The 57,671-nt window shown below is 44.5% G+C and carries 42 protein-coding genes, 4 tRNA genes and 5 pseudogenes (2 of these 51 only partly in view); 36 read left to right on the top strand and 15 right to left on the bottom strand.

Annotated features, from left to right (window positions below; all coding sequences use genetic code 11):
- The 6 genes from P6910_RS10890 to P6910_RS10915 form a co-directional block, all read left to right on the top strand.
- Positions 1-423, top strand: partial view of a GNAT family protein gene (locus P6910_RS10890; protein ID WP_317146281.1) — the 3' portion only. Its footprint begins 102 nt before the window's first position; only the last 423 of its 525 coding nucleotides appear in the window; its start codon lies beyond the left edge, outside the window; its stop codon occupies positions 421-423.
- 506 nt (positions 424-929) lie between these two features.
- Positions 930-1,721, top strand: a complete 792-nt coding sequence (locus P6910_RS10895) for a restriction endonuclease (protein WP_317146282.1) — start codon at positions 930-932, stop codon at positions 1,719-1,721.
- Between the two features lie 513 nt (positions 1,722-2,234).
- The gene (locus P6910_RS10900) at positions 2,235-2,873 is read left to right on the top strand and encodes an FMN-binding negative transcriptional regulator (RefSeq protein ID WP_317146283.1); all 639 of its coding nucleotides are present in this window, start codon (positions 2,235-2,237) and stop codon (positions 2,871-2,873) included.
- Between the two features lie 941 nt (positions 2,874-3,814).
- Entirely contained in the window at positions 3,815-4,219 is a 405-nt protein-coding gene (locus tag P6910_RS10905) for an ACT domain-containing protein (RefSeq protein WP_317146284.1), read from the top strand.
- A 150-nt stretch (positions 4,220-4,369) separates the two neighbouring features.
- Entirely contained in the window at positions 4,370-4,639 is a 270-nt protein-coding gene (locus P6910_RS10910) for a DUF4160 domain-containing protein (RefSeq protein WP_317146285.1), read from the top strand.
- 8 nt (positions 4,640-4,647) lie between these two features.
- Positions 4,648-4,905 (top strand): DUF2442 domain-containing protein, encoded by a 258-nt coding sequence (locus P6910_RS10915; protein ID WP_317146286.1) that lies wholly within the window; start codon positions 4,648-4,650, stop codon positions 4,903-4,905.
- 277 nt (positions 4,906-5,182) lie between these two features.
- Here the strand turns inward: P6910_RS10915 and P6910_RS10920 are convergent, their stop codons facing one another.
- The 4 genes from P6910_RS10920 to P6910_RS10935 all read right to left on the bottom strand — a co-directional run bounded on the left by P6910_RS10920 (position 5,183) and on the right by P6910_RS10935 (position 9,776).
- Positions 5,183-6,235 carry an IS91 family transposase gene (locus P6910_RS10920; RefSeq protein WP_317146287.1) on the bottom strand — a complete coding sequence of 351 codons (1,053 nt, stop codon included), beginning with the start codon at positions 6,233-6,235 and terminating at the stop codon, positions 5,183-5,185.
- A complete protein-coding gene (locus P6910_RS10925) occupies positions 6,232-7,134 on the bottom strand; it encodes a site-specific integrase (RefSeq protein ID WP_317146288.1) in 903 nt (300 codons plus the stop codon). The genes P6910_RS10920 and P6910_RS10925 overlap by 4 nt, the downstream gene beginning before the upstream one ends.
- A gap of 690 nt (positions 7,135-7,824) precedes the next feature.
- Positions 7,825-8,877 carry an IS91 family transposase gene (locus tag P6910_RS10930; protein ID WP_317146289.1) on the bottom strand — a complete coding sequence of 351 codons (1,053 nt, stop codon included), beginning with the start codon at positions 8,875-8,877 and terminating at the stop codon, positions 7,825-7,827.
- Positions 8,874-9,776: a site-specific integrase gene (locus P6910_RS10935; RefSeq protein WP_317146279.1), complete on the bottom strand. Its 903-nt coding sequence runs from the start codon at positions 9,774-9,776 to the stop codon at positions 8,874-8,876. The genes P6910_RS10930 and P6910_RS10935 overlap by 4 nt, the downstream gene beginning before the upstream one ends.
- A gap of 284 nt (positions 9,777-10,060) precedes the next feature.
- Here P6910_RS10935 and P6910_RS10940 point away from each other — a divergent pair, with 284 nt between their 5' ends.
- Complete coding sequence (locus P6910_RS10940) at positions 10,061-10,891, top strand: nucleotide-binding protein (protein WP_317146290.1); 831 nt, start codon at positions 10,061-10,063, stop codon at positions 10,889-10,891.
- A 90-nt stretch (positions 10,892-10,981) separates the two neighbouring features.
- Here the strand turns inward: P6910_RS10940 and ltrA are convergent.
- Positions 10,982-12,184, bottom strand: a pseudogene (ltrA, locus tag P6910_RS10945) (group II intron reverse transcriptase/maturase); the annotation flags it as partial.
- Positions 12,185-12,530: 346 nt separating this feature from the next.
- On the opposite strand from ltrA, the gene P6910_RS10950 reads away from it, so the two are divergent.
- The 5 genes from P6910_RS10950 to P6910_RS10965 all read left to right on the top strand — a co-directional run bounded on the left by P6910_RS10950 (position 12,531) and on the right by P6910_RS10965 (position 14,903).
- A complete protein-coding gene (locus P6910_RS10950) occupies positions 12,531-12,656 on the top strand; it encodes a hypothetical protein (RefSeq protein WP_317142120.1) in 126 nt (41 codons plus the stop codon).
- Positions 12,657-13,068: 412 nt separating this feature from the next.
- Positions 13,069-13,779: a hypothetical protein gene (locus P6910_RS10955; protein WP_317146291.1), complete on the top strand. Its 711-nt coding sequence runs from the start codon at positions 13,069-13,071 to the stop codon at positions 13,777-13,779.
- Between the two features lie 114 nt (positions 13,780-13,893).
- A complete protein-coding gene (locus P6910_RS10960; RefSeq protein WP_317146292.1) occupies positions 13,894-14,220 on the top strand; it encodes a hypothetical protein in 327 nt (108 codons plus the stop codon).
- A gap of 139 nt (positions 14,221-14,359) precedes the next feature.
- Positions 14,360-14,641, top strand: a complete 282-nt coding sequence (locus P6910_RS26795; protein WP_410493900.1) for a type II toxin-antitoxin system mRNA interferase toxin, RelE/StbE family — start codon at positions 14,360-14,362, stop codon at positions 14,639-14,641.
- A gap of 1 nt (position 14,642) precedes the next feature.
- On the top strand, positions 14,643-14,903 hold the full coding sequence (locus P6910_RS10965; RefSeq protein WP_317146293.1) for a helix-turn-helix transcriptional regulator: 261 nt from the start codon (positions 14,643-14,645) through the stop codon (positions 14,901-14,903).
- Between the two features lie 259 nt (positions 14,904-15,162).
- Here the strand turns inward: P6910_RS10965 and P6910_RS26800 are convergent, their stop codons facing one another.
- The 3 genes and pseudogenes from P6910_RS26800 to P6910_RS10975 all read right to left on the bottom strand — a co-directional run.
- Entirely contained in the window at positions 15,163-15,483 is a 321-nt protein-coding gene (locus P6910_RS26800; RefSeq protein WP_410493901.1) for a transposase, read from the bottom strand.
- Entirely contained in the window at positions 15,480-15,710 is a 231-nt protein-coding gene (locus P6910_RS10970) for a phage integrase N-terminal SAM-like domain-containing protein (RefSeq protein ID WP_317146536.1), read from the bottom strand. The genes P6910_RS26800 and P6910_RS10970 overlap by 4 nt, the downstream gene beginning before the upstream one ends.
- A gap of 21 nt (positions 15,711-15,731) precedes the next feature.
- Positions 15,732-15,977 (bottom strand): annotated as a pseudogene (locus P6910_RS10975) (transposase domain-containing protein); the annotation flags it as partial.
- Between the two features lie 78 nt (positions 15,978-16,055).
- Here P6910_RS10975 and P6910_RS10980 point away from each other — a divergent pair.
- A protein-coding gene (locus tag P6910_RS10980) for an IS3 family transposase (protein ID WP_317146294.1) occupies positions 16,056-17,617 on the top strand; the annotation gives its coding sequence in 2 pieces (ribosomal slippage) (positions 16,056-16,518 and positions 16,518-17,617; 1,563 coding nt in all).
- 169 nt (positions 17,618-17,786) lie between these two features.
- Entirely contained in the window at positions 17,787-18,509 is a 723-nt protein-coding gene (locus P6910_RS10985; RefSeq protein WP_317146295.1) for a hypothetical protein, read from the top strand.
- Between the two features lie 554 nt (positions 18,510-19,063).
- On the opposite strand, the pseudogene P6910_RS10990 reads toward P6910_RS10985, so the two are convergent.
- Positions 19,064-19,543, bottom strand: a pseudogene (locus P6910_RS10990) (IS110 family transposase); the annotation flags it as partial.
- Here P6910_RS10990 and P6910_RS10995 point away from each other — a divergent pair.
- Both P6910_RS10995 and P6910_RS11000 read left to right on the top strand, forming a co-directional pair.
- The gene (locus P6910_RS10995; protein WP_317146296.1) at positions 19,542-20,090 is read left to right on the top strand and encodes a transposase; all 549 of its coding nucleotides are present in this window, start codon (positions 19,542-19,544) and stop codon (positions 20,088-20,090) included. The pseudogene P6910_RS10990 and the gene P6910_RS10995 overlap by 2 nt on opposite strands.
- A 518-nt stretch (positions 20,091-20,608) precedes the next feature.
- On the top strand, positions 20,609-21,229 hold the full coding sequence (locus P6910_RS11000) for a hypothetical protein (protein WP_317146297.1): 621 nt from the start codon (positions 20,609-20,611) through the stop codon (positions 21,227-21,229).
- Between the two features lie 245 nt (positions 21,230-21,474).
- Here the strand turns inward: P6910_RS11000 and P6910_RS26805 are convergent, their stop codons facing one another.
- The 3 genes from P6910_RS26805 to P6910_RS11010 form a co-directional block, all read right to left on the bottom strand.
- Positions 21,475-21,768, bottom strand: a complete 294-nt coding sequence (locus P6910_RS26805; RefSeq protein ID WP_410493927.1) for a CreA family protein — start codon at positions 21,766-21,768, stop codon at positions 21,475-21,477.
- An 11-nt stretch (positions 21,769-21,779) separates the two neighbouring features.
- Positions 21,780-23,341, bottom strand: a protein-coding gene (locus P6910_RS11005) for an IS3 family transposase (protein ID WP_317142971.1) whose coding sequence is annotated in 2 segments (ribosomal slippage) — positions 21,780-22,879 and positions 22,879-23,341 — 1,563 coding nt in all. Because the reading frame shifts where the segments join, the coding sequence is not laid out codon by codon here.
- A gap of 294 nt (positions 23,342-23,635) precedes the next feature.
- Positions 23,636-24,001, bottom strand: a complete 366-nt coding sequence (locus tag P6910_RS11010) for a hypothetical protein (RefSeq protein ID WP_317146298.1) — start codon at positions 23,999-24,001, stop codon at positions 23,636-23,638.
- Between the two features lie 550 nt (positions 24,002-24,551).
- Here P6910_RS11010 and P6910_RS11015 point away from each other — a divergent pair.
- The 3 genes from P6910_RS11015 to P6910_RS11020 all read left to right on the top strand — a co-directional run bounded on the left by P6910_RS11015 (position 24,552) and on the right by P6910_RS11020 (position 29,382).
- Entirely contained in the window at positions 24,552-24,710 is a 159-nt protein-coding gene (locus P6910_RS11015) for a hypothetical protein (protein WP_317146299.1), read from the top strand.
- 1,037 nt (positions 24,711-25,747) lie between these two features.
- Positions 25,748-26,011 (top strand): helix-turn-helix domain-containing protein, encoded by a 264-nt coding sequence (locus P6910_RS26810; protein WP_410493928.1) that lies wholly within the window; start codon positions 25,748-25,750, stop codon positions 26,009-26,011.
- A gap of 401 nt (positions 26,012-26,412) precedes the next feature.
- Positions 26,413-29,382 (top strand): hypothetical protein, encoded by a 2,970-nt coding sequence (locus P6910_RS11020; RefSeq protein WP_317146300.1) that lies wholly within the window; start codon positions 26,413-26,415, stop codon positions 29,380-29,382.
- Between the two features lie 52 nt (positions 29,383-29,434).
- On the opposite strand, the gene P6910_RS26815 is transcribed toward P6910_RS11020, so the two are convergent.
- Positions 29,435-29,560, bottom strand: coding sequence for a transposase domain-containing protein (locus P6910_RS26815; RefSeq protein WP_410493902.1), 126 nt, complete (start codon positions 29,558-29,560; stop codon positions 29,435-29,437).
- 108 nt (positions 29,561-29,668) lie between these two features.
- On the opposite strand from P6910_RS26815, the gene P6910_RS11025 reads away from it, so the two are divergent.
- From P6910_RS11025 to P6910_RS11050, 6 genes are all read left to right on the top strand, one after another.
- The gene (locus P6910_RS11025; RefSeq protein WP_317146301.1) at positions 29,669-32,635 is read left to right on the top strand and encodes a death domain-containing protein; all 2,967 of its coding nucleotides are present in this window, start codon (positions 29,669-29,671) and stop codon (positions 32,633-32,635) included.
- Between the two features lie 401 nt (positions 32,636-33,036).
- Entirely contained in the window at positions 33,037-36,273 is a 3,237-nt protein-coding gene (locus tag P6910_RS11030) for a hypothetical protein (RefSeq protein ID WP_317146302.1), read from the top strand.
- A 373-nt stretch (positions 36,274-36,646) separates the two neighbouring features.
- The gene (locus P6910_RS11035; protein WP_317146303.1) at positions 36,647-39,688 is read left to right on the top strand and encodes a death domain-containing protein; all 3,042 of its coding nucleotides are present in this window, start codon (positions 36,647-36,649) and stop codon (positions 39,686-39,688) included.
- Between the two features lie 211 nt (positions 39,689-39,899).
- Positions 39,900-41,027 (top strand): hypothetical protein, encoded by a 1,128-nt coding sequence (locus tag P6910_RS11040; protein ID WP_317146304.1) that lies wholly within the window; start codon positions 39,900-39,902, stop codon positions 41,025-41,027.
- A gap of 165 nt (positions 41,028-41,192) precedes the next feature.
- Complete coding sequence (locus tag P6910_RS11045) at positions 41,193-42,296, top strand: hypothetical protein (RefSeq protein ID WP_317146305.1); 1,104 nt, start codon at positions 41,193-41,195, stop codon at positions 42,294-42,296.
- A 157-nt stretch (positions 42,297-42,453) separates the two neighbouring features.
- Positions 42,454-43,557 carry a hypothetical protein gene (locus P6910_RS11050; protein ID WP_317146306.1) on the top strand — a complete coding sequence of 368 codons (1,104 nt, stop codon included), beginning with the start codon at positions 42,454-42,456 and terminating at the stop codon, positions 43,555-43,557.
- A gap of 91 nt (positions 43,558-43,648) precedes the next feature.
- On the opposite strand, the gene folD is transcribed toward P6910_RS11050, so the two are convergent.
- Entirely contained in the window at positions 43,649-44,503 is an 855-nt protein-coding gene (gene folD, locus P6910_RS11055) for a bifunctional methylenetetrahydrofolate dehydrogenase/methenyltetrahydrofolate cyclohydrolase FolD (RefSeq protein ID WP_317146537.1), read from the bottom strand.
- A 359-nt stretch (positions 44,504-44,862) separates the two neighbouring features.
- Between folD and P6910_RS11060 the strand changes: the two genes are divergently transcribed.
- The 11 genes and pseudogenes from P6910_RS11060 to P6910_RS11110 form a co-directional block, all read left to right on the top strand.
- A tRNA-Pro gene (locus P6910_RS11060) sits at positions 44,863-44,939 on the top strand.
- 52 nt (positions 44,940-44,991) lie between these two features.
- Positions 44,992-45,068: transfer RNA gene (locus P6910_RS11065), tRNA-Arg, on the top strand.
- Between the two features lie 33 nt (positions 45,069-45,101).
- Positions 45,102-45,177 (top strand) — tRNA-His (locus P6910_RS11070).
- Between the two features lie 69 nt (positions 45,178-45,246).
- A tRNA-Leu gene (locus tag P6910_RS11075) sits at positions 45,247-45,331 on the top strand.
- Positions 45,332-45,561: 230 nt separating this feature from the next.
- A complete protein-coding gene (gene tig / locus P6910_RS11080) occupies positions 45,562-46,920 on the top strand; it encodes a trigger factor (protein WP_317146307.1) in 1,359 nt (452 codons plus the stop codon).
- 164 nt (positions 46,921-47,084) lie between these two features.
- Positions 47,085-47,723, top strand: coding sequence for an ATP-dependent Clp endopeptidase proteolytic subunit ClpP (gene clpP / locus P6910_RS11085; RefSeq protein ID WP_317146308.1), 639 nt, complete (start codon positions 47,085-47,087; stop codon positions 47,721-47,723).
- Positions 47,724-48,049: 326 nt separating this feature from the next.
- A complete protein-coding gene (gene clpX, locus P6910_RS11090) occupies positions 48,050-49,339 on the top strand; it encodes an ATP-dependent Clp protease ATP-binding subunit ClpX (RefSeq protein ID WP_317146309.1) in 1,290 nt (429 codons plus the stop codon).
- Between the two features lie 559 nt (positions 49,340-49,898).
- Entirely contained in the window at positions 49,899-52,292 is a 2,394-nt protein-coding gene (gene lon / locus P6910_RS11095; RefSeq protein WP_410493929.1) for an endopeptidase La, read from the top strand.
- A 531-nt stretch (positions 52,293-52,823) separates the two neighbouring features.
- A pseudogene (locus P6910_RS11100) lies at positions 52,824-53,102 on the top strand (HU family DNA-binding protein); the annotation flags it as partial.
- A 326-nt stretch (positions 53,103-53,428) separates the two neighbouring features.
- Positions 53,429-55,336 carry a SurA N-terminal domain-containing protein gene (locus P6910_RS11105; protein ID WP_317146311.1) on the top strand — a complete coding sequence of 636 codons (1,908 nt, stop codon included), beginning with the start codon at positions 53,429-53,431 and terminating at the stop codon, positions 55,334-55,336.
- A gap of 463 nt (positions 55,337-55,799) precedes the next feature.
- Positions 55,800-56,552, top strand: a pseudogene (locus tag P6910_RS11110) (IS630 family transposase); the annotation flags it as partial.
- 12 nt (positions 56,553-56,564) lie between these two features.
- On the opposite strand, the gene P6910_RS11115 reads toward P6910_RS11110, so the two are convergent.
- Positions 56,565-57,671 carry the 3' portion of an IS1634 family transposase gene (locus P6910_RS11115; protein ID WP_317142404.1) on the bottom strand. 528 nt of this gene lie beyond the right edge of the window, so the window shows 1,107 of its 1,635 coding nt (coding positions 529-1,635); its start codon lies off the right edge, out of view; it ends in the stop codon at positions 56,565-56,567.

The raw sequence follows: 57,671 nt of genomic DNA on the forward strand, positions 1-57,671 counted from the left end.
CCTTGGGTTCCAAGTGCCTTATCTCATCCTGAAGAAAATATGAAAGAGGCAATTAAAAACTATGAATCATTTAATGGTGAGTTGAGATTTTTTATCATTGAAAAATCTACCGATGACCTACTTGGTGCCATTGGGTTGATAATACGAGATAAGACCGTACCATTTTTTGAAATTGGTTACTGGCTGAGAGATTCCAAAGCAGGTAAAGGCTTTGTCTCAGAGGCTTTAAAAGTTCTTGAACACTATGCATTTCAAGAGCTTGGCGCAAAACGAGTAGAAATCCGAGCAGCTGAATGTAACAAAAAAAGTCGTGCTGTTGCAGGGCGAAATGGTTATCAACTCGAAGCAATATTCATAAATGAACGCCGCCTTCCATCTGGTGAGTTATCAAATACCGTTGTGTACGGGAAAACCGGCTTATAACAAGTGCGTGGTGTCGGCAGCGAGCTGCCTGGGACGCCGCTTGCGACGGCGCCCCACACGCAGGCGTTAGTCGACAGCAGTACGAAAGTTTTTTCTATTTTTCCAGTGGATGAATCACGAACGAAAATCTACGCCAGCAACCAGTCTGGTCAATTCCAGTTCTGAGTAATTCTCAGTACTGCATGTCTGTAGATTCTGTGTCAGTCGATGAAAAATCTGCGGTGTCTTGTTGGGCATGTCAGCGTGTGTTCACGGTGTTTATGAGTATTTGGTCCGGCGCACTAAACCAGTTAAAAGTTGTATCAGCATTGGCGTTGCCTGCAAGTTTTCAAGTGGAAACTTTCATGCACTTCAATCGGTACAGCAGGTGCAGGTTTTACTGAAGCTCCTCTGCAATAATCAACATTGTCCCAGGCGGCAGGGCTGCCGGGCTAACAAATACAGGCAAAGGGATGGCTCACTGTGTTCGCCACCCTTGCTGCCAGAGTTAAACGGAATTTCAACATATGAGTAATGGCAAAGAGTTAGAAGAATACGTAAGAAATACGTATCAGTTCCTTCTCAATATGAAGGACGAAGGATTAAATGTAGAAAAAGATAAAAAATTAGTTGGTAAGTCTGGAGCGGTACATCAAATTGATGTTTATTATGAGTTTGTATTTGGCAATAGAATTCATCATGTTGCAATTGAATGCAAAGATTACTCATCTGCTGTTGACAAAGGTAGGGTTCAAGAATTTGCCTTAAAACTTCAAGATATTGGTAATATCTCAGGTGAAATGGTTTCTGCTAATGGATATCAGTCTGGTGCGAAAAAAATTGCAGAGCACTACGACATAAATCTAAAAACCATAAATGATTTACCAACTATGCCCCACTTGCTAGGAATGCGGTTGTCATCCGTTGCTTTGCCTGATGAAAGCTATAAAGCAGAACCATTCTGGACAATTATGGAGCTGAGAAATGATAAAGTAACAGGTTCATATTTTGGTCATACTCAAGATGGCAGAAAGTTCATACCACTTTTCTTTTCCAAATATCATGCATTGATGTACTTCCAAGAAAGTAATCTTGACACTAAATCGTGGGGAATAAGAGGGCTACCAAGACATGCTTTACGAGCCTTCATTCTTATGCTTGACCTTTTAAAACGTCAAAGTGTTGAACCCATGATTATGTTCAGGCCTCCTGGGGACACAAGTAATTCAGGCTTTGCAGGTTTCGTTACGGATCGTAAACTACTCGCAAAGGAGTATTATTGTGGTGAGGTTCCAGAGCCTGTGACAGATTCCGTTTAACAAATGCTACCAGTTCGTTCCGGGGCTTCGCCCCTCCACCGGACGCGCCTTCGGCACGCCGCTGAAGCAGGCGTTAGCCGGCAGCAGTATGAAAGTTTTTTCTATTTTTCCAATGGATGAGTCACGAACCAAAATCTACGCCAGCAACCAGTCTGGTCAATTCCAGTTCTGAGTAATTCTCAGTAATGCATGTCTGTAGATTCTGTGTCAGTCGATGAAAAATCTGCGGTGTCTTGCTGGGCATGTCAGCGTGGGTTCACGGTGTTTATGAGTATTTGGTCCGGCACACTAAACCAGTTAAAAGTTGTATCAGCATTGGCGTTGCCTGCAAGTTTTCCAGCGGTAACTTTTATGCACTTCAATCGGTGCAGCAAGTGCAGGTTTTACTGAAACTCCTCTGCAATAATCAACATTGTCCCAGGCGGCAGGGCTGCCGGGCTAACAAATACAGGCAAAGGGATGGCTCACTGTGTTCGCCACCCTTGCTGTCAGCGTTAGCTGCTAAGAGTAAATATGCACATTCCATCAAAATTTAAAGAAGAAAACCTGGATAAATTGCATGAGTTTATTCAAGAGTATCCGCTTGGCACTCTAATAGTTTCAGCTGAAAATACTTTGGATGCTGACCATATTCCGTTTTATCTTCAGAAACAAAAGAATGCACAGGTAATACTTCAAAGCCATATTGCAAAAGTAAACCCTTTATGGAAAAAGGTCTCAGACGGTCAGGAGGTTCTGCTTATCTTTCATGGACCAAACGCTTATATCAGCCCGAATTTTTATCCATCAAAGAAAGAAACGGGTAAAGTCGTTCCAACATGGAATTACTCTGTCGTACACGTTAGAGGTCGAATTTTTTTCAGGCATGAAAGTGACTGGATTCTGCAGCTGCTCAACAATATTTCTGACTTTTATGAACTAAACCAAACCCTTCCTTGGTCAGTTTCAGATGCTCCGTTTGAGTTCACTAAAAAACTGATAAATGCTGTTGTTGGTTTGGAGGTCGTTATTGATGATATAGTTGGTAACTTCAAGTTAAGTCAAAATAAAACAGCATCAGACTATTCAGGTGTCGTAAACGGTTTAGCGGCCTCAGAAAACAATTCAGATATTTCTGTGTCCAAGCAAATGCAACAATCAGCACGCAGCTAACAAGTGCGTGGTGTCGGCAGCAAGCTGCCTGGGACGCCGCTTACTGCGGCGCCCCACACCCAGGCGTTAGCCGGCAGCAGTATGAAAGTTTTTTCTATTTTTCCAATGGATGAGTCACGAACCAAAATTTACGCCAGCAACCAGTCTGGTCAATTCCAGTTCTGAGTAATTCTCAGTAATGCATGTCTGTAGATTCTCTGTCAGTCGATGAAAAATCTGCGGTGTCTTGTTGGGCATGTCAGCGTGGGTTCACGGTGTTTATGAGTATTTGGTCCGGCGCACTAAACCAGTTAAAAGTTGTATCAGCATTGGCGTTGCCTGCAAGTTTTCCAGCGGTAACTTTTATGCACTTCAATCGGTGTAGCAGGTGCAGGTTTTACTGAAGCTCCTCTGCAATAATCAACATTGTCCCAGGCGGCAGGGCTGCCGGGCTAACAAATACAGGCAAAGGGATGGCTCACTGTGTTCGCCACCCTTGCTGTCAGCGTTAGCCGGCAGCAGTATGAAAGTTTTTTCTATTTTTCCAATGGATGAGTCACGAACCAAAATCTACGCCAGCAACCAGTCTGGTCAATTCCAGTTCTGAGTAATTCTCAGTACTGCATGTCTGTAGATTCTGTGTCAGTCGATGAAAAATCTGCGGTGTCTTGATGGGCATGTCAGCGTGGGTTCACGGTGTTTATGAGTATTTGGTCCGGCGCACTAAACCAGTTAAAAGTTGTATCAGCATTGGCGTTGCCTGCAAGTTTTCAGGCGGTAACTTTCATGTACTTCAATCGGTGCAGCAGGTGCAGGTTTTACTGAAACTTCTCTGCACCAATCAACATTGTCCCAGGCGGCAGGGCTGCCGGGCTAACAAATACAGGCAAAGGGATGGCTCACTGCGTTCACCACCCTTGCTGCCAGCGTTAGCCGTCATAATAACATCGAGATGTATCGTAATGTCAGGAATAGTAGATCTTGAAAAACTTCTGGAAAGTATGAACCCAGTGTTAGTTGAGGATGAGTTTGTATTTTGCAATGTACCAGGTCAACTGTCCGAATATATCAACTTAAACCCACTTGCTACTTTCATTGAATCAGAGGGCATAACATTGGTTTTATCCAAAAGCTCTGCTGAAAGTGCTGGCATTAATTTTAAAAATACCTACAAGCAAATTACTTTAAGTGTGCATTCAAGCTTGGAGGCTGTTGGATTAACGGCAGCAATATCAAACAAACTTGCATCAAATGGTATCAGTGCAAATGTAATTGCAGCTTATTTTCATGATCACATTTTTGTTCAATCAGAAAAAGCTCAAGCTGCATTGGCTGCTCTGCACGAAATATCGGGGAATAACGGCTAACAAGTGCGTGGTGTCGGCAGCAAGCTGCCTGGGACGCCGCCTACGGCGGCGCCCCACACGCAGGCGTTATGTGCTTCGAGTGAACCTTCACCTGATTAAAATGTTCCAATAAGGTATAATAGGCAGATCTATTGAATACTGGATTAAGAAATGCCAACTATATCAATGTTTTATGGTCTGATTGTTCGAATGTATTACTTCGATAATCAGCAGCATAATATGCCTCATATTCATGTTTTTTATCAGAATTTTGAGGCAATTATCGAGATTCCTACGGGCAAAATACTCGAAGGAAATCTCCCCAAGAGCAAGCAAAAACTTGTTGATGCTTGGATAGAAATTCATAAAGAAAGTCTCATGGCTAACTGGGATTTAGCAGTAAATGGTGACTCAGTATTCAAAATTGATCCTTTAAAATAGGTGCAAATATGAATCCTGCGGTGAAATCAGTACAAGCTTTGGAAAATTACAAACTTCACATTGAGTTCGAGAATGATGAACTCAAAGAGTTCGATGTTTCCCCATACTTGGAAAAAGGTATTTTTGTAGAACTGAAGGATATTAATTACTTTAAGCAGGTAAGAGTTTCATTTGGTTCGATAGAATGGCCTAATGAGCAAGACTTCAGCAAAGACACTCTGTATCTTCTTGGCGTAACAATTCAGTCTTCTTCTCAAAAGCATTAATCGACCACGCACATAACGAATAAGGATAGATTGCGCCCAGCCGCAATCTTATCCTGTTGTTGCACAAGCCCGGGTTGAATTCTGGTAAGAAAGGTCTATTGAAGTTTACTTTTCTGGCGGACCTTGAATCAAAACGTTTTTTCTGAACGCTATTTATTCAGGATGAGTGTCTCCAGACCACTGCATTACGGTAGTCTTGGATATGACGGATCTGTCTGGCTGAGCTTACATTTCCTCCTTACTTGTGAATGGCGGTGTTTGTTGATGTGGCAATAGCTCAGGTCGGTTTCAGGAAACTGAACGCAATGTTTTTCATAGACTCACCGCAACGCCTGCATGTAAATTTCGGGCGAATGACGGGTTCGACTGCTTTCACCATCACATTTAAAACCAGTTGTACCAGTGATAATTGTTTTTTTGCGTTGCTGTGTAAAAATCCGTAATCCCGCGATCGTCGAAGTCGTCTGGGTAATACATGTTTCAGTACCAGCCACAGGAAGTCTTCTCCTGGCAGGGTCCGCTTCTCCTTTTTGCCGGTTTCACTGTTGAGGTAAGAAAAGGTCACCTTTCCTCGTTTGCTGGCCAGGATATTGTTGTCACTGATCACGCCTCGGTACAGATAGCGGGATAGATATTCAAGTGCTGGTAATCCTTTGCCTACCCGTTTGCAATTGACGATCCACTCTTTGGGCAGCCTTGTTTTCAGGCTCGGAGATAGTAGTCCCTGTTCGTCCAGGGCGCGAAGGAGTTTGGCTCGAAAGACCATGGCCAGGTTCTTGCCATTGAACAGGTAGTTGCCTGTGAGTTTGCGCCACTCTTTTCGTCGGGTATTGATGCCGCCACCTGGCACGACAAAGTGTATATGGGGATGGTAATCCAGTCGTCGGCTATGAGTGTGCAGGACGCCGGTCATTCCCAGGCCTGCATCCAGTTTTTTGGAATTGCTGCCGAATTCTTTTAGGGTGTCAGCTGCCGTTCTGAACAGTAAATCGTACACCTGTCGTTGATGTTGCCACGCCAGGTTTCGAAGTTGCGCTGGCAAGGTGAAGGTCACCATAAAGTATTCAACGGGCAGTAATTTTTGTCTTTGCCGCTGCAGCCACTCGCTGGTATCGGTGTTCTGGCAGCGGTTGCAGTGGCGATGCCCGCAGGACATGGGCTTTTGATCCCGTGTCCCGCAGCTGTTGCATTCCAGCAACGTCATACCGGCTGCCGACGTTCGACAGTGCTGTATCGCTTGCAGTGCTTTGATATGGCCAGGTAAAAGACATTGACTGTATTTTTCCAGAAACCGATCACCGTATTGCGCTGCTATATCGGAAAGCTTCATTGATCATCTCCTTTCAGCTTGAGTTCATTGATCAGATGATTCATCACTTTCCTGGTATTAAGTTGGGCGGTTTCTGTTAACTGGGTATAGATAGCGGTGGTTTTTGGGCACATGTGCCCGAGCAGCGTCTGAATAGCCCTGAGACTTAAACCCTGTTCAAGAAGGTGCGTGGCAAAGCTGTGTCGTAAACTGTGAGGGCTGACCTTTTTATTAATCCTGCATTCTTCAACCAGCTGTCTCATGGCTTTCTGGGTGCAGGAACGGCTCATGGGCTGAGTCGCCCGGTGCCGTTGCTGTGCGCTCTGGCCTTCAGGAAAAAGAAACCTTGGGTTTCGGTGAGTGGCCCAATAGCGGCGCAGGGCCTTAAGTGTTCGACTGGGAAGATCAACATAGCGATCCTTGCCGCCTTTGCAGGTGCGCAAATGGACTCTCATGAGTTCGGAATCAATGTCGGCAATGGTCAGGTTCAGGCCTTCGGCCAGCCTTAAGCCCATGCTGTAAAGTGTCAACAGAATGGTGTAATAGCGCAGTTTCCGTGCAGTATTGAGCAGTCGTTCTACCTCTGCAGGCGTCAGGATAACGGGCAGTCGCTTGACGGTCGGTGGTTTGATGATTTCAACAAAGTCCCAGTGTTTGCCCAGAACATGTTTCCAGAAAAACTGCAGGCCATTACGATCGGTTTTGACAGTGCTCCAAGAATGGCTTTCCACCAGGGCGGCAAAATAGGTTTTTAAATCCTCAGGGCTGAGTCTGTCAGGACAACGATCAAAGAAGGTTGCCAGCCGCCGCAGCGGCCTGCTGTATAGATCAATGGTTGATTTTCTTTTGCCCTGAAGCTTCAGGGTGGTGATGTGTTTTTGATACAGTTTGTCAAACCGGATTTGCTCAGAACGTTCCATGTTGCTTCCTTATATAAGCCGCGCCGGAGTGGTGCGGATATCAGGAAGTATTGGCAATGCCGGGGTGGCTGGGATGAACGGTATTTTTTTGCCGCGTTAGCGGCTTGGTTCAACAAATGCTTCCAGTTCGTTCCGGGGCTTCGCCCCTCCACCCGACGCGCCTTCGGCGCGCGGCTGAAGCAGGCGTTAGATTCTATTGAACGCTTGTATATCAATGTTTGAAGCTTCTATTCCGTTCTTCTCAAAACTATCAATCAGAAATTTCTTAGCTTCTTGAAATACTTCTATTGATCTGGGAAACCATGATTTTTTTGTAAGCGTTATCCAGTTGTAAGAATAACCCCCTGACCCATCATTTGCCGGAGCTTGTGCGCTGATAAAGTAGTGCCTTTTTATCACAGTCGTACCCTTGTTTTGTGCCTGAATCTAACGAATAAGGATAGATTGCGCCCAGCCGCAATCTTATCCTGTTGTTGCACAAGCCCGGGTTGAATTCTGGTAAGAAAGATCTATTGAAGTTTACTTTTCTGGCGGACCTTGAATCAAAACGTTTTTTCTGAACGCTATTTATTCAGGATGAGTGTCTCCAGACCACTGCATTACGGTAGTCTTGGATATGACGGATCTGTCTGGCTGAGCTTACATTTCCTCCTTGCTTGTGAATGGCGGTGTTTGTTGCTGTGGCAATACTCAGGTCGGTTTCAGGAAACTGAACGCAATGTGTTTCATAGACTCACCGCAATGCCTGCATGTGAATTTCGGGCGAATGACAGGTTCGACTGCTTTCACCATCACGTTTAAAACCAGTTGCACCAGTGATAATTGTTTTTTTGCGTTGCTGTGTAAAAATCCGTAATCCCGCGATCGTCGAAGTCGTCTGGGTAATACATGTTTCAGTACCAGCCACAGGAAGTCTTCTCCTGGCAGGGTTCGCTTCTCCTTTTTGCCGGTTTCACTGTTGAGGTAAGAAAAGGTCACCTTTCCTCGTTTGCTGGCCAGGATATTGTTGTCACTGATCACGCCTCGGTACAGATAGCGGGATAGATATTCAAGTGCTGGTAATCCTTTGCCTACCCGTTTGCAATTGACGACCCACTCTTTGGGCAGCCTTGTTTTCAGGCTCGGCGATAGTAGTCCCTGTTCGTCCAGGGCGCGAAGGAGTTTGGCTCGAAAGACCATGGCCAGGTTCTTGCCATTGAACAGGTAGTTGCCTGTGAGTTTGCGCCACTCTTTTCGTCGGGTATTGATGCCGCCACCTGGCACGACAAAGTGTATATGGGGATGGTAATCCAGTCGTCGGCTATGAGTGTGCAGGACGCCGGTCATTCCCAGGCCTGCATCCAGTTTTTTGGAATTGCTGCCGAATTCTTTTAGGGTGTCAGCTGCCGTTCTGAACAGTAAATCGTACACCTGTCGTTGATGTTGCCACGCCAGGTTTCGAAGTTGTGCTGGCAAGGTGAAGGTCACCATAAAGTATTCAACGGGCAGTAGTTTTTGTCTTTGCCGCTGCAGCCACTCGCTGGTATCGGTGTTCTGGCAGCGGTTGCAGTGGCGATGCCCGCAGGACATGGGCTTTTGATCCCGTGTCCGGCAGCTGTTGCATTCCAGCAAGGTCATACCGGCTGCCGACGTTCGACAGTGCTGTATCGCTTGCAGTGCTTTGATATGGCCAGGTAAAAGACATTGACTGTATTTTTCCAGAAACCGATCAGCGTATTGCGCTGCTATATCGGAAAGCTTCATTGATCATCTCCTTTCAGCTTGAGTTCATTGATCAGATGATTCATCACTTTCCTGGTATTAAGTTGGGCGGTTTCTGTTAACTGGGTATAGATAGCGGTGGTTTTTGGGCACATGTGCCCGAGCAGCGTCTGAATAGCCCTGAGACTTAAACCCTGTTCAAGAAGGTGCATGGCAAAGCTGTGTCGTAAACTGTGAGGGCTGACCTTTTTATTAATCCTGCATTCTTCAACCAGCTGTCTCATGGCTTTCTGGGTGCAGGAACGGCTCATGGGCTGAGTCGCCCGGTGCCGTTGCTGTGCGCTCTGGCCTTCAGGAAAAAGAAACTTTGGGTTTCGGTGAGTGGCCCAATAGCGGCGCAGGGCCTTAAGTGTTCGACTGGGAAGATCAACATAGCGATCCTTGCCGCCTTTGCAGTTGCGCAAATGGACTCTCATGAGTTCGGAATCAATGTCGGCAATGGTCAGGTTCAGGCCTTCGGCCAGCCTTAAGCCCATGCTGTAAAGTGTCAACAGAATGGTGTAATAGCGTAGTTTCCGTGCAGTATTAAGCAGTCGTTCTACCTCTGCAGGCGTCAGGATAACGGGCAGTCGCTTGACGGTCGGTGGTTTGATGATTTCAACAAAGTCCCAGTGTTTGCCCAGAACATGTTTCCAGAAAAACTGCAGGCCATTACGATCGGTTTTGACCGTGCTCCAGGAATGGCTTTCCACCAGGGCGGCAAAATAGGTTTTTAAATCCTCAGGGCTGAGTCTGTCAGGACAACGATCAAAGAAGGTTGCCAGCCGCCGCAGCGGCCTGCTGTATAGATCAATGGTTGATTTTCTTTTGCCCTGAAGCTTCAGGGTGGTGATGTGTTTTTGATACAGTTTGTCAAACCGGATTTGCTCAGAACGTTCCATGTTGCTTCCTTATATAAGCCGCGCCGGAGTGGTGCGGATATCAGGAAGTATTGGCAATGCCGGGGTGGCTGGGATGAACGGTATTTTTTTGCCGCGTTAGCGGCTTGGTTCAACAAGTGCGTAGTGTCGGCAGCAAGCTGCCTGGGACGCCGCTTTTGGCGGCGCCCCACACGCAGGCGTTAGCAGTACAAAACAACAGTCTCACTAAACATCTGGAAATAAACGTTCTTAAGAAACATTTTTTACGGTAAAATATGTCAAAACGAAGCTGAGATTTATTATGTATGGATAAGGCAAGACTATTCATAGCGTCATCGGTTGAGAGTCTCTCCGTTGCTGAAGCAATCAATGTGAATCTTGATCATGATATGGAAGTTACCATATGGAAAAATGGAACTTTTAATTTATCATCCAGCACTATTGATGATCTGGTAAAAAAGACCTCAAGCGTAGACTTTGCATTGTTTATCTTTACTCCAGACGATCTCGTCACCATCAGAGAAAAAGAGATAAACATAGTAAGAGATAACGTCCTGTTTGAGCTTGGATTATTTATCGGAGCTATCGGAAAAGAAAGATGCTTCATTCTAAAGCCGAGGGGAGTTGAACTTCATCTTCCAACTGACTTATTAGGTGTTTCACCTGCTGATTATGATCCTGATAGATCAGATGATGACCTGATTTCTTCAACAAATCGTGCGTGTACTCTTGTAAGGAAAGAAGTTAAGCGACTTGGAGTTATAGGCAGAGTTAGCATTTCAGCATCGAAAAAAATAATTGCAAATCCACAAAACTACGATCTTAAAACACCAGATTTAGCATTTTTAGCTGCTGCTTTAAGCACTCATACGCAACACCCAGAAGGTGTAGCTTTCCATGTGCTTTCCAGTAACGTTACTGAATTTGATCAAAACAGGTTGCAAATAACTGCTATTAAACTTGAAAGAATGAATCTATTAGAGAAAACAATAGAGGTTGATAACCAGTATGATGGAGAATATTATTCTTACAAAATTACTAATGATGGAATAGACATTCTTCTAAAAAATGAACATCTATTTGATACTGTGCCACCGACCGAGGTGCCAAGCGGCTTTGATGATATCGACTTTTAGCTATGTGCAATTGTACTGCTAATCGGGTAAGAGCTGGTCTTTCTCCAGCTCTCCCCACACCACCCGGCATGCGGGTCCGCACCGGGCGGTTCACCGAGGATAGTGAAACCTAATCCATAAGTCTTTCAGCGAAACAAGCCCAAGTTTTGCGAGGTAACTGTCGTTGAGTGCCTGCTGTGTTGCAAAGGTTTTGCTTAACCGGTAATACCCTTTGCTACTGATTGCGATCCCGGCGGCTTTGATGTGATCAACGCCCAACCTGACCAAATTTCGATAGCGGGTTTTCGGTTTACGCCACTGCTTGATAAAACAGCAGCGGATACGCCGACGTATCCATTGATCCAGTAGCGGTATAGGACGGTAATATTCGGTTATTCTGAAATAACCCATCCAGCCCCTGATATATTCGGTAAGCTTTCGCAAACGGTAGCCCATTGATACACCCCAGCTGCGGCTGGTGAGTTTAAGGACTTGCCGCCTGAAACAGCGCAGGCTCTTCTCTGTCCACCGGATTTTCTTACCTGTAAAGGTGAAACTCAGGAACTCTGCTTTGGTGGCTTTCACCACCTTGCTTTTGGTCGGATTTACCGTTAATTTCAGCCTTCGTTCAAGGTAACGGGTAATGCTATCCATCACTCGCTCCCCTGATCGTTGACTGCCAACGAGTATCACAAAATCATCACAGTAACGTGCGAAGCAATGACCCCGGTATTCCAGTTCCTTGTCCAGATCGTCGAGAAGTACATTTGACAGTAGCGGCGAAAGAGGGCCGCCTTGTGGCATACCTACCCGAGTCGGGTAGCATTGCCCATTAATCATGACGCCAGCACGAAGGTAGCGGCCTATCAGTTTTAATAGGCACTTGTCGTTAATCTTACGAGAGACTCTCGACATAAGGACATCATGGCTGACGGTATCAAAGAATTGACTCAGATCAACGTCAACTGCCTGATGCAGCCCCTGTTTGATATAGCGTTTAACCTGTTGCACGGCATCTTGTGCAGATCTTCCCGGTCTGTAACCAAAGCTGCTGTTTGAAAATCCGGGATCAAAGATAGGGGTTAACACCTGCACTATGGCCTGTTGTATGACCCTATCCTGAACGGTAGGAATTCCAAGCAACCTTTCTCCTCCATCGGGTTTCTCAATGACGGCCCGAAGCACCGGAGACGGTTTATAGGTTCCATCCAGTAAGGCTTGGCGCACTGAAGGCCAATGCTGTTTAGCAAAGTCAGGGTAGGCCTCAATGGTGACTCCATCAATGCCGGGAGCACCCTTGTTGCTTCTGACCTGTTTCTCGGCTCTGGCTCCTGCTTCGCCCTACCTCCTGCATTCTTGCAGTCGCATGCCTTCAGTAAGTTGGTAGGTTCCAGTGCATAACTTAGTAGATTGTGGTTCAAAGCTGGTTAAAGATTCTGTCGCCAGATACAGTGTTTCGCCGTTCGGCTGCACTGCTCCGAGGGAATCAGTCTTCTCTTTGTCTTCGGTGTTCAGTCCTTCGCTGACGACTGCCGGTCAGTTAATGACTTCTGTCGAACAGCTACGCGGTAACTGCTCCTGCGTTACTCTAGCTCCTGCATCCATGCAGTCGTATGACGTCTGCTGACTTCTACCCAAACACAGACAGGATTACTCCTGAATGCGCTACCGTGTTTCATCGAGTTCGCTCATTCCGGTTGATGAAGCCAGAATGCCAGACCTGTTGAACCAGTGGTCAAACTGGATATTATTCACGGTCGCCGGTTGGGCAGACCTCCCCGAATAAGAGCATGAACTGTCAGTACACAAAGCTTCCGCGTCCTGCTCACGCTCCTCACCTGCATCCATGCAGGCGACCGCTGCATTTACCGTATCTCTCAAACCAGAGGGCTTTGTGATCTTGTGCTCACTCGCCCACAAGACTCGGCCTTGTATACAGTTTCTGTCCGTCGGCTCGCACTTTTGCGCTCAGGCTTCCTCCGCACAATTCCTCGCGGAATTGCACTTGCCGTCGGCTAATGGTTATCATCGGTTGGCTTATTGGGCGCAAGATCCGATGCTGGTTTACCCATAGGGGACTTTCACCCCATAAGTTCATGCCCATGTCGGGCGTACACAACTCACTTGACGGGGACAGCTACGCTGCCCGTCAGCTTTGCGGTTATGCCCTTTGAGTAAAAAATCTTCTAAGGAGTATTATGCGGAGACAACGCTGGAGAATTTCTCCTCCAAAAACAATTACCATTGAGCTTTTTCAGCGCTTAGTTGAAGAATCCACCATTCTCCTAACTAGCCTTGGTACTTCGAATAGAACTATTACAGCCAAAGCTATTGCTGATGGTAAAGTTAGAAAGGTGGAGGGGGATGAATGTTGTTCTGTTTATGAGCCTTTCTCTTTTGAGAAAATTGATGAAATATCTTTCGAAGTAACTTTTCATAAAAATGAAAAAGAAAGCTGTCAAATTCATGTTGAATTCAGAAAAGAGCACGTCTATTTGAGTGTGTCCGATATTGAAACTGGTTGGTTGGATGCTATTTTTGAAGCGATGGAGAGAAATCTGAAAGCTTCAGGTCTTTTTAAAGGAGCTTGGCGATATAAGTTAACATCTGGCTTAATAAGGCTTCAAAATATATTTCTTATTTCTGGTGTTGCTTTACTCATATACCCTATTAGTGAAAACATAGATTTGTCCTATGTTGCAATAAGTCTGATTATTACTGGCGCAATTCCTGCCATCAATGACGTGTATCGGTTATTTAGACCGAAGAAGCCTATCCAAGTCATAGATGATCGCATCAGCCTCCCCAAAACAGAGATAGAAAAAATTGGCTTGTGGCTGGGTATCACATCAGCAATCGTTGCATTAGTGAAGGAAGCTTATTCATTTGTTAATTTCCTACTAACCTGACATGGGCAGAACAAGTGCGTCGTTTCACCAACAAAGCCGGCTGGGACGCCGCCTTCGGCGGCGTCCCACACACAGGCGTTAAGTGGCTACATACAAAAAAATAGGAATATAAAAATGAAAGTTATACCTACAGATAGCCTTTATAAATGGACTGCATTATCCGGTGTTACAATTTTTATCACTTCAATCTATTTTTTTGTTTCAAGGATCTTTGCTTATAAAGATAATCTGGCAGCATATGAAGAAGAAATTAATTTCATTTATTCAATAACAATGTGGGGTGCTGTTATAGGTTTTTTTGTTGCTCTTGCTGGATTTTGTTTATGGTACCAAAAGCTGCAAAAGTATATTGACATCGAACAAGCGGCTAGGGCAGAAGAGCAAAAAGCAAATGCTGAAATAACTAAGTTAAAGTTAGAGAAAGAAAAGTCTATAGAGTAGGGGGCAGCCAACCAGAACGCAACTTAACAAGTTCAGTCAAAGGGACGCTCACTTTGTTCGCGCCCTTACTGCAAGCGTCAGGTTAAGCCGCATTACCTATCATTGACATACTATAAATGATATATATACTATATTTGGTATGTGGAAAATATACGAACATAAGAAATTGGCTGGTCAGCTTCGAAAAATTCCGAAGGATGTCTTGCAAAGGTATGAAAAATGGAAGGATATCGTAATGATCTCAGGCCCTGGAGGCCTAAAGCAAATTCGTGGATTTAATGATGAGGCCCTACGTGGTGATTGGAAGGGCTTTCGATCATCACGCCTAAATATGCAATATAGAGTGATTTACAAAGTTGAGAAAGACAATGTTCTTGTGCAGGTCGTAAAAGTAACTCCACACGACTACAGGAGAAAATGAAATGAGCGAATATAGGAAAGCTAAACGTCATATAGAGGTGTCTGTGGGCGATTCGGTTCGGATTGTACGAGAGCTTCAAGAGCTCAGTCAGAATGAACTTGCGGAAATAACTGGGATACCGCAGTCTACACTTTCTGCAATCGAAAATAATCGAGTCAATCTTGGAGTTGAAAGGGCCAAGATCTTAGCTCGTGCCTTAAAATGTCATCCAGCCGTTCTAGTCTTTCCTGGTTGGGATATTAATCAAGAATCAGCGGCTTAACGAATAAGGATAGATTGCGCCCAGCCGCAGTCTTATCCTGTTGTTGCACAAGCCCGGGTTGAATTCTGGTAAGTAAGGTCCATTGAAGTTTATTTTTCTGGCGGACCTTGAATCAAAACGTTTTTGGAGAACGCTATTTATTCAGGATGAATGTCTCCAGAGCACTGCATTACGATAGTCTTGGATATGTCGGATCTGTCTGGATGAGCTTATATTTGCTCCTTGCTTGTGAATGGCGGTGTTTGTATGTGGCAATAGCTCAGGTCGGTTTCAGGAAACCGAACGCAATGTGTTTCATAGACTCACCGCAACGCCTGCATGTGAATTTCGGGCGAACGACGGGTTCGACTGCTTTCACCATCACATTTAAAACCAGTTGCACCAGTGATAATTGTTTTTTTGCGTTGCTGTGTAAAAATCCATAATCCCGCGATCTTCGAAGTCGCCTGGGTAATACATGTTTCAGTACCAGCCACAGGAAGTCTTCTCCTGTGTCAACAGAATGGTGTAATAGCGCAATTTCCGTGCAGTATTGAGCAGTCGTTCTATCTCTGCAGGCGTCAGGATAACGGGCAGTCACTTGACGGTCGGTGGTTTGATGATTTCAACAAAGTCCCAGTGTTTGCCCAGAACATGTTTCCAGAAAAACTGCAGGCCATTACGATCGGTTTTGACCGTGCTCCAGGAATGGCTTTCCACCAGGGCGGCAAAACAGGTTTTTAAATCCTCAGGGCTGAGTCTGTCAGGACAACGATCAGAGAAGGTTGCCAGCCGCCGAATTGGCCGTAAGCGGTATTTATTACCCACCTTGATTAAGGCTGGCCTTTGATTCCAGGGCAACAGCAGCTCGATATCTTCAACGGATTCTGCCCTCGGCAAATAAGTGAAGACTGTCTTCAGATAATGGCAGGGCTCTAATCCACAGGCTTTTGCTGTTTCCACCAAGCTGTAAAGATTGGCACTGGCTTTGGCTCCGTCAGTACTGTTACTGAACAACCACGCCTTGCGACCCACCACGAACGGGCGGATCGCATTTTCAGCCAGATTATTATCCATACGCAGGTAGCCCTCATCACCCCCTATGTCAGGATAGATGTCGCCTCTTTTGATTCATGACTCTCAATAACTGAGAGCATTCAGAAAGGGGCTGTTATGGCTCGCTACTCCAAAGAAATGAAAGAGTCCATTATCCAGAAGATGATGCCGCCTAATAATGTTTCCGTGACTCAGCTTAAAAGAGAAACCGGCATTACTGATGCAACCCTGTATACTTGGCGCAAACAGGCAAAAGCGCAAGGTGTAGCCGTGCCCGGTGATGGTAAGAATCCTCAGCAGTGGAGTGCTGAAAACAAGTTCGCGGTTCTGATGGAAACCGCCAACATGAACACAACAGAGCTATCCGAATACTGTCGTAAGAAGGGTCTCTACTATGAAGACTTGCAGCAGTGGAAAGCTGATTTTATCGCAGGCAGCACAAAGCCTGCTGAATCCCGTCAGGTACAGGCCGCTGCCAGACGAGATGACAAGAAGCGCATCCTGAAACTGGAAAAAGAACTCAAACGCAAAGACAAAGCACTTGCTGAAACCGCAGCATTGTTGGTTCTAACAAAAAAGGCAAACGCGATCTGGGGGGAGCGCGAGGACGATTGATTCCTCTCCCTGATCGCAAGGAAGCCGTTGCTTTAATCCAGGAAGCTGTTTCACAGGGTGCACGTAAAGTGAAAGCCTGTGCTGCGCTCAACCTGTCGATACGCACGGTTCAGCGCTGGCAAACGGATGTGGAACAGGTACGGGAAGATCAGCGTCAATACGCAGACCGGCGAATGCCTGCCAACCAACTGACCAAGAGTGAGCAGAACGAGATTCTGAAAGTCTGTAACAGCGAGCGATTTAAAAGTAAGTCGCCAAGCCAGATTGTACCGACACTGGCCGACGAAGGTGTTTATATGGCTTCTGAGTCAAGCTTTTATCGAGTGCTCAAGGCCTATAATCAACAGCATCACCGCGGTCGCAGTCGGAAGCCCGGAAAGCGGAAGCCAACATCGCATCGGGCCACGGGACCAAATCAGCTCTGGTCGTGGGATATAACCTTTTTAGGGTCACCCATCAGGGGTAAATATTATTACCTCTATTTGGTTCTGGACGTCTATAGCCGCATGATTGTGACCTGGGAAGTCCATGAGAGGGAGTCCTCTGATCTGGCTGCTCAGATGATCCGAAAAGCGTTCATGCAGCATAAGATCAGCCTTAAGGAACAACCGCTGGTCCTGCATTCGGATAATGGCAGTCCGATGAAGGGGGCGACCATGCTGAGTACTCTTCAGCAACTGGGTGTACAGACATTGTTCAGCAGGCCACGCGTGAGTAACGATAACTCATACTCAGAGTCAGGCTTCAGAACCATGAAATATCGTCCCGGGTATCCGAATCACTTCTCCAGTCTGGAGTCAGCCAGAAAGTGGGTGTACGGGCTCGTAAACTGGTACAACATGGAGCATAAGCACAGTGGCATCAAGTTCCAGACCCCCTACGACAGACACACAGGGAAGGCTCAGAAAAAGGTTCTGAATCGTGAAAGAGTTTACCGTAAAGCAAAAGAGCAACACCCTGAGCGATGGGGAAGCCGTGAAACCAGAAACTGGCAATTACCGGTAGAGGTGTGGCTTAACCCTGAGCGATCAGAGAATAAGCAGCATTGTGATTTAGCTGCATAAGTTGAGGCGACATCTACCTTGAAAGTTACCGGAATGGAGAAATTATAAATTAACCGGGAGTTTGAATATCAGCACTCGCTAATAACAGGAGCCGTATGTTTTACGGCTTTTTTTTGGTTTTTCTACAGGCTCGTTATCTGCTGCCAGCAATCAGTTAAACGAGAAGGTTTTGGTCTATGATTGTTTTCTTATTAATCACTTGAATGATGACTTAAAAGTGAAAAAGTTACTAAAGACAGTATGTTTATTCTATTGTTTCTCAGACTCTGCCAACTCGCAACCTGGACAAGGCTTCAATGATGTTTTTTCAAACTCTTTGATTCTTCCAAATATTTTACAATATTTAAGCTTTCAAGGCATTTCTTCATTCCGAACTGCTGTTGGTTGTGATTCATCTCTTTTGGGTTTGTCTGAATTAATACTAAGCTCGGGCCTACATGTAATAAGAACTATAAGTCCAAGAAGGTGGTTGAATTACGCATATCGTTCCTATTTAAGTGAAGATGGGGATTGGCAAGTGCGTGGAACACCTCAAGCAGGAATGGTGGAGTATTCTACAGACAGGGAGTTTGAAATTAAAAGAGTGATTTCATATTCAGAAGGTGAAAGAGATGAAGCTCCATGGGTCATGTTTGGGGAACTACATGATGGCTCAGCATTTCACTTTAGTGCTAGTTGTGATTATACTGGTTTTGATTGCCAAGGAGGCGGAGTGATAACGTATGCACCAAATTGGGTGGACTTACTCAATAATCTTAGCCCTCGCGCACTAGATTACCTGATTGGAAATTTAAATACATCTGATGAGTTCATTGCCCTCCTTCTAAAAAACAAAGACTGCCCTGAAATACTTAAACGTCTTTTTATTCAAGCACTTAATCAAAAAACGTAATAATTCATTCAAGTGTGTTCATGCGCATAACACATAGGAGCCGTAACTCTGTCAAGGGCAAATAACTGCCCTTGGCAACAGGAGCCAATAAAAAACTTGGCATGAGAGTCTACTTCGGTTTGTCATGATCCACTCTTAAATAATCGTTTACAGCAAACACATATTGAGGCTCTCTCACTGTGGTCTCACCACGGCCTGATGGCTTACACCCTGTTAACCTCAGGGGCACTTCGAGTAAATGGATTTATGAGATAGAACGACGCAGGAGCTAAAGTCGAGACATTTATCGGTTAAGCCTTACTGGCACTCCTCAAGTGAGTTGGCTCTGTCGTCCAGTTAGTTTCAGGCTCAGGTCGGGCGTAAACGATCTTGCCAAGTTCTCTGTTAATACGCACACAGACAGTGTCTAATCAAAAGGCCGGGTTCCCGCTCTTTAATACCTGCAGCATTTGAGACCTCAAGGGTCAGTCGTTTTATACGACGGCTGCAGTAGGCATTATCCGGTGGCTTCCAGTTAGACGGTCAGCTCGCTGTCTGCTGTTGTTGAGATCACGCAAGTTGTACTGGCTGGCGGTATTTTTGAGATGAGCCTTGAGTTCACCGGCGTATCGTACCAGCCTGTTTCTTCTTCGCAGGAAGTCCCTGGTAGCACGCATGGTTTCAGGAAATTCATAGGCTATGGGAAAATTGCTTCCCCGCAAGAGTTTGGCAATCTTGTAGGAATCAATTTTATTATTTTTGGCTTTTCCGCCGTGAATTGCCCTCATATAGAGGTCATGGCCCAGAACAAAATCGATGCCCTGATGACGACACCAGGTAGAGAGCCAATACCAGCAATGCGTGCATTCAGCACCCACAACAATATTGTTCTGATAAGGTTCGATTAGAGCCTGAAGAGCCGATGGATCAGCCGATATTTTATGGTGAACCAAGGTATTGCCTTGCTGGTAAAGAATACGAACGAAGAGCATTAGGGCATGGAGATCAATACCGTTACACAAAAGGAGAGTCAAAGGTCTATCTTTAACCGCCATGAAATTACCTGTTTCGACCCCCGGCACCACTGACCAGGACCTGCTTCAGCAGATCCTGGTCTTGCTGTCGGAGCGTGATCAGGAAATAGCTTCTCTTAAACATCAGCTGGCCTGGTTTAGACAACAGCTATTTGGTGAAAAATCCGAAAAGCGCCTGATTGAGAATCCGGACCAGCTGGCGCTGGGAGAAATCCTTCAGGACAAGCCTGAAGAGCAGGAAACTCCCTCAGAAACCATCACTTACGAACGGCGGAAAAAGAATCGCCCTGAAGACTGTGTGAGCGATCAGGGACTGCGCTTTACTGAAGATGTACAAGTTGAACTCATCCCTATGCCCGCTGTTGAAATGAAAGGTGAAGACGCAGACCAGTACGAAATCATTGATTACGATTACACCTATCGGCTGGCGCAGCGTCCTGCCAGCTATGTCATCCTGAAATATCAGCGCGAAGTCGTTCGTCGATGTGCTTCAGCGCATCAGTTACCGTCTGGCTTGAGATATCCGACAGCTAATCCCGCGAATCTGGAAAGAGAAATTCAGGGCTAATCAGTTAAAATCGGATCTCGACAAGCAGGGGGGAGTCTATACCCTGCTTGAATGCTCACTCCACTGAAGGGTCTGGATAAATGGATTCGACGACGATCACTGTGTTGTATCCCGAAGCAATCAGGTAGCAAAGGCTACCGAATACTAAGACGTCTGGGGGGAAGTCATTTCCTTGCATGGAATACGGCAAAATTAGCTCATGGACCCTGGCGGTTGAGTGGTAGTCCGGCGTTAACCCGAGCATTGTCGAATAGATATTTCAAGAACCTCAGGTTGCCAGAGCTGGCAGCAAGATGACTACAAAGTGTAGAACCAGGATGCTACCTGATCCGTAGGCTCGTGGTGTGGGAGGAGAAGAGTCGTGAGGCTCTGTCCTATCCCGATTATGTGCTGCAGCAGCCACTAAAATTTGCTAGTTCTAAAGCTACCCTATAATTGCAAAGTTAAACAGAGTGGTTATGAAAAAAATTTTATCTATAATTATTTTTTCTATATGTTACTCGCCTTCATGTTTATGCATGATTTTTATAATTTCTTGTAATAAAGAGAAAGTCGTTTTTCAAGGTTCAAATTCACACTCATCTACACAAGAAATCACTCTTTCAGTAAATGATTTGGGTGTCTCAGAAATAATTGATTGTTTTTATAATGAAGATTCTGTATTAACTATTTCGACAAACTTAGAGAGCTTTACAGTTCTAGATTCATTTACTGATAGCGCGGGCATTGATGTGTCATTACTTAATAGTAATGGTGAAGTAATTTCTCCATTGGGACAAAACTATACTCCGGATTGTGGACAAACAGGCTCATCTGGAATACCCTCAAGTATTTCAGTTCAAACAGCAATTAGGCATCTTTCTTTATTTAGTGATTCAGATAAAAAAAGAATGCTTCGCAAACTAGAAAAAAAAGAACCTCATAGACTGAAATTGAGCAAAGTGTTATTTGATACAGAAAGTGATTATTCAATAAACGTGCTAAACAAAGAGGCTCAAAGAAGATTAAAAGAAATATTCAACTTTGTTGATAGAAATTCCTTAGTTTCATTTATGAATTATCTATATCCAGAGAAAATAATTACCGAACATGGGGTCTATCTTATTTTAAAGTGGTACGATACTTGGCTCTCGAAGTGAATGCTCGTATCATCAAGGTCGGCAGTCAGTCTCACTTTACGACCCATCGTCGACTTTATCAGCCGCTTGCAGGCGGTGTTTTTCAAGATATGTCCCGATAACCAAGTTTTAGGCTGCTATTTTGATACAGTATGCAGCCCCTTATTCCCGTTCCAAGTTTCCGCTGGGGAGAAGGCTTAATAAGTATCAAGTGCAGCCGAAGGGATCGCTAACTGCGTTCGCCACCCTTGCCGCAAGCTTTATGTCTAATCCACATCACAACTTTCATGACTTTCGGTAGAAAAGTGCACTACCGACATAGAGTGTTTCTCACTACCTCGGAAAGCTTGATTGGTATAGCTAATATAAATAATATTTTTGTTTTTCGAGTCAATAATTCGCTCCACTCTTAATGTTTTATCCCCGATGCTTATTCTTACTTTATAAACCTCCTGCTGTTTTTGAAGGTGGTATAGTTTAGGAACTTTACCATCATTTTTAGTTGTTTTTATACAGCTAATACTAGAGTTAGAAGGGTTCCGGTAACTTTCAAGGTAGATGTCGCCTCAACTTATGCAGCTAAATCACAATGCTGCTGATTCTCTGATCGCTCAGGGTTAAGCCACACCTCTACCGGTAATTGCCAGTTTCTGGTTTCACGGCTTCCCCATCGCTCAGGGTGTTGCTCTTTTGCTTTACGGTAAACTCTTTCACGATTCAGAACCCTTTTCTGAGCCTTCCCTGTATGTCTGTCGTAGGGGGTCTGGAACTTGATGCCACTGTGCTTATGCTCCATGTTGTACCAGTTTACGAACCCGTACACCCACTTTCTGGCTGACTCCAGACTGGAGAAGTGATTCGGATACCCGGGACGATATTTCATGGTTCTGAAGCCTGACTCTGAGTATGAGTTATCGTTACTTACGCGCGGCCTGCTGAACGATGTCTGTACTCCTAGCTGCTGAAGAGTACTCAGCATGGTCGCCCCTTTCATTGGGCTGCCATTATCGGAGTGCAGAACCAGTGGTTGCTCCTGAAGGCTGATTTTATTCTGCATGAAAGCTTTGCGGATCATCTGAGCAGCCAGATCAGAGGACTCCCTCTCATGGACTTCCCAGGTCACAATCATGCGGCTATAGACGTCCAGAACCAAATAGAGATAATAATATTTACCCCTGATCGGCGACCCCAAAAATGTTATATCCCACGACCAGAGCTGATTCGGAGCCGTAGCCCGATGCGATGTCGGCTTCCGCTTTGCGGGCTTCTGACTGCGACCGCGATGATGCTGTTGATTATGGGCCTTCAGCACTCGATAAAAGCTTGACTCAGAAGCCATATAAACACCTTCGTCGGCCAGTGTCGGTACAATTTGGCATGGCGACTTACTTTTGAATCGCTCGCTGTTACAGACTTTCAGAATCTCGTTTTGCTCACTCTTGGTTAGTTGGTTGGCAGGCATTGTCCGGTCTGCGTATTGACGCTGATCTTCCCGCACCTGTTCTACATCTTTTTGCCAGCGCTGAACCGTGCGTATCGACAGGTTGAGCGCAGCACAGGCTTTCACTTTACGTGCACCCTGTGAAACAGCTTCCTGGATTAAAGCAACGGCTTCCTTGCGATCAGGGAGAGGAATCAATCGTCCTCGCGCTCCCCCCAGATCGCGTTTGCCTTTTTTGTTAGAACCAACAGTGCTGCGGTTTCAGCAAGTGCCTTGTCTTTGCGTTTGAGTTCTTTTTCCAGTTTCTGGATGCGCTTCTTGTCATCTCGTCTGGCAGCGGCCTGTACCTGACGGGATTCAGCAGGCTTTGTGCTGCCTGCGATAAAATCAGCTTTCCACTGCTGCAAGTCTTCATAGTAGAGACCCTTCTTACGACAGTATTCGGATAGCTCTGTTGTGTTCATGTTGGCGGTTTCCATCAGAACCGCGAACTTGTTTTCAGCACTCCACTGCTGAGGATTCTTACCATCACCGGGCACGGCTACACCTTGCGCTTTTGCCTGTTTGCGCCAAGTATACAGGGTTGCATCAGTAATGCCGGTTTCTCTTTTAAGCTGAGCCACGGAAACATTATTTGGCGGCATCATCTTCTGGATAATGGACTCTTTCATTTCTTTGGAGTAGCGAGTCATAACAGCCTCTTTTTGTATGCTCTCAATTATTGAGAGTCATGAATCAAAAGAGGCGACATCTATCCTGACATAGGGGGAAGACAATTCATCAAATGGGTCGGCAAGTATCGCAGATGAAAATATCTGAGAAATTAGAAATGTAAAGTAATAATAATTGGCTTTCATTATTTTAACCTTAGTCAATGTGCAATAAAAAATAATCCGTAATTTATAGTTCATATATTCGAGTAGTCAAAAACAAATTCAGGCATATCAAAAAAACCAGAGGACGCCTTCGGGTCTATGAGTTTGGCGTTATGTATACTCAAAGAAACCTTCATCAGTATCATTGTTATTATTTTGTTCATAGTGCTCATGAAGATCTTCTCGATCCTCTCGTTCCATTTCATCCAGTGCTTCCTGAAGCCAGCGTTTAGCACGATCATTAATATCTTCCTCGGAGAGAGCCGGATCTGTCTTCCTGATAGAATTACCAATAATTGTAATTACTTCTTGCTCTATTTGAGGGCGTAATTCGTAAGGTACTCTGTTCCTATGGAGAGACTCGACGTGTTCTGTTAATAACAAGTCTTCATTTGTGACTACATAGCAGTCACCAGGTTGAGCAAAAATTTTATACGTAACTGTTAGAAGTAATAGAACAATACGCTTAGTAATCATTTCAATATTCACCTTTAAATACTACGTTTTGTCCGGGTAGTATAGGCATAATAGTGGTTAGCAGGCAGATGTAAGATAGTTTTTCCGCTTTGTCAGTGGTAGTTAAGCAACGTACCAAAGCCAGTGCCGGCAAGCAGTTCGATGAAAAACCAGTTCAGAGTAGCTCTCAGCGGAAGAGGTCTTCTGTTTTTGAGCCAGTCTCCAATCAATCTTTGGTGTAACTTTTTGTATGTCAGCGTTGGTTCCCAGTTTTTATAAGCACCTGGTCTGGTGCTCTATTTTACTTTAGATTGGTATCATTGTTGGTGTTGCCTGTAAGGTGTTAACTCCGCTTTGAATGACTTTCTCCCACTGATTTGAGATGACCCGTTTTCTGCCGTGTTTTTGACCTCGACTTAACAGTTAAATTCAGGTTCGTTCTTCAGCCGATTATCTATTTCGGTTGAGCCTCTCAAAAGTGCTGGATAGCAATTCTCTTTCAGCTGGTAACTTTCACTTTTAATGTTCAGAGTCGTTGCATGATAAACTAAGGGATCCGCAAAGCGCGAATATGAAGACTAACAAAGGCATGGTGGAGGTTTATACCGGCGTGGTGAATCCTGACCCGAAGTATCAGTTGATTATGCATGCTGAAGTCATTTGCATCGGGGCGGAACAATCTATTCTGATGCCACGCTCAAAGCGGGTCGACAGCACATATATTGACTGAGGAACCATCAGGTTCTCAATTACCAGGCCCGGTTTCTTGACGACAGTGGCTTCAATTGCCGGGTAGACTTGAAGCCGTTAAGGACTCTGGGTGTTGATGAGGTCAATGCAGGAAATCAGCTCAGGTATCCAGATCTTCTCTTTGATATGTATTGCACACGACTTCAGTAAAATTCACTGATACGTTGGTGAACTACCGAAAAACTAAATGGATAAAGTGGCCTGAGAGCTATCAAAAGTGCAGTCTGCCTGCTTCATAAATTAATGGCCTTTATAGGTCAGCAGTGATTTGAAATCAGGAAAGGTGAGTTGACACATTTAATAAGAGGAATATAGAGATAGCAGGTGTTCTGATCCTCTCTTTCTAAAGATTTTCAGGTTCCATCCGGATACCCATACTCTGAGCAATAAAGATGGATATAATCTGAAATAGCGTCTAACTGTTCGTAACTTTGAAAGAAAGGGTTGTTCAAAACCTGTGACACATAAAGGTGAACGACTGGATAAAGCTCAATGCATTCTTGAATTAAACGAGCTAAGTAAACGTTGTTGAACCAAGCTAGCTCAAGAAATACCAGAATCGCCTGCTCCACAGTTGCTCCTTTTTCTGCTTATTAAGTTTTATGTAGCTAAAGGATTTATGTATTTATTTTTTTATAATGCAACAATAGCATAAAGAGTTTAAAGAGCAATGGCATCTTTATGGTTAAATGCAACCAGCTACTAAAAAAATAAAAATCAGTATGGTCAGGTTCTTAAAGTGTTAGCTTTTAGTTCATAGGTTAACTTTTCTGGCAAGCACATTCTTCGCCAAACTTCTTTGTGGCTTTTTGTTTGGTTTTATTCAAATTTAGACAAGCTCCCAACCATTTGGCTAATGGTTTTAATTTTAACTCTTTGCCTTGCTCAGTAGTAAATGGCGATATGGTTAATGGAGAAAGAAGTTGTTTCAAGTCTAGTGTCTGACTATCAGATGAGGCGCTGCAAAGGCAATTAACAAATGATCCGGTTCGTTGCGGAGCTGAGCCTCTTTACCAAATTTCGCGTAAAGCACCGCCCAAACGGGCCCACAAAGAACGATTTTACCCGACGGTTGAGCAGGAAGAGCCTCTTGCCCAGTCGTTTGGTTGTGCACGATTTGTCTATAGTAATACTTTGCGCTTTCGTACCAATGCATACTACAAAGATGGAATCAGTGTTTCTCACTCACACGCAGAAAAACGTCTTGTGTTGCTCAAGTCAGAATTTCCATTCTTGAAAGAGGTTTTAAGTGTGATTTTACAGCAAATACTCCCAGATTAGTAGGAAGCATTCAAGAATTTCTGGGCTGGCAGAAGCCAATATCCCAAGTTCAAGAAAAGAGATGCAAGGCAGAGTATCCGCCTGACCAAAGCTGCATTCAGTGTAAAGGAGGGGCAGCTTTTCATTGCCAAAAGTAAAGAGCCACTGAATATCCGCTGGAGCAAAGAACTACCTTCAGAACCTTTCAGTATCACTATCAGCAAAAATCGTGCGGGGAGTGTCAGATCACCCGTCCTAAGGTGAACAAAAACTTGTAGGGCTGCGTATAAAAATGTCTGGAAAAATACTTGCCACATCAAGTTTGTCAGACAGGCACTGAATAGATGGGAATAAATAAAGCATTTTCAAATTTAATGTCTATTGTTATGCCTCGTCGATAAGATCTTTAGGCATATCCAATTATGAGAACAGTAAGACTTTTGACTATGGTTCGCCTGTTTTTGTTATTCATTCTGGCTGTCATTTTTCCTCTTGTTGGACACAGTGCTGCTCTTACCAGCCTGTTGAGCTGGACAGGTTGGGTGAGTTCCTCCAAAGCCATTGAAAAAAGGAGTGAGACATTGGATGAAATTAGCAAACTGTCGTTTATAGGGCAGAGTCCGGCTCTCCATCTTACTTATGATCGCAAGTCGAATGCCGAGATTGATAATACAATTTCTGAACTGGAGAATAATCAGCTTTACATTGTAGTGAATGGCCAACCAAGTGACCGGTTTGTTTTTTGCTTCAGGACACCTCCAACATTTTCGTCGGAGAATTTGCCTTCTCCCCCTGTAATTACAAAGTCTTTAACGGGCAAGGGTATACCGGATATACAAGATGTGGGAATGAGGCTGGTGGCACCGGCACCAGGTAGTGGTCGTTGGCAGCATGAGTACACGGCCCGATGGCGTTTATCGGCAGGTAATCAGTCGCTGGTCCTGACCGTTGAAAATAATGGTAATGAGTGGCTTATAGAACCTGAGTGTAGTGGTATTCTTTCAGAAATAATGCGTTCGCCGTCGTATACATGGGGCAATATTTTCGGTAGCAAAAAAGCATCATTTGTTGATATTTTTTACCGTAATAAACAGGCTGTAAAAAATGGGTCTGTCAGTCCTGATGACAATAGCCGTACCAGTGGGCCTTTAGCAATATCCGCAGCCCCTGATACTATCGATAACAGTGAGTCACTTACAAGCTCTGGTGGTGGCAGTTTTGATGGTGGTGATGATTTAGACGATTTATTCAAGAAAAGGCCGGGAAATGGGTTAGCGCCTCTATATTCTTTTGAATGGATGAGTGACCTGGTCAGCAGAATAATCTTGGTGCCTATCCCTTACGCTGATGGCGAAACCGTAAAAAAACAGATTTGGGATACCCGGATTCTTCTCAAAATCAAACAGGGTTGGAATGAGCAAGCGATTATTATTTCGCAGGAACTCTGGCATAAGATAAAGATTGCAAATCTTGAAAGGAGCACTGGACTTTTTCTGGCATTGTCCAGAAATCTCGATAATCCGGAAGCTGCATTTGATCAGTACCTGAGCAGCAACCCGGCACAAGCGTCACAGGCAGAAGACTATCGTCGCTATACGCGGCAAGATTTCATTTTAAGTCCCAAACAATTACTTAGTGTGTCTGTTTTTCCGGGCCATTGCCCCACTGGGATCGGTTGCTCTGGAGGAACCAGTCAGGTTGAGAAGGAAATGGCTGACCTTGGCGCGAAGCCACCCAATTATGCCCAATCTCAAAGAGACTATGGTCGGCACCAACAAGGCAGCCGTAGTGGAAGAGAGAGTGGGGGAGATGATGGATCAGGTAGATCACCAAGCAGTGGACTATGCCAAAATTGTAATAAACCTGTTGTCGCCCTCAATAAATGCCGTGAATGCCTGAATCGTGAATCTAATTTAGTAGAGCAGGTAGCTACTAAAGAGACTCCTTCTTCAATAAGACGAAATAAGGAAATGCCGGTGTCTGAAGCAAAAGATTTTAATGCTTTAGCAATTCATGTATTTGAATGGTTTCAAACTTTGAGATCGAATGAAAAGGAGAGAATGAATTATTTTCACAATAATGATTACTATAATTTGCCAGAGCTTTATAATCTTTTATCTCATCGTTTTTTTTTAGTAAAGAATAACCTAAGTAAATTTCATTCAAAATGGGTTGAATTTACAAAAGGAAATCTGTCACTTTACTCCCTTATTTCGGAAGTCGGTGAATTGGCAAAATCGCAGGGAGTTGATGATTATGTTGAGGTGACGAGGATTATTCAAGCGCTCGCTTTACAAAGGGAGGTGTACGAGAACGAAACTTCTTTAACACTATTGAGAAGCAAATTGATGAATTATCTGGCGAGCAATAATCTTTTGGTGTCTGATGAGTCGGATAAAATTTTTTATTCAGAGTTACATCGCCATAAGAAAGCAGGATTAATTAATTTTATTTATCAGTTTTTTAAATTGATTGTTCCCTTCGTAAAAGAAGAAATTGTACCATCGGGATATGAAACAATGGTGATGTTAAATAGCTTGGCCAGAGAGATTTATGCTGAGTATTTTTTTGGTCTTCCGGATGTTGACGATGAGGGGTTATTCAACGTTATTATGTGGGGCTATGCGAGTCATAATCGATATTCTTTTATAACTTCAAATAACAAGGATAAGTTTCTTGGAGTAAACAGTCATCAATCACTGCAAAATCTGGCATTTTTTGTTTCTGAAGATGGATTATCAACTGCTGAAGAGGTTAGCGCTATGTTTACCGCTTTGGCTATTGTAAAATCAATGTTCTCGGAATGTTTAACAAAAGTTTTTCCGGAACATGCTCTTGTAATAAAAGGTATTCCCTATAAGCAACTTGATCTTTTAAGGACTTTTACTTCTAAAGCCAGAGGGCAGCTTTTTGAAGTGCTAAAACTTAGTGGGGAAGAAAAAAAAGACGAATTCATACGTAGTATGTTTTTGATCTTTGGTGTGGTTCCAAAAGAACTATCTGATGAGTTGTCTAATGAGTGGGATTCCGAACTTTTTCCATTAACGCAAGCTGCTTCTCATGCAGTAGCAGATCCTCAGTACCAGTCATCAAAAATAAGAATACCGCAGTCTGTTAATTTGGACTTTGATTTGCCACAAGGGGTACTCCAGAATATTGGATTTAAACTGGACGAAGATTGGGGGAATTTTGCCAGAAGTACGTTTCTTAGTAATGCTGATATAAGAAAGATTGATGCTGATAACGATAGAGTTGAAGATAAGGCAATGGCAATGCTAGGGCTATGGCAACAATTGAAAGTCCGAATTACCTTTATAGACTTACTGGTTGTTCTTGAAAGCATTGGACGAGCTGATCTTATAGACGACATAATGGAACTTTATGCTCTCTGAAACCATTAACTTTTATCGATAAGTCGTTTCAAACCGTTGATTTTAGGGCATTTTAGGGCGGCGGGTAACAAGGTAGTGTCGTCAACACATGTCGCAGCCAAGCATAAGGCTCATGCCCATTGATTTTTCGGTTTCGGGACAGAGTGAAGTTGGCGTTTATAGTAGCCTGACTGTGCATTTTAATAGTTTTCTGAGAAATATCAGATTAGGTGAGATTAAATAAAGAACATTAAATATAAGGTATATTGTTATCCCACCTCAATAAAATTTGCAGGCAAATCCAATTATGAAAACAGCAAGGCTTCTCGCTATGATCAGGCTGTTTCTGTTATTCACCCTGTCTGTCATTTTACCGCTTGCCGGTCACAGTGCTACTTATACCAATCTGGTGAGCTGGACGGGTTGGGGGAGCTCCTCCAAAGACATTAAGAAGTCGAGTAAGGCAGGGGTAGAAATTAGCAAACTGTCGTTTATAGGGAATGATCCACCCCTCCTTCTTACTTATGATTGCAAGACGCATGACGAGAGCGGTAAAACAGTTCCTGAACTGGATAACAATCAGCTTTATATTATCCTCGATAGCCAACCGGGCGACCTGTTTAATTTTTGTTTCAGGACGCCTCCCGCTTTGTCGACTGGACATTTTCCCTCCCCTCCTGTAATTAAAAAAACTGTGACGGGTCAGGCTATGACGGATATACAAAATGGGAGAATGAGACGGGTCGAATCGGCACATGGCAGTGGTTTTAGGCAGCATGAGTACTCCGTCAGATGGCGTTTACCGGCAGGTAATCAGTCTTTGGTTCTGGCCATCGAAGACAATGATAATGGATGGGTTATAGAACCGGAATGTAGCGGTATTTTTTCAGAAAGCGCTGCTTTAAAGTCGTCATCGGGCAGCAACACATCCGATAGTAAAAAAGCATCATTTGTTGATATTTTTTACCGTAATAAACAGACTGTAAAACATGGGCCTGATAAGCCTGACGGCAGCAGCCGTTTCAGTGGGCCTCCTGCAATACCCGGAGTCTCTGATACTGCGGATAACAGCGAACCCTACATAAGCTCTGGTGACGGTTTTGGTGGTGGCGATGATTTAGACGATTTATTCAAGAAAAAGCCAGGAAATGGGATGGCTCCCCTTTACTCTTTCGAATTAACGAGTGAGCCGGTCAGTAGAATGATCCTGGTGCCTGTTCCTGACGCAGTCGGGCAGACCGTAAAAAAACAGATTTGGGATACCCGGATTGTGCTCAAAATCAAGCGGGGTTGGAATGAACAGGCGATTATTATTTCACAGGAACTTTGGAATAAGATAAGGAGTGCAAATCCTGAAAGCAGTTCAGGGCTTTTTCTGGCATTGTCCAGAAATCCTGATAATCCGGAGGCTGTATTTGATCATTACCTGAGCAGTCACTTGGCACAACCGTTACAAACAGAAGGCTACCGTCGTTATGCAGTGCAAGAGTTTATTTTAAGTCCCAAACAATTACGCAGCGTGACCGTTTTTCCGGGCCATGTCCCTACCGGGACCAGCCACTCCGGGGGAAGCCGTCAGTCTGAAAAGCAAATGGCCAACCTCAGTGAAACCCGATCTGCCAACAACCAATTTAAAAAAGACTATGGTCGTCAAAAGCGGGGCAGCCCCAGTGGAAGAGGGAGTGGGGGAGATGATGGGTCAGGTGGATCACCAAACAGTGGGTTATGCCAAGTTTGTAATAAACCGGCACTAGCTTTCAATAAATGCAAGGAATGTCTGGATCGTGAATCCAGTGAAGTTGAGCAGGAGCCGACTAAAGAAATGCCTCCTGCAATTAGACAAGATAGAAAAACACCTGTGTCAGCAACAAAATGTGCTGACACATCAGCAATCTATGTATTTCAATGGTTCAGAACATTAAGATTAAAGGAAAGGCAGAGAGGGAATTGTTTTCACAAAAATGATTGCTATAACTTTCCACAACTTTATAATCTTTTAACTCAAAGTTTCATGTCAGATAAAAATACGCTTAGTAAGTTTCATTCCCATTGGGTTAGGTTTTTAAACTGCAGCATGTCAATTTACGAGCTTATTTCAGAAGTCGGTCGATTGGCAAAATTACAGGGAATCGAAGATTATGTTGAGGTAACAAGGATAGTTAAAGTACTTGCTCTTTACAGGGATGAATTTGAGAACGAAACTAGCTTGAAAGAATTCGGAAACGACTTGCTGAACTGCTTGACGAGTTACAATTTTATTGCCCCTGATGACTCAGATCAAGTTTTTTATTCAGGATTGGATCGCCAAAAGGAAGTAGTGTTAATTAAGTTTATTTATCAGATGTTTAAAAAAACTGGTCAGTTGCTAGAAGACGAAATGTTTCCATCGGAATTTAAAATAATATCAATGTTAAATAAATTGGCCAGAGACGTTTATAGCAAGTATGCTTTTGGCATTCCGGCTGCGGATATTAATGATCAGGAGTTATTAGAAGTTGTTATGTGGGGTTGTGCGAGCCAAAATGAATATTCTTTTATTACTCCATTTAATAATGATGTTTTTCTTGAAAATATCAATTATCAACCACTTCACCTTCTGGCATTAAATATTTCTGCCGATCAATCATTAGATGTTGAAGATGTTAAAGCAATGTTTACTGCTTTGGCTCTTATAAGATCAATGTTCGGTCCACGTTTAAACGCTGTATTCCCTGAACATGTCAGCTTTGCCAAAGATGTAACCCATGAGCAACTTGATCTGTTAAGTACTTTTACCCTTATAGCGAGGGTAAAGCTGGTTGAGATACTGAATCTTGCTAAGCCGGAAGAAAAAGATGAATTTATTCGTAGTATGTTTTTGATCTTCGGTATGCTTCCTAAGGATCTATCTCATGAACTGTGCACTCCCGAACCTGTTACGTTAACGCAAGACACTGCAGACGAAGCTGCGCATGCTCATTATCAACAATCAGAAAGAAGCACACAGCAGTCTGTAAATTTGTGCTCTACTGTAGCAGACCAGGAACTTCAGAATATTGGTTTTAAACTTGGCATCGATTGGCAAAAATTTGCCAAAAATACGGGTGTTCTTAGTGACGATCATCTAAGAAGTATTAATGTTTATAACGATAGGTTTGATGATAAGGTTAAGGCAATGATGGAAAAATGGAAACGAATGAAAGGCTGGATTACTTTCAATGACTTACTGGATGTTCTTGCAGAAATCGAACGATATGATCTTATAACCGACGTAATAGATCGTTATCATCTTTGAAGCGATTGATTTTTTATCTGCTTCCCAAGAGAAGTAGAATGGGTACCGCTGTATTTGACTAATCGACCGGATATAATAACTTTCTTCTGCTTCCGATTTTGCCGCTGTGGCTGGAGATCCCATTACTGACCCGCAGCAGCCTGATTTGATTGATTCATCTACATCCACGTCTTTCTCCAGGGTAGGCAGAGTTGTCAACACGTGGCGCAGTAGGCGTAAGGCTTATGCCCATTGATTTTTTTAGTTTAAGGACAGAGTGGTGGCGACGTTTATAGTAGCTTAGCTGCGAATTTTAAAAGTTTTTCCGAGAAATATCAGAACAGGTGGGAATAAACAAAACAACTTCAAATATAAGGTCTATTGTTATCCCTCCTCAATAAAATTTGTAGGCAAATCCCATTATGAAAACGGCAAGGCTTCTCGCTATGATCCGCCTGTTTCTGTTATTCATCCTGTCTGTCATTTTGCCGCTCGCTGGTCACAGTTCTGCTTATACCAGCCTGTTGAGCTGGCCAGATTGGGGGAGTTTCTCGAAAGACACTGAGAAGCGGGGTGAAGCATCGGGGGAGATTAACAAACTATCGTTTATAGGGAACAATCCACCCCTCCTTCTTACTTATGATCTCAAGACGCTTGCAGAGAGCGGTAAAGCAGTTTCTGAACTGGATAACAAGCAGCTTTACATCATCCTCGATAGCCAACCGGGCGACCTGTTTAATTTTTGTTTCAGGACGCCTCCCGCATTGTCGACAGGACATTTTCCCTCCCCTCCTGTAATTAAAAAGCCCGTAACGGGTCAGGGTATGGCGGATATACAAAATGGGAGAATGAGACGGGTCGCATCGACACCAGACAGTGGTTTTCAGCAGTATGAGTACTCCGCCAGATGGCGTTTACCAGCAGGTAATCAGTCTTTGGTTCTGGCCATCGAAGACAATGATAATGGATGGGTTATAGAACCGGAATGTAGCGGTATTTTTTCAGAAAGCGCTGCTTTAAAGTCGTCATCGGGCAGCAACACATCCGATAGTAAAAAAGCATCATTTGTCGATATTTTTTACCTTAATAAACAGACTGTAAAACATGGGCCTGATAAGCCTGACGGCAGCAGCCGTTTCAGTGGGCCTTCTGCAATACCAGGAGCCTCTGATACTGCGGATAACAGCGAACCCTACATAAGCTCTGGTGGTGGCGGTTTTGGTGGTGGCAATGATTTAGACGATTTATTCAAGAAAAAGCCAGGAAATGGGATGGCTCCCCTTTACTCTTTCGAATTAACGAGTGAGCCGGTCAGTAGAATGATCCTGGTGCCTGTTCCTGACGCATTCGGGCAGACCGTAAAAAAACAGATTTGGGATACCCGGATTGTGCTCAAAATCAAGCGGGGTTGGAATGAGCATGCGATCATTATTTCGCAGGAACTTTGGAATAAGATAAGGGGGGTAAATCTTGAAAGGAGTTCAGGGCTTTTTCTGGCATTGTCCAGAAATCCTGATAATCCGGAAGCTGCATTTTATCATTACCTGAGCAGTCACCCGGCACAATCGTTACAAACAGAAGACTACCGTCGTTATGCACGGCAAGAGTTTATTTTAAGCCCCAAACAATTACACAGCGTGACCGTTTTTCCGGGCTCTGTTCCTACAGGGATAGGCCATTCTGGAGGAAGCGGAACCAGTCAGGCTGGAAATCAAAAGGGTGACGTTAATAGGACTCCGCCTGCCAATACACAGTTTCAAAGTGGCGATGGTCGTCAAGATCAAGGCAACAGAGGTAGAAGTGGGAGTGGAGGAGACGATGGGTCAGATGGATCACCAGACAGTGGGTTATGCCAAAATTGTAATAAACCGGTACTGGCTTTCGATAAATGCAAAGAATGTCTGGATCGTGAATCTAGTGTACTTGAGCAGGAACCGACTGAAGAACTGCTTCCTGCAATAAGGCAATATGAAGGAAAGCCAGTGTCAGGAGCCAGTATCGTTGAGCTGGAATCGACTGAAGAACTGCTTCCTGCAATAAGTCAATATGAAGGAAAGCCAGTGTTAGGAGCCAGTGCTGTTGAGCTGGAATCGACTGAAGAACTGCTTCCTGCAATAAGTCAAAATAGGGAAGTACCTGTATCAGGAACAAAGGATGCTGATACTTCATCAATCCAGGTATTTCAATGGTTCAAAACGTTGGAATCAAATGAAAGTCAGAGAGAAGATTGTTTTCGCATTAATGATTACTATAAGTTCCCAGAGCTTTATAGACTTTTAACTCAAAGTTTTATGTCAGATAAAAATACGCTACGTAAATTTCATTCGAAATGGGTTAAGTTTTTAAATGGCAGTCTATCTCTTTATCACCTTATTTCAGAAGTCGGGGAATTGGCAAAATCCCAGGGAATTGAAGATTACGTTGAGGTGGCAAGAATTGTTAAAGTACTTGCTGTTTACAGGGATGACTTTGAGAACGAAATCGGTTTGAAACAATTCAGAAACGAATTGCTGAACTACTTAACGAGAAATGATTTTTTCGCTTCTGATGACCCAGGTAAAGTTTTTTATCCAGAGTTAGGTCGCCAGGAAAAATCAGAGTTAATTAATAATATTTATCAGATATTTGAAAAAACGAGTCGTCCGCTACAGAGTGAAATATTTCCATCGAGATTAATTACAATATCAATGCTAAATAAATTTGCCAGAGATGTTTATGCTAAGTATGGTTTTGGTCTTCCGGATCTGGAAATGGAATATGAGGATACACCAGGGATTCTTATGTGGGGCTGTGGGAGTAGTGGTGAATATTCTTTTATTACTCCATATAACAGAGATTTTATAAGTGGAATCATTAGTCAATCACTTCATATGCTGGCATTAGGAGTTACTGCCAATGAATATTTGGATTTTGGCCATGTTGAAGCTATGCTTACCTCTTTTGTTCTTATAGGATCAATGCACGGACAACGTTCAAATGATATGTTCCCTGAACATGCCAGTTTTACGAAAGATTTACCCAGTGAGCAACTCGAGCTTTTAAGCGCTTTTAGCATTAAAGCCCATGAAGCGCTTGTTAAGGTTCTGGAACAGGCTGGATCAGAAAAAAAAGACAAATTTATACGTAGTATGTTTATGATTTTTGGTATGGTTCCCAAGGAGCTATCGGATGAGTTGTTTGATGAATCGTCGGATCCCGAACCTGTTCCGTTAACACAAGCCGTTGCACATGCAGCCGCATATCCACAGTCTCAGGAATCAGAAATAAGCACGCTACAGCCTCCAACTTTGCAGTCTGATACAGCGCAAACTCTGGATGTTTGTTCTGGACTAGATATCGATTGTTACTCATTTGTTAAAAGAAGCACACCACAGCCTGTAACTTTGTACTCTACCTTAGCACTAGAGGAACTCATGAATATTGGTTTTAAAATAGGCATTGATTGGCAAAAATTTGCCAAAAATACCGGTGTTCTTAATGAAAAACATATAAGAGAGATTGATAAAGCTAACGTTGGGTTTGATGCTAAGGCAAGGGCAATGATGGAAAAATGGAAAAGAATGAAAGTTGGGATTACCTTCAATGACTTACTGGATGTTTTTGCACTAATCGGACGATATGATCTTATAACCGACGTAGTAGATCGTTATAATTTTTGAAACTGTTGACTTTTTATCTGGTTTCCAAGAGAAGTAAAATGGGTATTCCTGTATTTGACTAATCGACCGGATATAATAATCTTCTGCTGCTTCCGATTTTTACCGATGTAGCAGGAGATCCCATTCTCGAATCCGCAGCAGCCTGATTTGATTGATTCAGGAGCTGCCAAAGCGCTCAACTAAGCAACACCTGCCCCATGTCCATTGATTTTGTTAGTTTAGGGACAGAGTGATGGCGGCGATTATAGTAGTTTGGCTGCGAATTTTAAAAGTTTTTCCGAGAAATATCAGAATAGGTGAGAAAAAATAAAAAACTCCAAAAATAAGGTCTATTGTTATCCCTCCTCAATAAAGTTTGTAGGCAAATCCCATTATGAAAACGGCAAGGCTTCTCGCTATGACCCGCCTGTTTCTGTTATTCATCCTGTCTGTCATTTTGCCGCTTGCTGGTCACAGTTCTACTTATACCAGCCTGTTGAGCTGGTCAGATTGGGGGAGTTCCTCCAAAGACACTGAGAAGCGGGGTGAGGCATTGGGGGAGATTAACAAACTATCGTTTATAGGGAACAATCCGCCCCTCCTTCTTACTTATGATCGCAAGACGCTTGCAGAGAGCGGTAATGCAGTTTCTGAACTGGAGAACAATCAGCTTTACATCATCCTCGATAGCCAACCGGGCGACCTGTTTAATTTTTGTTTCAGGACGCCTCCCGCATTGTCGACAGGGCATTTTCCTTCCCCTCCTGTAATTAAAAAGCCCGTAACGGGTCAGGGTATGACGGATATACAAAATGGGAGAATGAGACGGGTCGCATCGATACCAGACAGTGGTTTTCAGCAGCATGAGTACTCCGCCAGATGGCGTTTACCGGCAGGTAATCAGTCTTTGGTTCTGGCCATCGAAGACAATGATAATGGATGGGTTATAGAACCGGAATGTAGCGGTATTCTTTCAGAAAACGCTGCTTTAAAGTCGTCATCGGGCAGCAACGCATCTGATAGCAAAAAAGCATCATTTGTCGATATTTTTTACCGTAATAAACAACCTGTACAAAATGGGCCTGGTAAGCCTGACGGCAGCAGCCGTTTCAGTGGGCCTTTTGCAATACCCGGAACCTCTGAGACTGCGGATAACAGCGAGCCTTACATAAGCTCAGGTGGTGGCGGTTTTGGTGGTGGTGATGATTTAGATGATTTATTCAAGAAAAAGCCAGGAAATGGGATGGCTCCCCTTTACTCTTATGAATTAACGAGTCAGCCGGTCAGTAGAATGATCCTGGTGCCTGTCGCCGACGGGCAGACCGTAAAAAAACAAATTTGGGATACCAGGATTGTGCTCAAAATCAAGCGGGGTTGGAATGAACAGGCGATCATTATTTCGCAGGAACTTTGGAATAAGATAAGGGGTGCAAATCTTGAAAGGAGTTCAGGGTTTTTTCTGGCATTGTCCAGAAATCCCGATAATCCGAAAGCTGCATTTGACCATTACTTGAGCAGTCACTCGGCACAGCCGTTACAAACAGAAGACTACCGTCGTTATGCACAGCACGAGTTTATTTTAAGTCCCAAACAATTACGCAGCGTGACCGTTTTTCCGGGCCATGTCCCTACCGGGACCAGCCACTCCGGGGGAAGTAGTGAGGCTGAAAAACAAATGGCCGACCTTAGTGAAACCTCGCCCGCCAATACCCAGTTTAAACAAGACAATGGTCGTGAAAGTCGAGGCAGCCGAGGTGGAAATGGGAGTGGGGGCGACGATGGGTCAGGTAGATTTTCAAACACTGGGTTATGCCAAAATTGTAATAAACCGGTATTAGCTTTCAATAAATGTAAAGAATGTCTGGATCGTGAATCCAGTGTACTTGAGCAGGAACCGACTAAAAAACTGCTTCCTTTAGCAGGAACCGTAAGGAAAATACCAGCGTCAGAAATCAATGTGGTAGAACAGGGGTCGACTGAAGAACAGCCTCTTGCCATAAGACAAGATAGAGAAATACCGGTGTCAGGAACAAAAGATGCTGATACTTCAGCAATCGAGGTGTTCCAATGGTTCAAAAGTTTGAAATTAAATGATAGGCGGAGAGCAAATCTTTTTCACGCTAATCATCACTATATTTTTCCAGAAATTTATAATCTTTTAACTCATAGTTTTTTTTTAGACAAAAATGCTCTTAGTGATTTTCATTCGAAATGGATTCGTTTTGTAGAGAATAACGTGTCACTTTATGATCTTATTTTATATGTTGTTGAGTTGGCAATATCGCAGGGAGTCGAAGAGCATCTCGAGGTGACGAGAATTATTAAAGCGATTGCATTATATAGAAATGTGTATATGGGCGAAGTTGCGTTGGTGCAATTCAAAAACGAATTGCTGACCTCCCTGGTGGGTAATAATCTTTTGATATCTGATGACTCAGACCAGGTTTTTTATTCAGGGTTAGTTCGCGAAAAGAAAGCGGTGCTAATTAATTCTATTTATCAGCTTTTTAAAAAAACAGGTCATCTTCTACAAAGAGAAACTGTTCCGTCGGGATTTAAAACAATAGAAATGTTAAATAAATTAGCCAGAGATGTTTATGCTAAGTATAATTTTGGTTTTCCGGTTATTTATGGTCGAGGGTTTGACATTGTTATGTGGGGCTATGCGAACCGAGGTCAATATTCTTTTATTACACCATCTAACAAAAATAATTTGCTTGAAATGGCTAGTCATCAAACACTTCAAAGCCTGGCATTAAATGTTTCTGTCGATGGATCATCAGAATATGAAGATGTTAGAGCTATGTTTACTGCTTTGGTTCTTATAAGATCAATGTTATCGCATCGTTTAAGCACTATGTTTCCTGAACATGTTCATTTTGCTGAAAAGCTACCCGGTAAGCAACTTGAGCTTTTGAGAGATTTTACCTTTAAAGCCAGAAAAAAGCTTATTGAGGCATTGGAGCTTAGTGAGCCAGAAGAAAGAGACGAATTCATTCGTAATATGTTTTTGATCTTTGGTATGGTACCTAGAGAATTATCTGATCAATTGTCTTGGGAAGTTAATCACGAATTTTTTCCGTTAACGCAAGCCGCTGAGTATGTATCGAAACATCCGCGGTATCATCCATTTAAAACAGGTACTCCACAGGCGGTAATTATGAAAGCTCCTTTACCACTGGGAGAATTGCTGAATATTGGTCTTAAACTAGGCAAAGATTGGAAGAATTTTGCCAGACAAACGGGGGTTTTTAATAATCACAACCTAAGGAGTATTGATGATGATATCGATGAAGATGATGGAAAGGCAATGGAAATGCTGGAACGATGGAAAAAAAGGAAAGTTGAACTTACTTTTAAAGACTTACTGCTTGTTCTTGAAAAAATAAAACGAAATGATCTCAAGCGCGAGATAATGGATCGTTATGGTCTTTGAAACTATTGTCTTTTCAGCTTGTTCCCATGCTTTTTGGCTCTGTAGCTCGTAGCCTGGGAACGAGTTGTTGAAATTTTGCAACAGTCTTCAGAACATGGGGTTAAACGGCATAACTGATAATCAATCTGAATGCTTTTGTTAGGATTTCTTTCGAAGTTGTTAGTAAGACTATTGAACAAATATCAAAGTTGAGACTCCAAGTTAACGTGAGATGAAAGAATTAAGGGATTATATAATGCACTCAAATGTAAATATGGAGGGTAGTGGTTTCTTTACTGCTACAGATAATTGTCCAAATAACCAGGCAAAAGAGCGGGTAACCTATCAGAGTCATACCCTGGCCAGTGTGGTGCCTTTAGTCGGCTCTGATTTATCAGGGGTGAGTGCTTGTCAGCAAACATCTATCAGGTTAAGAAAATTCTCCGCTTATGATCGTCCTGTAAGTCATGTCTTTAAACATATTCAAGATGTTATTTCAAAGAAATATGGAATCACTGTTGGATTCAATAAAGATAGACTTGTTTTTGATTTGACTAAAAAAATCAATGAAGAACAGGATGCGGATTTAGAAGCTGGTGAATATCATTATTTAATCTCAAGTGCCTTCGATGGTACAGATATCCCTGATTTAATCAGAGCTGAAAGGCTAATTCCTATTGTTCTTAAAGGTTCTAGTAAAAATCAATTAATTTTAGAGTTTAAGCATTTTCCTGAGGCCTACGTGCATACTCTTTATGGAGAAGAGACGCCACTTAAAACACTATCTATTACGCCCTTTTATAATCCTGAAGCATTAAACGATGTAGATACTTCTATGTTAAGGCTGGATATGTCTGATATAGGGTTCACAGATGGCTCGCCACGATACATTTTTACTACAGAGATTTACCCCTGCATTTGTGTCGCTTTTTTTGATAAATCCCAGAATAAAGTGCTGTTTAGTCACTTCACTGGTACAGATTTTTTACCTGAAAATCTTTCAGGAGTTTTTGATTTTTGTGATGAGCAGAAAATGAAAAGCCTTGAATGCCATATTTTTTGTGGAGAATGTAGATATTTAGGTCAGAAATACGGTTTTTTAGATTTAATTGACTTTATATCCGCAAAAGGCGTTCCCATAAAACAGATGTTTGTCGGTGATAGTAAAGACCGTCCAAAATCGGTAGTTATAGACACCAGGGACATGAGTTTGTATGGGCTTCCTTTTAGTGATCTTGCTTTTCCTGCAAGCGGCCACGACATGTATGTATCAAAAAAGAAACTTAGGCGTATAGCAAAGATGCCTCTCATAACGAAGAATCATAGCCTTTCATTATTTACGGCTGGTTTGGATGCCTGATTTAAACTGAAACGAGTGAAAAGGCCAGCTTTCGTGACACAGTAATGGTAAAAGACTGGAGGTTATTGTCAGTCTTTCTGGCAATGTTGTTAGTAATAAAGGTGAACGATACTCGAAATAAAGTCTCTAAAATAACTGAGTGATTTAAGATTGAGGAATTATATTATGGACCCAGGAACAGGCTTGGATGGAAGCTGTGTGTTTGCTTCCTTAGATCATGCTTCAAAAAACCAAATAAAAGAACAGGGAAAAAATCAGGGGCATACTGTTGCGAGTGTTATGCCTCTGGTTTCGTCTGGTTCCTATTGGATGAGTGCCTGTCAGCAAACTCCTATCAGTTTAAGAAAATACTCTGCTTATGATTACCCCGGAAAACAAGTCTTTAAACACATACAAGATGTTTTTTTAGAAAAAAGCGGAATCCCTGTTGTCGTCAATAAAGGAAGGCTTGCTTTTGATTTCACTGAAAAAATCAATGAGGATCAGGATGGCTTTTTTAAAGGTGCAGGGTATCATGCTATATTAGGACATCTATTCGATGGCACAGATATTCCTGATTTAATTAGAGCTGAAAGACTAATTCCTGTTGTTCAGGAAGGGGATAGTAAAAAACAAATGATTTTAGAGTTTAAGCATTTTCCTACTGCCTATGTCCATACTCTATATGGAGAAGAGACGCCTCTTAAAACACTACCTATTGCGCCTTTTTATAATTCTCAGGCTTTAAATGACGTTAATACTTCGATGCTGAGGGTTGATACGTTTGATGTGGGGTTTAGCGATGGCTCGCCACGTTACATTTTTACTACAGGTCTTCAACCCTGCATTTGTGTCGCTTTTTTTGATAAATCTCAAAATAAAGTGGTACTTTGTCACTTTGGTGGAACAAATTTTTCACCCAAAAATCTATCAGAAATCTTTGATTTTTGTGATGAGCAAAAAATGAAAAGCCTTGAGTGTCACATTGTAGGCGGAAAATATAATTATCTAGGTCAGAAAAACGGCTTTTTAACTTTGATCGATTATATATCTTCAAAAGGTGTACCCATAAACCAGATGTTTGTAGGAGATACCAAAGAACGCCCAAAATCTATAGTCATAGATACCAGAGACATGAGCTTGTATAAGCTTCCTTTTTGTGAACTTGATTTTCCAGTAAGCTGCTATGAAATGGATTTAACAAAGGAAAATTTCAGGCATATGGCAACGATGCCTCTCATAACAAAAAATCACAGTCTTTCATTATTGACAGCTGGTTTGGATTCCTGATGTGAATTGAAACTGAAACGGGCGAAAGGGCACCCTTAGTGGCACGCTGAGGGTGAAAAACATATGTCAGACATTGTTACACAATTGTTTGTAACGAGCGTGAACGACTGCCGAAATTAAGTCGCTAAAGTAACTGAGTAGTTGAAGGAATTTTATTGTGGACCCAAAAGTAGGTTTGGATGCAAACCGTCTTTTTACTTCTATAGAACACACTTCAAATAACCAAGTAAAAGAACAGGTAACACATCAGGGGTATTCTGTTGCGAGTGTGGAGCCTGTAATCTCCCGTGGTGATCAGGGGGGGAGGGAATATCAGCAAACTCCTATCAGTTTAAGAAAATACTCTCCTGATGATGATCGTAGAAGTCATCTATTCAAACAGATTCAAGATATTGTTTCAGGAAAAAAAGGAATTGCTGTTGACATTAATAAAGATAGCCTTATTTTTGATTTGACTAAAAAAAATAATGTCAATCAGGATAACTATTTTAAATATGGTGACTATCATGCTTTAATCGGATATGTATTCGATGGTACAGAGATCCCTGAAATAATCAGAGCGGAAAGGTTGATTCCTGTTGTTCGGAAAGGCTGTAAGGCTAAACAATTAATTGCAGAGTTCAAGGTTGCTCCTGAGGCCTACGTTCATACTTTGTATGGGCAGGAAATGCTTCTTGAAACAAAGCCTTTTACCCCTTTTTATAATCCCCAGGCATTAAGGGATGCTGATACTTCTATGTTAAGAGTCAGTATGGATGATTTGGGCTTCACAGATGGTTCGCCGCGATATATATTTACTACAGCTCTTGCCCCCTGCATTTGTCTTGCTCTTTTTGACAGGTCTCAAAGTAAAGTGCTACTTGGTCATTTTGGGGCTGAAGATTTTTCATATGAACACCTGTCAGATATTTACAAGTTTTGTGATCAACAACAAATGAGAAGCCTTGAGTGTCATATTGTCGGTGGCTGGTATCAATATTTAGGTATTGAAAACGGTTTTTTGAGCTTGATCGATTTTGTATCTTCGAAAGGCATTCCCATAAAACAGTTGTTTGTTGGTGACACCACAGATCGTCCAATGTCAGTAGTTGTAGATACCAGGGATATGAGTCTTTACGGGCTTTCTTTTAAAAGCCTGGACTTTCCGGTAAGCGTTGCAGAAAGGTTCAGATCAAAGAAAGAACTCAAGCGCATAGCCAAAATGTTTCTCCTGACAAAAGATCATAGCCTTTCACTGTACACATCTGGTTCGGGTGCCTGATGCGAGTTAAAAGCGAAGTGCGAAATAAGGACATTGATAGAGAGTAAAGAAGCTCCGGCCTGTTTAACGGAGCTTTTCGAACGTTGTGCGGTCAGTCGTGAAGGTGTTCCGCTGCGTAAAGTGTGTTTTCCAGCAGAGTGGCCACGGTCATCGGACCCACACCGCCTGGTACAGGTGTGATCCAACTGGCTCTCTGCTGTGCCGTTTCGAATTCGATATCACCTACCAGTCGACCGTCGTCCATACGGTTAATGCCGATGTCGATGACTATTGCGCCTTCTTTAACCCATTCACCTTTGACCAGTCCGGGTTTGCCAACAGCAACCACCAGAATCTCTGCTCCTCCTACAACCTCTTCGAGGTCGTGGGTAAAGCGATGAGCTGTTGTTGTTGTGCAGCCTGCCAGCAGTAATTCCATGGTCATGGGGCGGCCAACGATGTTGGATGCGCCAACGATTACCGCATTTTTGCCGCGAATGGCTTCACCGGTACTTTCCAGCAGGGTCATAACACCTTTTGGTGTGCAGGGGCGCAGCATTGGGATGCGTTGAACCAGACGGCCAATATTATAAGGATGAAAACCATCTACATCTTTGTCAGGACGAATGCGTTCTAATACAGGGTCGCAGTTGATGTGATCTGGCAGTGGCAGTTGAACCAGGATTCCATCGATAGCCGGGTCCTCATTCAGCTGGTCAATAAGACCCAAAAGGTCTGCTTCGCTGGAAGAGGCAGGCAGGTCATGAGAAACAGAGTGAAAGCCAACACGTTCACAGTCACTTCTTTTTTTGCCTACATATACCTGGGAGGCAGGATCGTCACCCAGCAGAATGACAGCAAGACCCGGTACCCTGAGTCCCTGTTCAATCCGTTGTTTGACGCGTTCAGCAATGGAATCTTTCAGTTTTGCGGCAATGGCCTTGCCGTCAATGATTCTAGCGGTCATGGTTTTTGGTGGATGCCTGTTAAGCGGACGAGTTGCCCATTTTATCATGGAAGTTCTTCATTGTTCATGAATTGAATAGGTCGAACATACTTATAGGTATTAGCTAGAGTTCTCTTGGAGTGCCGAATGACCTAGGTGATTGATTTCGTCTGAAAAAATGAGTGTTTCGAGTCTGGTCAGTCTGGTACCCCTGTGTTAGATTAGTCGTCGTTGGAAGCGAGGCGGATCTCAAGTCCGGCAAGTCGTTGATGGCTCAAATGATTGAATTAAATCGACGTTGACGAGGCACTCTGTTCTGGGTAATATTCGCCGCGCTGCAACGAACAGCACTCTGGATTAACAGAAAGTTATCCATGACTCGGGGTATAGCGCAGTCTGGTAGCGCGCCTGCTTTGGGAGCAGGATGTCGGGAGTTCGAATCTCTCTACCCCGACCAGATTAATCACTGGTTGAAATGTTTAGAATTTAGACGAGTGATAACTTATGATGCGCCCGTAGCTCAGCTGGATAGAGCATCCGCCTTCTAAGCGGATGGTCGCAGGTTCGAATCCTGCCGGGCGCGCCATAATTAACTGTCTCGATGAGTCGGTTGTTACTGGTGGGCGTAGCTCAGTTGGTAGAGCCCCGGATTGTGATTCCGGTGGTCGTGGGTTCGAACCCCATCGTCCACCCCAGTTTGAAAAAAGGGTTTAGCCCGATATTTGGTTTGTTAAGAGTTAAGCAGCATCGGTAAAGTGCTGTAAGCGGATGTGGTGGAATTGGTAGACACGCTGGATTTAGGTTCCAGTGCCGCGAGGCGTGAGAGTTCGAGTCTCTCCATCCGCACCAGTAAACGATACGGGGATAAGCATGCTTATCCCCGTTTTTGTATAGGAAAAATAGCCTGTTTGAGTCGGACATTCTCTCTGCAGCTAGTCCGCAGTCCCAGCTTGCTGGTGAGGCGTGAGAGGGGTGGGGGTCTGTTTGTATGATCCGGGGTGCAACCTATAAGTACTTTTGCTAGTCTATGCGCCTTTGTTTCATACGTACTGCAACTCAGGTTTTATTGAGGAACGCAAATGCAAGTCTCCGTAGAAACGACTTCCGGTCTGGAGCGTCGCCTGACAATTACAATTCCCGCTGACAAGATCGATGGGGAAATCAACAAGCGACTGCAGGATCTGTCTCGTCGTGTTCGCCTGGATGGTTTCCGCCCCGGCAAAGTGCCTATGAAGGTCGTTAAGCGTCGCTATGGCCTGGGTGCACGTCAGGAAGTGCTTGGTGAGCAGATGCAACAGGCGTTTGTAGAGGCGGTAACCCAGGAAAACTTGAATCCTGCAGGTGCGCCCCGTGTTGAGCCCAAGAATGACGAGGAAGGCAAGGATTTTGAATTCGTAGCCATCTTCGAAGTTTACCCGGAGATTGAAGTGGGTGACTTCGCAGGGGTTGAAGTTGAGCGCCCGGTCGCTGAAGTTTCCGATGCTGACATCGATGAAATGGTAGAAACTCTGCGTGCTCAGAGCAAAACCTTTGAAGGTGTAGAGCGTGCTGCTGAACTGGGTGACCAGATCGTATTTGATTACGTGGGTTCCTTTGCTTCAGGAGAGAAAGACGGCGAAGAGTTTGACGGCGGCAAGGCAGAGAATGCTACTCTGGAACTGGGCTCTGGCCAGATGATTCCGGGCTTTGAAGACGGTCTGGTAGGTGTATCAGTCGGTGAAGAGAAAACGCTGGAACTGACCTTCCCGGAAGACTATCACGCTGAAGAGCTGAAGGGGCAGGCTGTTAAGTTTGCTTGTAAAGTACACCAGGTTCAGGCTGCCACTCTGCCAGAACTTGATGAAGCATTCTTTGAGCGCTTCGGCGTAGCTGAGGGTGGCGAAGAAGCTTTCCGCACTGAAGTTCGCAAAAATATGGAGCGTGAATTGCGTCAGGCTATAAAGAGCAAGGTTAAGAACCAGGTAATGGACGGTCTGCTGACCACTCACGAGGTTGAGGTTCCTTCGCCACTGGTAGCCCAGGAAATCGACCGCATGCGTGAACAGGCTCTTCAACGCTTTGGTGGTGCTCAGGGTGGTTTCGATCCTAAGCAGTTGCCTGCTGAACTGTTCGAAAAAGATGCCAGGAAACGTGTAGCTCTGGGGCTGCTGATTGGTGAAATCGTCAAGCAGCGCGAAATCAAGGTTGACGACGATCGCGTTCGCGCCATGATTGAAGAAATGGCCTCTGCTTACCAAACGCCACAGCAGGTTATCGACTGGTACTACAGCAACGAAGAGCAACTCTCTGAAGTGAAGTATGTTGTTCTGGAAGAGCAGGTAGTGGATACTGTTCTGGAAGCAGCCAAGGTTTCTGATAGCGAATGCAGCTACCAGGATGCAATCAAGCCAGCTGCTCCTGCTGAAGAAGCCGAAGCTTCTGATGAAGAGCTGGCCTGATCAGGGCGTTGTCTAAGGTTTTGACGCGCGCTGCCGTATTAACGCCTTGTGTGCGTCGATAATGTTAGTCACTGTATCACTATAGTGGTTAAACCATGACACGTTTCGCGACCCGCTCTGTGCGGGTCGTTCCTCTTCGACTTGGCAAGGAGTTAAGACAGGACATGTCCAGACTGATCGAAACGCAATCCGTGGCAATCACCAATTCCGGCCTGGTTCCAATTGTCGTTGAGCAGTCCGCCAGAGGTGAGCGTTCTTACGACATTTACTCAAGGCTGCTCAAGGAAAGAGTTATCTTCCTGGTGGGTCAGGTTGAGGATCACATGGCCAATCTGGTTGTGGCTCAGTTGTTGTTTCTTGAGTCAGAGAATCCAGACAAGGATATCCATCTCTATATTAATTCTCCGGGTGGATCGGTCACTGCCGGTATGTCTATTTACGACACCATGCAGTTTATTAAACCGGATGTCTCAACCATGTGTATCGGCCAGGCCTGTAGCATGGGCTCACTGCTTCTGGCAGCAGGTGCTAACGGAAAACGTTACGCACTGCCTCACTCCAGGGTGATGATTCATCAGCCGCTGGGTGGTTTTCAGGGGCAGGCGTCTGATATCGCCATTCACGCCCAGGAAATCATGACCATCAAGGAGCGTCTGAATCGTGTGCTGGCCAAGCATACCGGGCAGCCCATGGAAGTGGTTGAAAAAGATACTGATCGTGATAATTTCATGAGTGCCGAACAGGCAATGGAATACGGCCTGATTGACAAGGTTCTGAGTAGTCGCATTCCGACTGACAAGTAAAAGCGTGGAGTTTGAACGAAAATAGCCTCGAGCTGTCTATTCTCGTTCAGACTCCCGAATACCATCTGGCAGAAATCTATTAAAATCAGGTAAAGGTGGCCAGTTGATGCTTTCATGGACGCAGTCACAATATTGGTAACAGACTGCCGCAATGTGACGGAGTACATTGAATCCATGACAGTTTCTGCCTGAGACATGAAAAATAGGTCTGACTGACCTTTCGTAGACTGTTTTTCTGTAATTTCTCCTGTTTGACACTTGAAAATACGCCCCAATGCCTGCATCTTGTTTTTATGACAGGTGTTGTTCCTCCAACAGGTAATCGAATGACCGACGAAACTAGCGGCAAGGGTGATGATAACGGCAAGTTGCTGTACTGCTCTTTCTGCGGAAAAAGTCAGCATGAGGTGCGCAAGCTCATTGCCGGCCCTTCCGTATTTATTTGCGATGAGTGTGTTGATCTTTGCAACGACATCATCCGTGAAGAAATTCAGGACAGTGAGACAGAGACTTCCTCTGACAAGTTGCCGACACCCCGGGAAATCAAGGATATTCTCGACGAATATGTGATCGGTCAACCGCGCGCTAAGAAAGTGTTGTCGGTTGCTGTATACAACCACTACAAGCGCCTGCGATATGGCGATAAGAAAAAAGATGATGTAGAGCTGGGCAAGAGTAATATCATGCTGCTCGGGCCTACCGGTAGTGGTAAGACATTGCTGGCCGAGACACTGGCAAGACTGTTGAATGTGCCCTTTACTATTGCCGATGCCACCACTCTGACCGAAGCGGGCTATGTGGGTGAAGATGTTGAAAATATCATCCAGAAGCTGCTACAGAAGTGTGACTACGATGTAGAGAAGGCCCAGGTGGGTATTGTTTACATTGATGAAATTGACAAGATTTCCAGAAAGTCCGACAACCCCTCAATTACCCGTGATGTATCCGGTGAAGGTGTTCAGCAAGCCCTGCTTAAGTTGATTGAAGGTACTGTTGCTTCCGTTCCGCCACAAGGTGGTCGCAAGCACCCTCAGCAGGAATTCCTGCAAGTTGATACCTCCAATATCCTGTTTATCTGTGGTGGTGCCTTTGCCGGTCTGGATAAGGTGATTCGGGATCGCACTGATAAAGGTGGTATTGGCTTCTCGGCTGAAGTGAAGAGTAAGGATAGCAAGAAGGATCTGAGTGAAATCTTTAAAGAGGTTGAACCGGAAGATCTGGTTAAGTTTGGTCTGATTCCGGAGTTTATTGGTCGTTTGCCAGTGATTGCAACGCTGGAAGAACTGGATGAAGCTGCTCTGGTTCAGATTCTGACCGAGCCAAAGAATGCTCTGACCAAGCAGTATTCAAAGTTGTTTGAAATGGAAGATGTCGATGTCGACTTCCGTGAAGACGCTCTGCGTGCAGTGGCTAAGAAAGCTATGGAACGAAAGACGGGTGCCCGTGGTCTAAGGTCTATTCTCGAAGGTGTTTTGCTGGACTCCATGTACGACATACCTTCAGAGAGGAGGGTTTCCAAAGTGGTCATTGACGCTTCCGTGATTGAAGGCAAGTCTGAACCGCTGATGATTTATGAAAACACTGAAACTCAGAAGGCTGCATCTGACGACAGCTGACTATAAGTTCGCGTTTTTATAAAACCGGGAACCCTGTCAAATGGCAGGGTTTCTTTTTCCCGGAAACAAATCCACGACTGATCAGGATAGCAGGATTCTGTCAAAACGCATAATGCTTTACTTTTCAGTGTTAGATTACACAGGCTCAGCTCTGATGGGGATGGCAGAAAATACAAGACATATATTGCTCATTACACACTTTAAAAACCGTTGCATCAAAGAATTTGGCCAGCGCTATTGTGGCACTAAGGTTTATAAATTTTACTTGTCGGGCGGGTAGAGAGTCTTGTTGAAAATAAGATCAGTGACTGTCTTGAGAATTAATGGAAAGAAGGCGTAAAGACAGGAATCTCAATCATGCAAATCTACCACAGTTGGAAGCAATAAACACTATTGTAATTTCCGCAAAAAAGAAGCATCTTAAGCATTAAGCGAACGGTGCTGCACGTTTACAGGATGTAGCCCGTTGTGAGCCGTTCCGGAGCATTATAATACCGGAGTTATGTAAGTAGAAATGCCGTAAGGGGACTGAATCATGGATAAAAACGATACTTTGCATCTGTCAGAGCCCTTTGAGCTGCCATTGCTGCCTCTCAGGGATGTGGTGGTGTATCCGCACATGGTGATACCACTTTTTGTCGGGCGTGAGAAATCCATCCAGGCCCTGGATCTTGCCATGGAGCAAGATAAGAAGGTTCTTTTGGTGGCTCAGAAAAATGCCCAGGTCGATGATCCGGCTGTAGATGATATTTTTCAGGTGGGCACACTTGCCAGCATTCTACAGCTTCTAAAGTTACCCGATGGTACCGTCAAAGTTTTGGTTGAAGGTGAGGGCCGTGTCAGTATCAATCGTCTGAATGAAAATAATGATTATGTTACGGCGGAAGTTCAGGAATTCATTGAGCAGGAAGTCGGTGAGCGCGAGTCAGAAGTTCTGACCCGGTCATTAATGTCCCAGTTTGAACAGTATGTTCAACTGAGCAAGAAAGTGCCTTCTGATGTACTGACGTCCCTGACAGGAATCAATGTGCCCTCCAAGCTGGTTGACACTGTTGCCGCACATATGCCGATGAAGATCGAGGACAAGCAAAAAGTGCTTGAAGTCGAAGATCTGGGAGAGCGGCTGGAATACCTGATCGGTATTATGCAGGGTGAGCTTGATTTTCTGCAGGTTGAGAAGAAGATTCGTGGCCGTGTCAAAAAGCAGATGGAGCGCAGTCAGCGTGAGTATTATCTGAATGAGCAGATGAAAGCTATCCAGAAAGAATTGGGTGATATGGATGAGGCCCCCAATGAGCTGGAAGAGCTGAAGCAGAAGATAGATGATGCGGGTATGCCTGCCGAGGCGAAAGAGAAAGCTGTAGCAGAGCTCAGCAAGCTCAAGATGATGTCGCCAATGTCTGCTGAAGCGACTGTGGTCCGCGGTTATATTGACTGGATGATTGCTGTGCCTTGGAAAAAGCGCAGCAAAGTTCGTCATGACATGAGGCGTGCTCAGGATATTCTTGAAGCAGAACACTATGGTCTGGAAGAGGTCAAGGAGCGTATTCTGGAATACCTGGCAGTACAGAAACGTGTTCGCAAGATAAAAGGACCTGTTCTGTGTCTGGTGGGACCTCCTGGTGTTGGTAAAACCTCTTTGGGTGAGTCGATTGCCAGGGCTACTAATCGCAAGTTTGTTCGTATGGCTCTTGGTGGTGTTCGTGATGAAGCGGAGATTCGTGGGCACAGAAGAACCTATATTGGTTCCATGCCTGGCAAGCTGATACAGAAAATGGCTAAGTCCGAAGTGCGTAACCCGCTTTTCCTGCTGGATGAAATTGACAAGATGGGCTCTGATATGAGGGGCGATCCTTCTTCAGCTTTGTTGGAGGTACTGGATCCCGAGCAGAACAACTCATTCAACGACCACTATCTGGAAGTGGACTATGACCTCTCTGATGTCATGTTTGTTTGTACCTCCAACTCCATGGATATCCCGGCGCCACTGCTGGATCGTATGGAAGTGATCCGGATTCCGGGTTACACCGAAGATGAAAAAGTGAATATTGCCCAGCGTTATCTCGTTACCAAGCAGATCAAGAACAGTGGTCTCAAGGCTGGTGAGCTGGAGTTTGAGGAAGACGCCATTCGCGATGTCATCCGTTACTACACTCGCGAAGCAGGCGTCCGGGGGCTGGAAAGGGAAATTGCCAAAATTTGCCGTAAGGCAGTTAAGGATGAAGCACTTTCTGCTCAAGAGCGTTACGATAAAGTGACCCCTGATTCACTGGAATATTTCCTGGGGGTTCGCAAGTTCAACTTTGGTAAGGCGGAAGATCAGGATCAGGTGGGTCAGGTAACCGGACTGGCCTGGACCCAGGTTGGTGGTGAGCTGCTGACTATTGAGTCTATGGCGGTGCCCGGGAAAGGACAGATTACCAAGACGGGTTCTCTTGGGGATGTTATGCAGGAGTCTATCCAGGCTGCCCTGACTGTCGTTCGTAGCAGAGCTCATTCACTGGGAATTCCCCAGGATTTCCACCAGAAGAATGATCTGCACATTCACGTTCCTGAGGGTGCTACGCCCAAGGATGGTCCAAGTGCCGGTATCGGCATGTGCACAGCTCTGGTTTCTGTACTGACTGATATTCCGGTCAAGGCCGATGTTGCCATGACCGGGGAAATCACTCTGAGAGGGCAGGTGCTGGCCATTGGTGGTTTGAAAGAGAAACTTTTGGCAGCACATCGAGGTGGTATCAAGACGGTCGTTATTCCGGAAGAGAATCGCCGGGATCTGAAAGAGATTCCGGAGAACATCAAGGAAGACCTTACGATCGTACCAGTGAAGTGGATCGATGAGGTGTTGGAGATTGCCTTGCAGTATATGCCAACTGCCGGCAATGAAGAGCAGGTTAAGGACCTTAAAACTGAGACTGCATCTGACAGGAGACGTTTAATCAAGACCCATTGAGCATACTGACCATATTAAAGCAACAGGCTGGTACAAAGGTACTGGCCTTTTTTTTGGAATTAGTGTGGACAGGCAGTATTGACGGTTGTTGTCGCTGTTGACAGTTCCCATAAGGCATTGGTATAAACAGCGTCTGCTGTTAAGTAGGCTCTTTTGGGTTCTGGGAGCCTGAGGTTTATGCGTTTCGGATAGAATCCACAACTCATTTGATACTGTTTCGCTTTCTTGTCCTGTGCAATTCTTTCAGGGTGGAAAGTCAGAGGGTATTTCGAAGTCGTTGTGGCCGTTCTGTAATAAACGGGGAGCTGTTGTTAACTGTTTGATTGGAACATACGATCAGATTAAGCAGAAAACTGCAGAAATTACCGGGTAACCTGCGCTATCGCTTGAGTTTTCAGCTAAAATCACGCAGCATAGCAAGGCGCCCGTCAGGTATGGTATCTGGGGCAGTCAGACTGTCTTCCGTACCAACTAGCTATTTTTGGTTATAGCTACTTTTGGCTATAAAAGCATCGTACAAAGAAGGGGAATAGAGTGAACAAGTCCGAGCTGATTGAAGCAATTGCGGCATCTGCTGACCTTCCCAAGGCTGCCGCTGGTCGTGCCCTGGACGCCATGATTAACTCTGTCACCACTGCACTGAAAGATGGTGAACAGGTCGTCCTGGTTGGTTTTGGTACATTCGCTGTTAAAGAGCGTGCGGCTCGAACTGGCCGTAACCCTCAAACCGGTGAGCCTATTGAGATTGCTGCTTCCAAGATCCCTAGCTTCAAGGCTGGTAAAGCTCTCAAGGATGCGGTTAACAGCTGATAACGCGCCTGGGATGAAGTCCTGAGACTTCAACAAACCACAAAGGAGCTGTGGCAAGAATCTGCAGTTGTTTTCATAAAAGGCTGTTAATTTTTTGCTGCTTTCCGAAAAGGCGCATCTTGAGATGCGCTTTTTTTGTTGGCGAAGACTGAAATTCTCAAGCTCTATTTTTACGGGTCAGGGAATACGGGTCATACCAACAGAACCTGACGCTGCTTCTCAAGAGCTTATAGAGAGGTATGTGATGTCATCGTAACAGGGCTCGAACATCAGGTTCGTGTCTCTATGAATATAAAGCTAAAGCGAGCCCGGAACCTGAGGTTAGTATGCTCCAATCAATGAGGGATAAGGCAAAGAGCTGGGTAACATTTGTTGTTGTCGGCATCATTGCTTTTATGATGGCGATAACCGGCCTGGAAACACTGGCGCCGAATCCTAATAATCCTAACGTTGCTACCGTTAACGGTGAAGATATCACTCGTGCCCAGTTGACACAGTCACTGGAGCAGCAGAGAAGAATGCTTATTCAGCAGATGGGTGATCAGTTTGATCCATCTCTTATTGATGAAAAACAGCTCAGGGAGTCTGTTCTTCAATCTCTGATTGATCGCAGTCTGCTGCTGCAGGAAGCCAAAAATGGCGGTATGGGTTTAGGTCAGAAAGAACTGGATGCCATGATCGTCCGTATGCCTGAATTCCAACAGGACGGTAAATTCGACCAGGATCGCTTCATGATGATGGTCCGCAGTTTGGGTATGTCTCCAGCTCAGTTCCGTGTGCTTTTAAGCGACGAAACAGTTTTGCAGCAAATTCAGGCCGGTGTTGCAGGTTCCGAGTTTGTCACCCAGTCAGAGATTAACAGGCTGACTGCCCTGGAAAGCCAGAAGCGCGCGATAGCCTGGCTGACACTGGATGTTGCAAAAGTTCGTGACAGTATTGAACCGACTGAAGATCAGATTAAATCCTACTACGAAGCCCACCGCGATCAGTACATGACACCAGAGCAGGTTGAGATCAGTTTCGTAGAAATGGGTAGGGCTTCCCTGGTTGATGATCTTGAAGTCGATGAACAGGCTGTCAAAGATGAGTACCAACGTCGACTCCAGGACATCGAAGAGAATGCCGCTGATACACAAACGGTGTCGACTATTTTGATTCAGACCGGAGATCAGCGCTCACTGGAAGAGGCTCGTAAAATTGCTGCAGAAGTAGAATCCAGGCTGAAAGCGGGTGAAGCTTTTGCCAAGCTGGCAGAAGAGTACTCGGACGATCCCGTAACCTCTGCTAAAGGCGGTGATATGGGGCAGGTTCAACCAGGCATCTTTGGTGATACTTTTGATGAAACGGTAGCCTCTCTTGAGCCAGGACAGGTTTCCAAGCCTGTTGAAACTGACTTTGGAGTACAGATCATCAAATTAACTTCCCGCGAGAAGCCCGTCATTCCGAGCTTCGATGAGCTGAAAAATGAAATTGCTATCGGGCTTAAGACTCAGGAAGCAGAAACCATTTATTTGGACAAAACCCGTAAGCTGGCAGATATCAGCTTCGAAGCATCCGATCTGGCCCAACCTGCAGAGCAGCTGGGCCTGACCATCCAGACGGCGGGTCCTTTTACTCGTCAGGGTGGTAGCACCGATGTAACTTCAAACGCAAAAGTTATTGCAGCTGCCTTCAGTGATGATGTGCTTGAATTGGGTGCCAACAGTGAACTGATTGAGCTGTCTCCAGAAAAGGCCATGGTTCTGAGAGTTAAAAAGCACCTTAAACCAGAATTGCGTCCAATGGCCGAAGTGCAGGACAGCATTGTACAGGCTCTCAAGATTGAAGAAGCTCGAGAGCAGTTGGTCAACAGGGCAGAAGCTCTGCAGGCAAAGCTGGTAGCCGGCGACACGGTTAAGCAGGTAGCTGAATCTGAAGGTCTGAACTGGACTGAGGTCAAGACGATTGCCAGAAGAGAGCAGGGTGTTCCTCAACCCCTTCTGACTGAATCTTTCAAAATGCCTCATCCTGTAGACGGGAAGTCGAGCTATGCTTCAGTCGAATTGTCCAATGGTGATATAGCAGTTGTTGCCCTTAGTAAGGTAATTGAAGGTAAGCCAATCGAAGCGGATACCGCCAGTAATCGAATGATGGCGAGCTATATTGCTAACGGTAATGGACGTAACCTCTTTACCGAATACCTCAAGAGCCTGAAGGAAACCGCAAAGGTCAAGATCACTAAAGAAGAAGAGTGATCTAAGGATTAATACAGTCCTAATGGCAGTCATAAACCCCGGTTTTATCGGGGTTTGTTTTTTGTGCGCCGAATATGGCGTGAAGCTCCAACTGGCGCTGTTCCGGTGCGTACTGCGGCAGCTCCCTTGGTTGACTCGACTGGGCGCTGAAGATCAGAGACCTCTGGCTAGGAGCCTGACCGAGAATAGACTGCCCTACGCGGCAACTGCTCCTGCGTTGCTCTAGCTCCTGCATCCATGCAGTCGTGCGGCGGCAGCAAATTGGTCTGAAAATCCGCTTTTGTTCGTCAAATAGCTCGCTATTCTCCTTACAAAACCGAATTTTCATCCTCAATTTTCTGCCGTCCTCGCTACGGGCGCTATTCTCGGTCAGGCTCCTAGTGTAGTGCGACCTAATTAACACTACATAAAAACTCCTACCAGTCTATTATGGATGTCATTCCAACCACTGCCTGTTTTTACTATGCGAGTTGCCACAGAGATAACACTTGATACTTCTGAAGAAATACGACTCAGAAAGATTACTTCGTCAAATACTTGCCCTGTTCGCTCGGCCCGCCGTGCCCAGATTGTTCTTCTCGCTGCAGAAGGAAAAAGCAATCTTGAGATTGCGCAAATACTGAAGATCGGTCGTCATCAGGTCAGCCGCTGGCGTGACCGATATGCTCAGGAAGGCTTCTCCGGAATTGAACAGGATCGAGCTCGCAGTGGCCGTAAAAAGCAGATTGATGCTGCTGAGATTGTGAGTCTGACCACAAACACCCTTCCGGAAAATGCTACTCACTGGAGCACCCGAACTATGGCTGCTGTTAGCGGTATCAGTGAAAGAAGTGTTCGCAGGATATGGCATGCATATGGCCTCAAGCCTCACCTGGAAAAGACATTCAAGGTGTCCCGAGACCCGAAATTTGTGGAGAAGCTTGAAGATATTGTCGGACTCTATCTGTCTCCTCCTGAACATGCGTTGGTGCTGTGCTGTGATGAAAAAAGTCAGGTTCAGGCACTCGATCGAACACAGCCTGGCTTACCGTTGAAGAAAGGGCGTGCCGCAACAATGACTCATGATTATAAACGACATGGTACAACCACTCTCTTTGCAGCACTGAATGTACTTGATGGTGCTATCATCGGTCAGTGCCAGCAGCGTCATACCCATGTGGAATGGTTGAAGTTTCTTAAACAGATAAATAGGGAAACGGCAAAAGACAACCGCCTTTCACCACCCCTATCAGGAATACATGGACTCGTAAAAAATGCCCAAAATTTGAATGATCGTCCACTGCCTTTCCTTCAAGCCAATCACATGCTCCTCCTGATTATTGACCGTTAATACACTAAGCCCCTGGAAACAGAAAAATACCCATCTTGCTGTTGGGTTCTGGCAGGGCTTTTTTTTCTGGTCTGGAAATACACGACTTTGCTTTTTCAGTTCCTGCCTGATTCTGTGCTGGATAGCAGCATAGACCATCAGGCATAGAGTCATCACCATTAACAGGGCTTCAATACGTTCCGCTTTCTTCAGATAGAGCGAAGATACCAGAAAGTCCGGGCTCTTCAGGAACCGAAAGCCGCCTTCAACTTTTTGTTGCGACTTATAAGTAGACAGCAGCTCAGAGGCATTCAAACTATTTTTATCCAGTTCATTGGTGCTTAGGATAAAACAACCCAGTGAGGCTTCTGCATGCTCCCTTTTCTCGCAGGAAACAAAGCATTCAGCCTGCACAAAGTACTCGAAGTGATCAGGCTTGCTATCCGGCGATGGTCTTCCTTTGCCCGAATAGCAGGGTTTACGGATAACCTCTGGCTCTGTTTCGCTTTGGCAAAGTTTCGATTGTTTCTGCCACAAGGCAAAAGCCTTCAATGCATCGTCCCGGCACAAAAAGGCCTTTTTGCTCAGCTTCTCCAGATCACGGGCCTCTTTCAGTGACTGCTTTTGCATCTTTCGGGTCAATGTTTTCCGTTCACTAAGCCCGCGCTTTTTGTTGAGAAACAGGAACCATCGTTGCTGAACCCCTCCGTAGCAGGAAGGCACTTCAGCTGAGTAGTAATCTTCATAGCCTTCAACAGGCACCAGCGACATGGTTGGCGCTTTGCAGACCAGCTCCTTTGCCTCCTTGATGTTCAGGGGCACCCGGGAGATAAACAGCTGCTTTTGCTCATCAAGCAACTGAAGGGTTTCTGCAACATACATGGCAGCATCAGCAACCAGATAGCGGCTATTCAAAGCGGCCTTAAAACATGACAGATGATTTTTGATAATTTCCTGAAAACAGGTTTTGTCGTTTACATTACCGCTGGCAGGGGCCATAAACACAGGGATGCCCGCCTGATTTTC

Source organism: Endozoicomonas sp. 8E, assembly GCF_032883915.1.
In the GTDB taxonomy this organism is placed as follows: Bacteria; Pseudomonadota; Gammaproteobacteria; order Pseudomonadales; family Endozoicomonadaceae; genus Endozoicomonas_A.

Bases quoted from the DNA above. Each gene is read 5' to 3' on its own strand.
- P6910_RS10965 (WP_317146293.1), top strand. From the start codon at position 14,643: ATGAGCGAATATAGGAAAGCTAAACGTCATATAGAGGTGTCTGTGGGC.
- P6910_RS10950 (WP_317142120.1), top strand. From the start codon at position 12,531: ATGCGCTACCGTGTTTCATCGAGTTCGCTCATTCCGGTTGATGAAGCC.
- P6910_RS11020 (WP_317146300.1), top strand. From the start codon at position 26,413: ATGAGAACAGTAAGACTTTTGACTATGGTTCGCCTGTTTTTGTTATTC.
- P6910_RS10910 (WP_317146285.1), top strand. From the start codon at position 4,370: ATGCCAACTATATCAATGTTTTATGGTCTGATTGTTCGAATGTATTAC.
- P6910_RS11030 (WP_317146302.1), top strand. From the start codon at position 33,037: ATGAAAACGGCAAGGCTTCTCGCTATGATCCGCCTGTTTCTGTTATTC.
- P6910_RS10925 (WP_317146288.1), bottom strand. From the start codon at position 7,134: ATGGAACGTTCTGAGCAAATCCGGTTTGACAAACTGTATCAAAAACAC.
- clpP (WP_317146308.1), top strand. From the start codon at position 47,085: ATGTCCAGACTGATCGAAACGCAATCCGTGGCAATCACCAATTCCGGC.
- P6910_RS11035 (WP_317146303.1), top strand. From the start codon at position 36,647: ATGAAAACGGCAAGGCTTCTCGCTATGACCCGCCTGTTTCTGTTATTC.
- P6910_RS10900 (WP_317146283.1), top strand. From the start codon at position 2,235: ATGCACATTCCATCAAAATTTAAAGAAGAAAACCTGGATAAATTGCAT.
- P6910_RS10960 (WP_317146292.1), top strand. From the start codon at position 13,894: ATGAAAGTTATACCTACAGATAGCCTTTATAAATGGACTGCATTATCC.
- P6910_RS10995 (WP_317146296.1), top strand. From the start codon at position 19,542: ATGAAATTACCTGTTTCGACCCCCGGCACCACTGACCAGGACCTGCTT.
- folD (WP_317146537.1), bottom strand. From the start codon at position 44,503: ATGACCGCTAGAATCATTGACGGCAAGGCCATTGCCGCAAAACTGAAA.
- P6910_RS26815 (WP_410493902.1), bottom strand. From the start codon at position 29,560: ATGCACAGTCAGGCTACTATAAACGCCAACTTCACTCTGTCCCGAAAC.
- tig (WP_317146307.1), top strand. From the start codon at position 45,562: ATGCAAGTCTCCGTAGAAACGACTTCCGGTCTGGAGCGTCGCCTGACA.
- P6910_RS10915 (WP_317146286.1), top strand. From the start codon at position 4,648: ATGAATCCTGCGGTGAAATCAGTACAAGCTTTGGAAAATTACAAACTT.
- P6910_RS11040 (WP_317146304.1), top strand. From the start codon at position 39,900: ATGAAAGAATTAAGGGATTATATAATGCACTCAAATGTAAATATGGAG.
- P6910_RS10920 (WP_317146287.1), bottom strand. From the start codon at position 6,235: ATGAAGCTTTCCGATATAGCAGCGCAATACGGTGATCGGTTTCTGGAA.
- P6910_RS10895 (WP_317146282.1), top strand. From the start codon at position 930: ATGAGTAATGGCAAAGAGTTAGAAGAATACGTAAGAAATACGTATCAG.
- P6910_RS10940 (WP_317146290.1), top strand. From the start codon at position 10,061: ATGGATAAGGCAAGACTATTCATAGCGTCATCGGTTGAGAGTCTCTCC.
- P6910_RS11000 (WP_317146297.1), top strand. From the start codon at position 20,609: ATGATTTTTATAATTTCTTGTAATAAAGAGAAAGTCGTTTTTCAAGGT.
- P6910_RS10935 (WP_317146279.1), bottom strand. From the start codon at position 9,776: ATGGAACGTTCTGAGCAAATCCGGTTTGACAAACTGTATCAAAAACAC.
- P6910_RS10930 (WP_317146289.1), bottom strand. From the start codon at position 8,877: ATGAAGCTTTCCGATATAGCAGCGCAATACGCTGATCGGTTTCTGGAA.
- clpX (WP_317146309.1), top strand. From the start codon at position 48,050: ATGACCGACGAAACTAGCGGCAAGGGTGATGATAACGGCAAGTTGCTG.
- P6910_RS11045 (WP_317146305.1), top strand. From the start codon at position 41,193: ATGGACCCAGGAACAGGCTTGGATGGAAGCTGTGTGTTTGCTTCCTTA.
- P6910_RS11105 (WP_317146311.1), top strand. From the start codon at position 53,429: ATGCTCCAATCAATGAGGGATAAGGCAAAGAGCTGGGTAACATTTGTT.
- P6910_RS26795 (WP_410493900.1), top strand. From the start codon at position 14,360: ATGTGGAAAATATACGAACATAAGAAATTGGCTGGTCAGCTTCGAAAA.
- P6910_RS11015 (WP_317146299.1), top strand. From the start codon at position 24,552: ATGAAGACTAACAAAGGCATGGTGGAGGTTTATACCGGCGTGGTGAAT.
- P6910_RS10905 (WP_317146284.1), top strand. From the start codon at position 3,815: ATGTCAGGAATAGTAGATCTTGAAAAACTTCTGGAAAGTATGAACCCA.
- P6910_RS11010 (WP_317146298.1), bottom strand. From the start codon at position 24,001: ATGATTACTAAGCGTATTGTTCTATTACTTCTAACAGTTACGTATAAA.
- P6910_RS10955 (WP_317146291.1), top strand. From the start codon at position 13,069: ATGCGGAGACAACGCTGGAGAATTTCTCCTCCAAAAACAATTACCATT.
- P6910_RS11025 (WP_317146301.1), top strand. From the start codon at position 29,669: ATGAAAACAGCAAGGCTTCTCGCTATGATCAGGCTGTTTCTGTTATTC.